This is a genomic window from Paenibacillus sp. S25 (genome assembly GCF_019454085.1).
GTDB lineage: Bacteria > Bacillota > Bacilli > Paenibacillales > Paenibacillaceae > Paenibacillus > Paenibacillus polymyxa_B.
The window spans coordinates 4,181,775-4,239,445 of the sequence record NZ_CP073683.1 but is presented as its reverse complement, the minus strand read 5'-3'; the positions used below and the strand labels follow the sequence as shown (position 1 = coordinate 4,239,445).

Annotated in this window: 45 protein-coding genes (2 of these 45 cut by a window edge); 43 read left to right on the top strand and 2 right to left on the bottom strand. The window is 45.8% G+C overall.

Annotation, left to right across the window (positions count from 1 at the left end):
* The 13 genes from KAI37_RS18480 to KAI37_RS18420 all read left to right on the top strand — a co-directional run.
* On the top strand, nt 1-549 hold the 3' portion of the coding sequence (locus tag KAI37_RS18480) for a ThiF family adenylyltransferase (protein ID WP_220029982.1). It extends 471 nt beyond the left edge of the window; the window shows 549 of its 1,020 coding nt (coding positions 472-1,020); its start codon lies off the left edge, out of view; it ends in the stop codon at nt 547-549.
* Nucleotides 550-634: 85 nt separating this feature from the next.
* Complete coding sequence (locus tag KAI37_RS18475) at nt 635-1,078, top strand: molybdenum cofactor biosynthesis protein MoaE (RefSeq protein WP_220029981.1); 444 nt, start codon at nt 635-637, stop codon at nt 1,076-1,078.
* Nucleotides 1,071-1,304 (top strand): MoaD/ThiS family protein, encoded by a 234-nt coding sequence (locus tag KAI37_RS18470; RefSeq protein ID WP_071642128.1) that lies wholly within the window; start codon nt 1,071-1,073, stop codon nt 1,302-1,304. Before KAI37_RS18475 ends, KAI37_RS18470 begins: the two co-directional genes overlap by 8 nt.
* Before the next feature lie 37 nt (nt 1,305-1,341).
* Nucleotides 1,342-2,358, top strand: coding sequence for a GTP 3',8-cyclase MoaA (gene moaA, locus KAI37_RS18465; RefSeq protein WP_071642126.1), 1,017 nt, complete (start codon nt 1,342-1,344; stop codon nt 2,356-2,358).
* Between the two features lie 585 nt (nt 2,359-2,943).
* On the top strand, nt 2,944-3,777 hold the full coding sequence (licT, locus tag KAI37_RS18460) for a BglG family transcription antiterminator LicT (RefSeq protein WP_013311326.1): 834 nt from the start codon (nt 2,944-2,946) through the stop codon (nt 3,775-3,777).
* Between the two features lie 107 nt (nt 3,778-3,884).
* Nucleotides 3,885-5,798, top strand: a complete 1,914-nt coding sequence (locus KAI37_RS18455; protein WP_071642119.1) for a beta-glucoside-specific PTS transporter subunit IIABC — start codon at nt 3,885-3,887, stop codon at nt 5,796-5,798.
* Nucleotides 5,799-5,829: 31 nt separating this feature from the next.
* The gene (locus KAI37_RS18450; RefSeq protein ID WP_071642117.1) at nt 5,830-7,287 is read left to right on the top strand and encodes a glycoside hydrolase family 1 protein; all 1,458 of its coding nucleotides are present in this window, start codon (nt 5,830-5,832) and stop codon (nt 7,285-7,287) included.
* Between the two features lie 277 nt (nt 7,288-7,564).
* Nucleotides 7,565-8,401 carry a methyl-accepting chemotaxis protein gene (locus KAI37_RS18445; protein ID WP_071642115.1) on the top strand — a complete coding sequence of 279 codons (837 nt, stop codon included), beginning with the start codon at nt 7,565-7,567 and terminating at the stop codon, nt 8,399-8,401.
* A gap of 85 nt (nt 8,402-8,486) precedes the next feature.
* The gene (locus KAI37_RS18440) at nt 8,487-8,633 is read left to right on the top strand and encodes a TetR-like C-terminal domain-containing protein (protein ID WP_345945632.1); all 147 of its coding nucleotides are present in this window, start codon (nt 8,487-8,489) and stop codon (nt 8,631-8,633) included.
* A gap of 182 nt (nt 8,634-8,815) precedes the next feature.
* A complete protein-coding gene (locus tag KAI37_RS18435) occupies nt 8,816-9,622 on the top strand; it encodes an alpha/beta fold hydrolase (RefSeq protein ID WP_220029979.1) in 807 nt (268 codons plus the stop codon).
* Nucleotides 9,623-9,646: 24 nt separating this feature from the next.
* Complete coding sequence (locus KAI37_RS18430; RefSeq protein WP_071642111.1) at nt 9,647-10,630, top strand: sensor domain-containing diguanylate cyclase; 984 nt, start codon at nt 9,647-9,649, stop codon at nt 10,628-10,630.
* 18 nt (nt 10,631-10,648) lie between these two features.
* Nucleotides 10,649-11,044 carry a hypothetical protein gene (locus KAI37_RS18425; protein WP_220029978.1) on the top strand — a complete coding sequence of 132 codons (396 nt, stop codon included), beginning with the start codon at nt 10,649-10,651 and terminating at the stop codon, nt 11,042-11,044.
* Between the two features lie 129 nt (nt 11,045-11,173).
* Complete coding sequence (locus KAI37_RS18420; RefSeq protein WP_071642109.1) at nt 11,174-12,136, top strand: helix-turn-helix domain-containing protein; 963 nt, start codon at nt 11,174-11,176, stop codon at nt 12,134-12,136.
* Nucleotides 12,137-12,221: 85 nt separating this feature from the next.
* On the opposite strand, the gene KAI37_RS18415 is transcribed toward KAI37_RS18420, so the two are convergent.
* Entirely contained in the window at nt 12,222-13,478 is a 1,257-nt protein-coding gene (locus KAI37_RS18415) for an S-layer homology domain-containing protein (protein ID WP_220029977.1), read from the bottom strand.
* Nucleotides 13,479-13,802: 324 nt separating this feature from the next.
* On the opposite strand from KAI37_RS18415, the gene KAI37_RS18410 reads away from it, so the two are divergent.
* From KAI37_RS18410 to KAI37_RS18320, 19 genes are all read left to right on the top strand, one after another.
* Nucleotides 13,803-15,005 (top strand): MFS transporter, encoded by a 1,203-nt coding sequence (locus tag KAI37_RS18410; RefSeq protein ID WP_071642105.1) that lies wholly within the window; start codon nt 13,803-13,805, stop codon nt 15,003-15,005.
* A 351-nt stretch (nt 15,006-15,356) separates the two neighbouring features.
* Nucleotides 15,357-15,683: a hypothetical protein gene (locus KAI37_RS18405; protein ID WP_104496185.1), complete on the top strand. Its 327-nt coding sequence runs from the start codon at nt 15,357-15,359 to the stop codon at nt 15,681-15,683.
* A 21-nt stretch (nt 15,684-15,704) separates the two neighbouring features.
* Nucleotides 15,705-16,106 carry a hypothetical protein gene (locus KAI37_RS18400; protein WP_220029976.1) on the top strand — a complete coding sequence of 134 codons (402 nt, stop codon included), beginning with the start codon at nt 15,705-15,707 and terminating at the stop codon, nt 16,104-16,106.
* A gap of 402 nt (nt 16,107-16,508) precedes the next feature.
* Nucleotides 16,509-17,519 (top strand): ABC transporter permease, encoded by a 1,011-nt coding sequence (locus KAI37_RS18395; RefSeq protein ID WP_023989680.1) that lies wholly within the window; start codon nt 16,509-16,511, stop codon nt 17,517-17,519.
* Nucleotides 17,520-17,553: 34 nt separating this feature from the next.
* Nucleotides 17,554-18,462 (top strand): ABC transporter permease, encoded by a 909-nt coding sequence (locus KAI37_RS18390; protein ID WP_028542289.1) that lies wholly within the window; start codon nt 17,554-17,556, stop codon nt 18,460-18,462.
* Nucleotides 18,463-18,497: 35 nt separating this feature from the next.
* A complete protein-coding gene (locus KAI37_RS18385; RefSeq protein ID WP_023989678.1) occupies nt 18,498-20,090 on the top strand; it encodes an ABC transporter substrate-binding protein in 1,593 nt (530 codons plus the stop codon).
* 134 nt (nt 20,091-20,224) lie between these two features.
* A complete protein-coding gene (locus KAI37_RS18380) occupies nt 20,225-21,496 on the top strand; it encodes a M20 family metallopeptidase (RefSeq protein ID WP_023989677.1) in 1,272 nt (423 codons plus the stop codon).
* A gap of 13 nt (nt 21,497-21,509) precedes the next feature.
* The gene (locus KAI37_RS18375; RefSeq protein ID WP_103744709.1) at nt 21,510-22,445 is read left to right on the top strand and encodes a DUF1177 domain-containing protein; all 936 of its coding nucleotides are present in this window, start codon (nt 21,510-21,512) and stop codon (nt 22,443-22,445) included.
* Between the two features lie 64 nt (nt 22,446-22,509).
* Nucleotides 22,510-23,499 (top strand): ABC transporter ATP-binding protein, encoded by a 990-nt coding sequence (locus KAI37_RS18370; protein ID WP_071644357.1) that lies wholly within the window; start codon nt 22,510-22,512, stop codon nt 23,497-23,499.
* The gene (locus tag KAI37_RS18365) at nt 23,483-24,484 is read left to right on the top strand and encodes an ABC transporter ATP-binding protein (RefSeq protein ID WP_071642096.1); all 1,002 of its coding nucleotides are present in this window, start codon (nt 23,483-23,485) and stop codon (nt 24,482-24,484) included. The genes KAI37_RS18370 and KAI37_RS18365 overlap by 17 nt, the downstream gene beginning before the upstream one ends.
* Before the next feature lie 268 nt (nt 24,485-24,752).
* Nucleotides 24,753-27,494, top strand: coding sequence for an alpha-L-rhamnosidase (locus KAI37_RS18360; RefSeq protein WP_220029975.1), 2,742 nt, complete (start codon nt 24,753-24,755; stop codon nt 27,492-27,494).
* A gap of 34 nt (nt 27,495-27,528) precedes the next feature.
* Nucleotides 27,529-28,725, top strand: a complete 1,197-nt coding sequence (locus tag KAI37_RS18355) for an MFS transporter (protein WP_076293960.1) — start codon at nt 27,529-27,531, stop codon at nt 28,723-28,725.
* 29 nt (nt 28,726-28,754) lie between these two features.
* Nucleotides 28,755-29,753: an AraC family transcriptional regulator gene (locus KAI37_RS18350; RefSeq protein ID WP_076293961.1), complete on the top strand. Its 999-nt coding sequence runs from the start codon at nt 28,755-28,757 to the stop codon at nt 29,751-29,753.
* 93 nt (nt 29,754-29,846) lie between these two features.
* The gene (locus KAI37_RS18345) at nt 29,847-30,848 is read left to right on the top strand and encodes a phosphotransferase (protein WP_220029974.1); all 1,002 of its coding nucleotides are present in this window, start codon (nt 29,847-29,849) and stop codon (nt 30,846-30,848) included.
* Between the two features lie 90 nt (nt 30,849-30,938).
* Nucleotides 30,939-32,090: an Imm26 family immunity protein gene (locus tag KAI37_RS18340; RefSeq protein ID WP_220029973.1), complete on the top strand. Its 1,152-nt coding sequence runs from the start codon at nt 30,939-30,941 to the stop codon at nt 32,088-32,090.
* A 34-nt stretch (nt 32,091-32,124) separates the two neighbouring features.
* Nucleotides 32,125-32,643, top strand: coding sequence for a hypothetical protein (locus KAI37_RS18335; RefSeq protein WP_220029972.1), 519 nt, complete (start codon nt 32,125-32,127; stop codon nt 32,641-32,643).
* Between the two features lie 38 nt (nt 32,644-32,681).
* Nucleotides 32,682-33,341 carry a DUF2625 domain-containing protein gene (locus KAI37_RS18330; RefSeq protein ID WP_220029971.1) on the top strand — a complete coding sequence of 220 codons (660 nt, stop codon included), beginning with the start codon at nt 32,682-32,684 and terminating at the stop codon, nt 33,339-33,341.
* Nucleotides 33,342-33,369: 28 nt separating this feature from the next.
* A complete protein-coding gene (locus KAI37_RS18325; protein ID WP_220029970.1) occupies nt 33,370-33,795 on the top strand; it encodes a hypothetical protein in 426 nt (141 codons plus the stop codon).
* A 54-nt stretch (nt 33,796-33,849) separates the two neighbouring features.
* Entirely contained in the window at nt 33,850-34,386 is a 537-nt protein-coding gene (locus tag KAI37_RS18320) for an SMI1/KNR4 family protein (RefSeq protein ID WP_071644353.1), read from the top strand.
* 137 nt (nt 34,387-34,523) lie between these two features.
* Here KAI37_RS18320 and KAI37_RS18315 read toward each other — a convergent pair whose 3' ends face one another.
* Nucleotides 34,524-37,271: an endo-beta-N-acetylglucosaminidase gene (locus tag KAI37_RS18315; protein ID WP_220029969.1), complete on the bottom strand. Its 2,748-nt coding sequence runs from the start codon at nt 37,269-37,271 to the stop codon at nt 34,524-34,526.
* Between the two features lie 189 nt (nt 37,272-37,460).
* On the opposite strand from KAI37_RS18315, the gene KAI37_RS18310 reads away from it, so the two are divergent.
* The 11 genes from KAI37_RS18310 to KAI37_RS18260 form a co-directional block, all read left to right on the top strand.
* Nucleotides 37,461-39,305 (top strand): sensor histidine kinase, encoded by a 1,845-nt coding sequence (locus KAI37_RS18310; RefSeq protein WP_071642079.1) that lies wholly within the window; start codon nt 37,461-37,463, stop codon nt 39,303-39,305.
* Nucleotides 39,298-40,821 carry a response regulator transcription factor gene (locus KAI37_RS18305; protein ID WP_220029968.1) on the top strand — a complete coding sequence of 508 codons (1,524 nt, stop codon included), beginning with the start codon at nt 39,298-39,300 and terminating at the stop codon, nt 40,819-40,821. The genes KAI37_RS18310 and KAI37_RS18305 overlap by 8 nt, the downstream gene beginning before the upstream one ends.
* 187 nt (nt 40,822-41,008) lie before the next feature.
* On the top strand, nt 41,009-42,487 hold the full coding sequence (locus KAI37_RS18300) for an ABC transporter substrate-binding protein (RefSeq protein ID WP_076293966.1): 1,479 nt from the start codon (nt 41,009-41,011) through the stop codon (nt 42,485-42,487).
* A 110-nt stretch (nt 42,488-42,597) separates the two neighbouring features.
* Nucleotides 42,598-43,527, top strand: coding sequence for an ABC transporter permease (locus KAI37_RS18295; protein ID WP_220029967.1), 930 nt, complete (start codon nt 42,598-42,600; stop codon nt 43,525-43,527).
* Between the two features lie 23 nt (nt 43,528-43,550).
* Nucleotides 43,551-44,471 (top strand): carbohydrate ABC transporter permease, encoded by a 921-nt coding sequence (locus KAI37_RS18290; RefSeq protein ID WP_220029966.1) that lies wholly within the window; start codon nt 43,551-43,553, stop codon nt 44,469-44,471.
* A gap of 22 nt (nt 44,472-44,493) precedes the next feature.
* Complete coding sequence (locus tag KAI37_RS18285) at nt 44,494-46,797, top strand: glycoside hydrolase family 3 N-terminal domain-containing protein (protein WP_220031505.1); 2,304 nt, start codon at nt 44,494-44,496, stop codon at nt 46,795-46,797.
* On the top strand, nt 46,797-49,910 hold the full coding sequence (locus KAI37_RS18280; protein WP_220029965.1) for an alpha-mannosidase: 3,114 nt from the start codon (nt 46,797-46,799) through the stop codon (nt 49,908-49,910). Before KAI37_RS18285 ends, KAI37_RS18280 begins: the two co-directional genes overlap by 1 nt.
* Before the next feature lie 25 nt (nt 49,911-49,935).
* Nucleotides 49,936-51,255, top strand: coding sequence for a glycoside hydrolase family 125 protein (locus tag KAI37_RS18275; protein ID WP_220029964.1), 1,320 nt, complete (start codon nt 49,936-49,938; stop codon nt 51,253-51,255).
* Nucleotides 51,252-54,407 (top strand): beta-galactosidase, encoded by a 3,156-nt coding sequence (locus tag KAI37_RS18270; RefSeq protein ID WP_220029963.1) that lies wholly within the window; start codon nt 51,252-51,254, stop codon nt 54,405-54,407. The genes KAI37_RS18275 and KAI37_RS18270 overlap by 4 nt, the downstream gene beginning before the upstream one ends.
* A gap of 38 nt (nt 54,408-54,445) precedes the next feature.
* Entirely contained in the window at nt 54,446-57,238 is a 2,793-nt protein-coding gene (locus KAI37_RS18265; RefSeq protein WP_220029962.1) for an alpha-mannosidase, read from the top strand.
* Nucleotides 57,239-57,621: 383 nt separating this feature from the next.
* Nucleotides 57,622-57,671 carry the start of a methyl-accepting chemotaxis protein gene (locus KAI37_RS18260; protein ID WP_220029961.1) on the top strand. The gene runs 1,696 nt beyond the window's last position, so the window shows 50 of its 1,746 coding nt (coding positions 1-50); its start codon is at nt 57,622-57,624; its stop codon lies off the right edge, out of view.

Below are 57,671 nucleotides of genomic sequence, written 5' to 3'. Positions count from 1 at the left end.
CCATTCGTGCCGGGCGAGTCAGCTTGTTTACGCTGCCTTCTGCCATCGCTGCCTGCGATCAATCAGACCTGCGATACGGCTGGAATCATCTCGCCTGCAGTCCAGGTGACAGCAGCCCTCCAATGTGCAGAAGCCATGAAGTGGCTGAGCGGCAGGCGTGATAAGATGCGCCACAAGGTTCATCTATTTGATCTATGGGAGAACACGCAGATGGACATAGGGATTTCCCGCATCCGTAACCAAGAATGTCCAACCTGTGGAGAGCATCCTACGTTTCCTGCACTGACAGCATCACGTCGCTCGGCGTATGCGGCTCTGTGCGGACGGAACGTGGTACAGGTTCTTCCAGACCCACATCGTCCAATCACGCTTGATGATGCAGAGAAAATGGGCAGGCTTATAGCAGATAGTGTAAAAAGAACCCCTTATTTCGTTGAATTTTATGCTTTTAAGCATCGAATGATTTTATTCAAAAACGGAAGGCTTCTCATACACGGTGTACGGAGTGTTGCCAACGGTCAAAAACTATATCATCAGCTGTTCGGTTAAATGAGATGTAGATACAAAAAGCAGAAACATTTAAAAGAGTCTGTCACCGGAGAGTGGTTTGTCCGGTGGCTGGAAGGTGGAAAAGATGAGTGTATTTGAAATCGTAACGGAGCCCATTATCCCGCAGGCTTATGCGGATTATGTCCTAAGGCCGGAAGCAGGAGCGGTGACTATTTTTACAGGGCACGTACGAGAATGGACTCAAGGCGTACGGACCTTATACCTTGCTTATGAGGCCTACGTCCCTATGGCTCAAAAAAAACTCGCAGAGATTGGTCGCGAAATCGAACAGAAGTGGGAAGGAACGCGAGTGGCGATCGCGCACCGCATTGGCGAGCTTCAAATCGGTGATATCGCCGTTGTCATTGCTGTTTCTTCACCTCACCGTTCGGATGCGTATAAGGCGAATGAATACGCGATCGAGCGAATCAAAGAAATAGTTCCTATTTGGAAACGAGAGATTTGGGAAGATGGAACGCAGTGGGTCGGAGATCAAAAGAAAAAGCCAGGGGAGATCAGTCATGATTAAGCTGTACTACTTTGCGGGACTCCGTGAGGTGACGGGAAAAGCAGAAGAATTGGCAGATTTGGTGGGCCAAACGGTAGGCGATTTATCCAATTGGATAACAGATCAATATCCAGATATGCCGATCAAGTCTGTGCGAATTGCGATAAACGAGGAGTATGCGTTGTCTACGGATGTATTACAGGATGGGGACATTGCAGCTTTCATTCCCCCAGTCAGCGGCGGCTAATGATAACGATGCTAAACAACTAGAAAGGAGGGGGCGTATGAATTTTCATCCACTGAAAGACAAGTTGCAGCGGCCGATTCGTGACCTGCGTATATCGGTTACAGACCGCTGCAATTTCCGCTGTTCCTATTGCATGCCTAAAGAGATTTTCGGTGACGATTACGCCTTTCTTCCCCAAAATGAATGTCTGTCGTTTGAAGAGATTCACCGGCTGACGAAGCTCTTTGTATCCCTGGGTGTAAAAAAGATCCGACTCACGGGCGGCGAACCATTAATGCGCAGGAATCTACCCGACCTGGTCTCCCAAATCCTGTCCATTGACGGAGTGGAAGATGTCGGTTTGACCACCAACGGTGTGCTGCTAGGGCAGCAGGCTAAGCCTCTCTATGACGCGGGGCTACGACGGCTTAATATCAGTCTGGACGCTCTGGACCCCGAGCTATTTGGGCGGATGAATGGGCGGGGGATTAAGCCTGATGTTATTTTGAAGCAGATCGAATATGCAAGAGAAATCGGCTTTGAAATCAAGGTCAATATGGTAGTTCAAAAAGGCGTTAATGACTCGCAGATTTTGCCGATGGCCGCTTATTTTAAGGAGCAGGGAATAACCCTTCGCTTTATCGAGTTTATGGATGTAGGTAATGACAACGGATGGAGCTTCAAAAAGGTACTAACCAAAAAAGAAATCGTTGAACGACTTAAGAATGCGTACGAGCTGGAGCCGATGGATCGGGATTACTTTGGAGAAGTAGCAAAGCGTTACCGTTATAAAGACAGCGACGCACAGATTGGTTTTATTACTTCGGTTTCTGAATCGTTTTGTTCGTCTTGTACACGTGCCCGCTTATCCTGCGATGGAAAGTTTTATACATGTTTGTTTGCTTCAGGCGGATTTGATCTACGTCAGATGCTTCGTAATGGAGCGAATGACCAGGAATTACTCGATGTGATTACTTCAGTATGGGAACAACGCACAGATCGGTATTCCGATGAACGTACGGAGCAGACAGCCAACAACAAAAAAAAGATTAACATGTCCTACATTGGTGGCTGACATTTTATACCATTATAATGTGTTGTATTTGATGTGGTTGCCTCGAAAAAGAAAGCGCAAACATTTTTGTTGGCAAAACTTAAATTCGATGTTATTATGATCTTGGGATTGTTACTGAAAAGGCAAAACCCGAGGCATGGAATTAGATTTCCATGTGTTGGGTTTTGCCTTTTCTTTTTAGAATACAAGCTTTACGATATCCTGCATGATATGAATATCTGGCCAGCCATAACGCAGAAAGGTGAGTGATATAAAGCCTTACAAGTGCTGAACAACAAAGATGATGACGTCGACCAACGAATCGACATCCAAAAAATGATGTCATAGGACGTGGTTAACCGACTATATTCATTTTCAAAACGGAATATCAGATCGGTTTGGAAGCACTCAAGATCATTCAGGGAAAACGTAAGGCTTTGTCTCTTATTATGAATGCGTTTTCATAACACGAAATTGTAAATCAATACATTTGAATTTGATTTACGACGAAGGTTTGATCGGCTATTACCGTCTTGTGACCTATCTGAAATTTCGCCCAGCAACTAAATCCTTTTTTAAATTTGATGGGATAAGGGGGGCAGTTAGATGATCATAACGAAGATATTTAATAACAACGCCATAATAGCCAAAGATCAAAAAAGAGATGAATTTGTTGTTATGGGTCGTGGTATTGCATTCAAAAAGAGTGCAGGTGAACAAGTAGAAGAGCATCTAATTGAAAAGGTCTTTGTGCTTAAACATAAAGATGCTTCAGAGAAATTCAAGTTATTGTTAGAGGATGTTCCATCAGAATATGTTTCGTTATGCTATGACATCATTGAATATGGAAAAAGCATATTAGAAGCACAATTGAGCGATTATATATATGTTTCGCTTACGGATCACATGAACAATGCATTTAAAATGTTTGATGAAGGGTTTAAAAATGCAAATCCATTAATTTGGGAGATTAAAAAATTTTATCCCAAAGAATTTGCGGTTGGATTAAAAGCACTGGAGTTCATTGAAGACGAAACAGGCAAACGATTGTCAGAAGATGAAGCAGGTAATATTGCTCTTCATTTAATAAATGCTCAAGTAAACAGCTCCTACAACAAGGTAGCAGATGTTGCTCAGCAAACTCAAAAAATACACGACATCTTGAATATTATTAAATACTCTTATAATACCACCATAGATGAACACTCGATCAGTTATGAGCGATTTATTACACATTTAAGATTCTTCTTTCAGCGATTAAATAAAAAAGAAAAAGTAGAACTGGAAGACGATTTTTTGTGGAGGCAAGTGAAAACAAAGTACAAAAAGGCTTATGGCTGCATGCTGAAGATTGAGAAATACTTGGATATGGTATTGTCAGATGAGGAAAAGCTGTATATAACGATTCATATTCAGCGTGTGACCCAAAGACAAAATTGAATAACTCTTGGATTGTTACTGGTAATGCAGGCGAAACCAACCTAGATCGAATTTGATCTATTTTGGTTTTGCCTTTTTTTATAAATACAATTAAAGGGGAAGTTACAATGAAGTATGAGACATTAGCAAAAGACATCATCAGAAATGTCGGCGGCAAAGAAAATGTGAATAGTCTAACTCATTGTATTACACGCTTGCGCTTCAAACTAAAAGATGAAAGTAAAGCCAATACAGAGGTTTTGAAAAATATGGATGGTGTTGTCACTGTGGTAAAGAGTGGCGGGCAATACCAGGTTGTTATAGGTAACCATGTACCTGAGGTTTATGCTGATGTTACTGCTGTAGGCGGTTTTCAGACAGGAGATTCAGAAGAAGCATCAGGTGAAAAAATGAGTTTGTTCAATAGGTTCATTGATACCATTTCAGGTGTATTTACACCCACGCTGGGTGTCTTAAGTGCCACAGGTATGATTAAGGGCTTCACCGCCTTATTTGTAGCTTTGGGCTGGCTGGCCACTACATCGGGCACCTATCAAATTCTTAATGCTTTAGGTGATTGTTTGTTTTACTTCTTTCCTATTTTCCTGGGGTATACGTCAGCTAAAAAGTTCAATGCCAACATTTTTATAGGTATGGCTATAGGTGCATCGCTTGTGTACCCAACATTTAGCACGATAACAGCCTCGGGCAAACCACTATACACTCTATTTAGCGGTACTATATTTGAGTCACCGGTATATATCACCTTCTTAGGTATTCCGGTCATTCTGATGAGTTATGCGTCAACCGTTCTTCCGATTATCATATCCACCTATGTAGGCTCAAAAATAGAAAACTTCTTTAAAAAGGTAATCCCTAGCGTAGTGAGAACATTTTTGGTTCCGTTTTTCACATTGTTAGTTATTGTACCCTTAGCGTTGATTGTGATTGGACCTCTCTCGACTTGGGCAGGTCAACTGCTTGGCGCTGGAACCCTCTTTGTGTATAACTTAAGTCCGATTATTGAAGGTATGCTCATGGGCGCTTTCTGGCAAGTGTTTGTTATCTTTGGATTACACTGGGGACTTGTTCCTATCGCTATGAACAATTTAGCAGTGCTTAAATTCGATCCGATTCTTGCGGCTACGCTGGGAGCTTCCTTTGCTCAGACGGGCGTCGTACTGGCGATTTTGTTTAAAACCAAAAATGTAAAACTGAGATCACTTTCCATTCCAGCTGTCATCTCCGGGATTTTTGGTGTGACGGAACCAGCAATTTACGGGATTACATTACCACGTAAGAAACCATTTATTTTAAGCTGTATAGCATCCGCAGTAGGCGGCGGTATTATAGGAATGATGGGTACTAAAGGTTACATTATTGGTGGATTGGGTATTTTCGCTATCCCGAGCTACATCAGTCCGGCAGGAATAGACAACGGATTTTATGGGGCTGTTATCGGTATCCTGGTAAGCTTTGTATTAGGCTTCTTGCTTATGTTCTTTGGCGGATTTAAAGATGACGAAGTGAAAGAAGCAAAAAAGGAAGATAGTACACTAGGAGCGGCAAAAGGAGAAGTTTTAGTAAAACAAGAGACGGTGATGAGTCCATTAAAAGGTGAAGTGAAGTCTTTATCTGAAGTAACAGATGAAGCCTTTTCGACAGGTGCTCTTGGTAAAGGGATTGCCATTGAACCTTCTGAAGGTAAGGTCGTTTCACCTGTAGATGGTGTATTAACATCATTATTTTCTTCAGGTCATGCGATTGGGATTACAAGTGATCACGGTGTTGAGGTCCTCATCCATGTAGGCAAAGATACGGTCAAATTAAAAGGCAAACATTTTTATCCTAAAGTAAAACAGGGAGATGCTGTTAAAAAAGGCCAGCTGCTTATGGAGTTTGATATGGAAGCTATAAAAGAGGCTGGTTATGTCTTGACCACACCTGTTATCGTTGCCAATACTACGAATTACCTGGATGTCATTGAAACAGAGAAGAAGGCGATTGAGTATCAAGAGGATTTATTGACCGTCGTAGTCTAATCTTAATTAAATGTTGAGGAGGAATTAAACAATGAAAAATACAACTAAATTGGAATTTCCACAAGGATTTTTATGGGGAGGTGCAACGGCTGCCAACCAATTTGAAGGTGGATATAATGAAGAAGGTAAAGGCTTAAGCACTGCTGATGTGATTACGGCTGGAACGCATACGACTTCCCGAAGAATTACACCTATACTGGAAGAAGGAGTGAACTATCCGAGTCACGAGGCTATTGATTTTTTCCACCGCTATCAAGAGGATATCCGCTTATTTGCAGAGATGGGATTTAAGGTCTTTAGAATGTCCATTGCGTGGTCAAGAATATTTCCTAACGGAGATGATGCAGAGCCGAATGAGCAAGGCTTGCAGTTCTATGATCGTGTATTCGCAGAATTGAAAAAGTATAATATTGAGCCTTTGGTTACAATCTCACATTATGAAGCACCGTTTCATTTGACCCAAAAATATAATGGTTGGTCAGATCGCAGAGTCGTAGATTTTTATGTGAGATATTGTGAAGTGCTTTTTAACAGATACAAAGATGTCGTGAAATACTGGTTAACCTTTAATGAAATCAATATTTTAACCTTGTCATTTGGAGCATTCATGGCTGGAGCTATGATGCCGGAGGGGAATGGAGAGCTTGCCCATGCTACAGTGAAGGATGAGCAGGTTCTGTATCAGGCGTTGCATCATCAATTTATTGCCAGTGCAAAGGCTGTAAAGCTGGGTCATGAAATCAATAAGGACTTTAAAATCGGTTGTATGATTGCTTATATGTGTTCCTACCCACTTACATGCCATCCTGATGATATTCTGCTAGCTCAACAAAAGGATAACTTAAGTAATTTCCTATGCTCAGATGTTCAAGTAAGAGGAGCTTATCCGGGATTTGCCAAACGCTATTTTAGAGATCATAACATTCAGATCAAAATGCAAGAAGAGGATGAGGACATCTTAAAGGAAGGTTGCGTAGATTTCTATACTTTCAGCTATTATTCCTCTACTTGTGTCAGTGCCGATCCCAACCAGGAGAAGGTGGGAGGAAATTTATCTATGGGCTTAAAGAATCCTCATTTGAAAGCAAGTGCCTGGGATTGGCAGATCGATCCACAGGGATTGAGATGGTCCCTCAATAACATTTACAACCGATATGAAATCCCGTTAATGGTTGTTGAAAATGGCCTTGGCGCCGTAGATACAGTGGAAGAAGACGGCTCCATTCACGATGATTATCGAATTGATTATCTAAAGCAACACATTGAGCAAATGAAAGAAGCGATTGCTGATGGAGTAGACCTAATAGGGTATACGCCTTGGGGATGTATTGATCTGGTAAGTGCGGGAACCGGTGAAATGAAAAAGCGTTATGGGTTTATATATGTCGATAAGGATAATGAAGGCAAAGGAACACTTGCCAGATCCAGAAAAAAGAGCTTCTATTGGTATAAGAATGTGATTGAAACCAATGGAGAGCAGTTGAATTAAATCTTAGTGCCTGTTTCATAAAAGTCATACCGTCAGCGCGTGCCCATTTTAATCGGTACGCGCTGTTTGAATTTACATTATGAAACGAAAATAATACCTTACATGGATATGCATCCCGGCCGTAACAATGGATTCCCTTCAGGAAACTACGGAGATTGTTTATAGGTAGGGGCTCAACATCATCCATAGTATTTTTAAATTCACTAAACACATGGGATGAAAATGTCGAAATAGAGGATAGGACTTATATCAAAATATAAGGAAGTGGATACATATTATGAATCAAGTAGAAGCTGTTTTGACCGCCATGCCATTTATCAAAGAAGCTGCACGACAAGATGTTTCAATTTCCGTAATGGACAGGGAAAAATTTCTGTTCTTTCAGTCGGGTAAAAGCTTAGTTTGTGACTTCAAAGCTGGCGATCCTCTTCCTGATGTGCACAGAGACTTCAAAATGCTAGTAGGCGGTAAAAAGACCAGAGAGCGTTACGCTGCTGAAGTTTTCGGCATCGCTGCTGATTCTTACTTTCATCCGATTAAGAATGAACAGAATGAAATCGAGGCCGTAATATGTATCACCTATAGTATGGATAATCAAGATCAACTGAAGAAGTTGATGACTCAAGCCGAGGATGTTACAAGCAAGCTAGTTGAAGGGATTCAGCATGTGGCGGCCCATTCGGAGGAGCTTAGTGCGACAGCCGAAGAAATTCTAAGCAATACTAAACAGGCGGTTGAGGACTCCGGTAACGTGACTGAGGTGGCCGGCTACATTAAGGAAATTTCAGAGCAGACGAACTTGCTTGGATTAAATGCAGCAATTGAAGCAGCCCGAGTGGGTGAGGCAGGAGCTGGTTTTGGGGTTGTGGCTACAGAAATCCGAAAAATGTCTACGGGCACCAAGGAAGCAACCGGACGGATTGAACAGTCCTTGCAAGCCGTCAGACAATCGGTTTATAACATGGAACAAGAAATCACGCAGATTGCGGTTTCCTCCCAAGAGCAAGCCAAGCTTGTAACGGAATTTATGAATATTATTGATCAATTAAATGTAACCAACCACGGCTTGAGAGGGTTAGTAGAAAAAATTACGGATGATGTTGAAGCAGAATAAAGAATGAAAAAAAGTCTCGGTCTGTGAATTTGTACATTCCGTAATGGAAATGTAGATTACAGGCCGAGACTTTTTCTAATAGTAAATTTTTGCTATAAGATTTAACGCTTATGGAGGAGTGAATGTGACTAAGGACTGGCTTGAGAATGGCATGAAGGAATCTCCAGAGCAATTAGGCAAATTAATATTCTCTGCGATGCCTTTGCCTATAAAAAAACATTTTTTAAGATGAATAACCAGGAGAGGATACATGTATGAATTTGAATGAGTTACATGAACAGAGTTACTCCGAACTAGAAGAATATGGAGTACATGTATTTCTGAATGAGATTCATTATCCATAATCAAATCTCTTTCCGATATAATAATGAAAAGAAGCTAATAGAAGATACTACCTCAGAGAGGTGATTTATAATGGCCGTTAACATCCTCTTACGTAATAATGTAAAAGTGCTGGGCTCAGGCAGCCAAACGATCGTATTTGCTCATGGCTTTGGATGCGATCAGGATATGTGGCGTTATATCGTCCCTAGCTTTATCGACAACTACCAAATCGTCTTATTTGATTACGTAGGTTCTGGAGATTCTCAAATTAAATACTATGATTCAGAAAAATACAGCGACTTACAAGGGTATGCCCAAGATGTGCTAGATATTATGGAAGCGCTAGAATTAAGAAATGTCATATTCGTCGGACACTCCGTTAGTAGTATGATCGGAATGCTTGCTTCTATCCGCAATCCCCAATATTTTGGGCGCATCGTCATGCTCGGTCCCTCTCCTCGTTATGTGAATGACCTCCCCTATTATTATGGAGGCTTCGATAAGAGTGACATCGATGAATTGCTTGATATGATGCAAATGAACTTTATCGGCTGGGCTAGTTACCTGGCACCCATTGTTATGCAGAATCCTGAACGACAGGAATTAACCGAAGAGTTGGAGAAAACCTTTTGCTCAAGAGACCCTCATATTGCACGACAATTTGCGGAAGTGACTTTTTTTTCGGATTGCCGTGTCGATCTCCAGCATGCTTCGGTTCCTACACTGATTCTCCAGTGCTCGGACGATAGCATTGCTCCGATTGAAGTAGGGAAGTATTTACATACTCATCTTAAAAACAGCAGGCTTCAACAGATGAGGGCGAAGGGGCATTATCCTCACTTAAGTCAACCTGGAGAAACAAGCGATCTGATTAAAGAGTATTTAGCCAGTGTGTAATAACAGAAGAAAGGCAGTTATGAAATGGATATTCAATTAGATAAGGCTCCCTGTGGATATTTCTCAATCTCGGATTCTGGCTTCATTCAATCGGTGAATCAAACTTTATTGGATATGCTGCTTTATGATCGTAATGAATTGCTCGGACGTCCTATTGAATCCACAATGTCTGTTACCAACAAGCTATTTTTTCATACTTATTTTTATCCCTATATTCAGCTGTACGGGCATGTCGATGAGATGTACTTTTCGTTTCGGACAAGTGATCGACAGGATGTGCCTGTACTTCTAAACGGGGTGCGCCAGGAACGCAACGGAGAAACTGTTATTGATTGTGTAGTGCTTATGATGCGTAAGCGAATTGAACATGAGAGAGATATTCTGCAGACCAAAACCAAGCTTCAGGAATTATATCAGGCTACGAATGAAGCGAACCAGAAGCTTGAACGGTTGCACGAAGAATATGAAATCAAACAGCAGGAGCTAGAAAGGATTAATCTCCAGCTTGAAACGATGGCATCAACGGACCCGTTAACCGGTCTTAAAAATAGAAGGTATTTCCAAGATCAATTACTAGCTAGCCTCGCGTCCTTTCGTGAGAGTGGAATATCTTTTTCGCTGCTTATCATTGATATTGATCGTTTCAAAAGTATTAATGATACTTATGGTCATCCAGTGGGCGACCTAGTGCTTACGAATCTGGCAGAATTACTGCAAACCATGTCACGGGACAGGGACATTGTCGCTCGGTATGGCGGCGAGGAGTTCGTAATTATTCTTCCGGGCAACGATCAAGAAGAAGCTATTCTTACAGCGGAAAGATACCGCTTCACGACGGCCTCGATGGATTGGGGAGAATATGCTATTACTGTGAGTATTGGGGTGGCAACGGTTACGCAAGAGGATACGGAACAAACAATTGTTCATCAAGCGGATTTGGCTCTGTATGCTTCCAAAAGTGGCGGGAGAAATCGGGTCACTCATTCAGCAAATCTCGTAAAGGGATAGATATAAAGAGGGGAACAAATGGGGAAAGCGTACAAGCTGGACTGTGATAACTGTACTTATACTGAGAACATATTTGTAGGATTTGGTCTTGCATATATGAGTTTGGAATCCGTTGCTTCGTTTGTAAAGGATGCTGCCCTTAAACGATGTATTGAGGAATTCATAGGCAATCCTTCGACGAGATATGATGCTTATGACGCTCTATATGTGTGTCCGGACTGTCAGGCTATACGCAATGAATTGTTTATAGAGATGAAATCCGACTCATCCCAGTACAGGATTTCTTATGCTTGTCCTAGATGCACGAGTGTCATGAAACAGGAACACATTGAAAACAATGTTCTTCATCATTTAAGCTGTCCAGTATGTGAGAAGGGTAAATTGAAGGCAACGTTTTATATGGATTGGGATTAATAGACCCCCGAATGTCTCCACAGCTTACTCCAATAGGTCTGGTCAAACCATTCAAATTCAGCTACTATTATTGATAACGATTCTCATTCGAAGGATCAGGATGAATGAAAACATTTGAGGTGGACGCTTGTGAATTCAAATTCGTTATCATTAATATATCAGCATTATTTGGAAAAGACCCCGTTCAGACAACAGAACGAGCATACGTATATGATGTTACCGGAAGCGGGCCATGGACATATCTACCGAGTTACAACTTATAGTGGAATTGAGATTGTGTATTCGCATATTCAATATCACGAGCCGTATCCGACCAACTTTGCTTCCAGAGGACAAATGATTGAACTTCAATTTGCGCTTTCGGGTCAACGTCATGTGAATGTGGCTGGTCTGGATTATACACTCCCGAGGGGGCAGGGTGCTCTTATTTTTTTACAGGATTTCAAAGCATGTTTCCATCCTCCGGTTAAAGAACAATACCAATCTTTTGCACTTGGAATTCCTGTTTCGTTGTTTAATTATGCGGCTTCACAGTTAGCGGCTCGTCGGCAGGTAGCTATTGAATTTAATCAAATTCTTAAGGGAGCTGCATTCCATCACTTTAGTTTTGAACTGGATCACAGAAGTATAGTGATGATTGAACATTTGATCAAAGACTTGAAAAGTGTGCATAAATCGCCTTTGTTAATGGAAGCAGCGGCACTTGAGATTTTAAATCGATTTATGATTCAATTATTTGATTTAACACCTATGCCCGAGGGTTTGTCTAAAGAAGATGTCAGAAAGCTGCATATGGCTCGGGAGATACTCGAATCCAGCATGATTGATCCACCCTCGCTGATCACATTATCCAAAAAGGTTGGATTAAACGATTTTAAATTAAAAAAAGGATTCAAAGCCTGCTTTGGAACTACTGTATTTGAATATTTGCGCCAAATTCGCCTCGATTATGCGATGAAACTGCTCCGAAGCCAAGAAAGCAATGTGACTGAAGCTGCGATGGCTGTAGGATATAGCAATGTGAGTGCATTTTCAGAGCAATTTTTCCGGGAATACGGAGTGAAGCCATCGTCCTTAAAGAAGGTATTTTAAAATTTCTTTTGGCACTTTTTTTTAAATATCAGGTAAATAAAAAGCTGGAACCCTGTATAGAAAGGGTCCAGCTTTTATTTGGTGCTTAATTCACGAAAGTTTCTGCACCCTCTGAATCGATGGTTGAAGTATGGGTACGAGATGCTTCTTCAATATTTTTGAATGACCAGTAATCTGCTGGTACATCCTTCCATGTAGCCTGAATTGTTCCTTCCAGGGGTCCTCGCTTTAAGATAGTGTTCAAAATTGTAACAGTCTCTACTCGTGTTATATATTTATTGGGTTGGAAGCTGTTGTCGTTATAACCAGTAATCCATCCCGCATTAGCTAGCGCTACAATGGAATCTCTTGCCCAATGCTTTTCGATATCGGTATAGGGAGACGCTGCGGTTTGCGTTCCTTTAAGCTGCTTCCAGGATGCGAGTATTGCTGCCATTTCTGCACGGGTAATGGGTTGCTCTGGTCGAAATGTTCCATCTGCATATCCATTCATCAGGTGCTGTGTCGTAAGTGCTATAATCGAACCCTTTGCCCAATACGTGGTAGGTACATCTTTGTATGTCATTAAGCCTTCTTTTGTCTCCAGCTTCATAATCCTAGCCATCATCGCGGCGGTTTCAGCTCGTGTAATTGACTGGTCCGGTCGGAATGTACCATCCTGATAACCCGTTATATATTTTTCATGCGCAACCTCGGATTGCTCTACTGGCATGATTTCCGGAGTCGGTACATCCGTTGTTGAAACCGATGGTGATGAAGGGGTGGTTGTTTCACTGGAAGAAGATGAATCACTGCTTTCCGTGTTATCCTTCTTATCTTTTTTATTGCTGCTGCTGCTGTCGTTATCACTAGTGTCACCAGTTCCGCCAGTATTTCCAGTAGAATCAGTGTTTGTATCTCCATTTACAACCTGTATATACGCTTCAGATGTACTCGGAGCAAATCGAACATCTCCACTGTATATAGCTGTAATCGGGTGACTTCCCACACTTAAATCGCTTGTGGTGTAGGTCGCATTGGCATATCCATTCGCAATGCCATTTGGCCTCATCGTCAGCGTATCTAATATATCCGTACCGTCCATAAGGACTACCGTTCCGGTTAAATCTTTCGTAATTTGTGGGGTTGAGATGGTTTTAATACTAAACGTTACGGATTGACCTTGTTTAGAAGGATTTGTCCAACTCGTTACCGTGGTTTCAGTAGCATACACAGCATCCGTTACACTAGGTACTGGTGAAGTGTCTGCATACACAGCACTCTCGGAAAAACTCCATGTCCATGTCCCTAATAAGACGATAACAGCAAGATAAGATAAACAAAAAGACTTGATTTTACTCATAAACTTCCTCCATAAATTTTCTGGTGTCACGATGAACTTACTAAGATCCTCCATAATGACTAACCTGCTAATATGATTTCTTACACTATTGAATTACTATACTAAAGACCTCTGAACCAAATCTGAACCAAATCGACTACCTATCCACCGAACGACAGGAAGTTGATTCCTGTCCTAAAGGCTATGCCTAATTTTATCGTAAGCTTATCTAATGTTAAATTAAATCCGTTTAACCGCAAATTTATCCGTATACAGGCAGTAGTTTCTTGGTATGCTCCGTATACTTCTGCATAGAGAGAATCTATAACAGAGGAGTGTGCGAGGATGAACAGAATAAAAGGGAGCATCTTTTTCAGTGTATTTGTGGCTATGCTAGGGCTCATGCTCATTGCTCCAATTATGCCGCCCCTTATTCGTGAGTTGGGGTTAAGAGAAAGTCATTCTGGGTTAATTATATCGCTTGGCTCCATAACGATGGCCTTAATGGCCCCAATATGGGGAAATTTGAGTGATGCAAAGGGACGCAAGCCTGTGATTCTGCTTGGATTCATAGGGATGTGCGTAAGCTGCTTGCTGTTTACGCTTACTCTTTTTGCAGGATTAAATGGTTGGCTCAGCGGGGGGCTGCTGTTAGTCCTGTTAATTGTTACACGCGGTTTGATCGGCGGGTTTATCCCGGCGGTATTGTCATCCTCCCAAGCTTATATGGGAGATGTGACCGAGGGAGAAGATCGAGGCAGTGGGATGGCTATCATTAGCGCGGCCAATGGACTCGGATTAGTATTTGGGCCTGCTATTGCAGGTGCCTTTACTTTAATAGGCTTGCTGTGGCCGCTATATTTTGGGATTGTGATTGCGGCTGTAGCATTTGTAGTGGCCTTGCTGGCAATTCCGTCTGCCAAACCCGTTATTCAGCAAAAGCCAGCTCGGATTAACCCGTTTCAACCTGGTCTACGAATGTATTTGTTTGCAGGTTTGGTTACGATGATTAGTATTGTGACCATCCAGGTTATAGGCGGATTTTATTTTCAAGATCAATTAGGCCTTTCATCTGAAGAAACAGCAAGAGTGGTTTCCTTTGGACTTATGTTTTCCGGTGCAGCGATGCTGATTGTACAGATCGTTCAGATGAAATGGCTTAAATGGCAACCCAAGCCGATGATTTTGCTCGGTTCTCTGTTCCTTATTGCCGGTATGCTGATATTCCTCATGTCAGCCAGCATGGTCGTTTATTATTTAGCGTTCTTTATGTTTGGTATAGGTACAGGCTTGCTTATGCCTGGATTTATGGCTGGGGCTTCTCTTTCTGTCAGTAAAGAACAGCAAGGGGGAGCCGCTGGACTGGTGGCCACTGTCCAAGGCATTTCTGCGATTATTGCTCCTATTTTGACAACGACGCTATATCGGGTGGACAAATATATTCCTTTTGCTCTTATAGCAGCTCTGGTAGCTGTTATGGCTGTCATTATGTTGGGGGTAAGAAAGAGAAAAGGGAATAGTGAACTGGTATCTCAGAAGGCCAAATAAATAAAAGAGTTGTTTGATGAACCCATAGGCTTCCGTGCTATATTCACGAGAGCCTATTTTGTTTGCTGGTTTGAATGATAGTCAAAAGGTCTCAATTTGCTAATACATAAACTACATAGTTTAGGTATCTATTATAATAAGTTATAAGAAATAATAAGTTTTAAGAAAATTCAGGGAAAGAAGAAGGAAAATGGGAGGAACATGGGAATCCAGCAAAAATGGGTGGTTTTAAACAAAAAAGCACCTCTTATATGCGGACTGCGACGGAACTCCTGAGGTGAATGAGAAGGTGAAATCCGATTTAGGGGGGGGGCTAGTTAAGGAGGAGTTCATGAAATTGGAGGGATGCAAATGGGTTGGGAGTATGGAATTAAAGTCGCAGATGTTAAGGATATTCAAGTGCTAATGGATCGTTTAGCTGAAGCATTGCCTAGGATTGACGGATATCGGATGCAAAGGGATGAGGATGGCTTTGTCCTGCTTCAGAATGATCCCGATTGGCCTGAGGCGTTCCAGGTGTCTGTGGAAGAGGCAAGGAATATTGAAGGGTTAAAAGATGGTGAACTTTATATCTATTGTCTATTTCATATTGGTGGCGAAGATGCGGTGAAGTGGAGGGAAGGAATGTGCAGGGTGCTGGAAGAAGAGAAATGCGCTGCGGATTGGTTCGAGTTATAGCCGAAGAAAGGAATGGTGAGATTGAGTAAGGAGGACAAAAAAGAGATTCAGACACTAATCTATCGCTATAGTGGTCCACGAGCCAATATTGGATATACTTTTGAACCGCTGCGTTATGGGGATACGGATGAACCAAAGCTGGAGGAGATAATCTTTATCTACGCAGATGACTTTGATATCGTGTTGTCTGCGTTAAAGTCCAAATATCCATTTGACGATCCTGATACGGGGGAAACGTATGAGGCTTTTGATCCCTGTTGGGATAATCCGATTCCGGAGTCGATATGGCATGAGATATTAACAGAATTGGATGCTTGGCCTGCCAAGGAGCCGGAATTGCGCATATTTATCGATTCCTTTATAGCTTGGGTCAGAGCACACCTGAAGCGAGCAAATGGTATTATCGTGACTGGAAATCTATAGAGAAAGACAAAGCAATACGTATTTTCGCTACCCCTCGCTTCAATGTGCGACCGGACAGCAAGCTACTGAGTCGAACACCTCGTTCTTTGCAGTGCACGCGATTATTTCTCCTTTCCTGATCGGCCTAATACAATCTATATATAAAAAACAAGCGATTTCCTTTTGAAAGGGGGCCGCTTTTTTTGGCATCATGCTGATTTTGATTTCTATATTCAAATAAAACACGACATTTAAATAACATGATGAGTAACTTTAGTGCGAAAACGACAAAATTCGTCATTATTTTTAGTTATTCAGGACGTGGAAACCGTTCTTGTTCCTTAGTACAATAAGTAAAAATAACAAGTGATGAAAAGAAAGGTGACAAAGACACGAAGAATTACGGATAAGGGGGGACAGGCTGTGGCCGTATACACACTACGTAGATTGATACAAATGATTCCGGCACTGCTTGGTATTGTCGTCATTACATTCATGATCTCAAGAGTGCTTCCGGGTGATCCTGCCGTGATGCTTGCGGGGGAACAGGCTACACCCGAGACGATTGAAAATATTCGAAGCAGCATGGGACTGGATCAACCGAAGTACATTCAATTTTTTCATTATGTAGTTGGATTGTTCCAAGGTGATCTGGGTCAGGCTTATCACACCGGACAGTCAGTGGCAAGCGACTTTGCTACCCGGTTTCCAGCAACCATCGAGTTGGCGCTGGCAAGCTTGGTTATTGCGATTCTGGTGGCAATCCCAATCGGCATCCTGGCAGCAACCCGTAAAGAATCGATTGTTGATCACATTTCACGTGTGTTTTCCTTGATCGGTGCATGTATGCCCATTTTCTGGATTGGCCTGTTATTCATTTATATCTTCTATGCTAAATGGGGCATCGCTCCTGCGCCCATGGGTCGAATTAGCGGTGACATCAATCCGCCGACGCATGTTACGGGACTTTATGTACTCGATAGTTTGATGACCGGTGATTTTGTAGCTTTAAAAAGCAGTTTATCCCATTTGGTTCTGCCAGCAGTCTGTCTCAGTACAGGCACTATGGCGATTGTGGCACGGATGATGCGTTCCAGCATGCTGGAAGTGATCGGTCAGGATTTTGTTCGCACAGCCAGAGCCAAAGGTCTGCGCGAAGGGATTGTCATTTACAAGCACGCACTCATTAACGCCTTTATTCCAACACTTACCGTACTTGGTTTGCAGGTCGGTTACCTGATTGGTGGAGCGGTTATTACCGAAACCATTTTTACCTGGCCAGGAGTGGGCAGCTATGTGACGGACTCCATTTTGGCGGCTGACTACGCACCGATTCAAGCATTTACCCTCGTAAGTGCGCTGATTTACAGCTTTATCAATCTTGGAGTCGACTTGGTTTACGGATTGATTGATCCACGTATCCGGTACGAATAATGAACGAAGCACAAAAGTAGGGGGAGGTACTCGGATGAGCACTGCAAGTGATTTGGTGGCAAAAGCGGCTGTACCTCAGCCCAATGCAGCCGCTATACCGAAACGCAAGACCTTTTGGCGATTACTGTTTGGCAATAAACTCGCTTTAATCGGATTCATCTTTATCGTTGGCTGGACGCTCATTGCCATCCTCTCATCATGGATCGTTCCACATGATCCTTATGTAACCGACCCGGCGAACAAGCTGCTGCCGCCAAGTGCAGAACATTGGTTTGGGACAGATAATTACGGACGTGACATTCTCAGCCGTGTCATTTACGGAGCCAGAATCAGCATATGGACCGGGATGATTGCCGTGTCGATCTCATTTATCATCGGCGTACCGCTTGGAGCCATCGCAGGTTTCTATGGCGGTCGAATGGGCAGCATTATTATGCGCTGTATGGATATTCTGTTGGCTTTCCCGTCGCTGGTACTCGCCATGGCCATTGCTGCAGCGATGGGGCCAGGACTGATGAGTGCACTCATCGCCGTGGGCATTGTAGGCATACCCGAATTCGCCAGACTGATTCACGGACAAACCATCTCTCTCCGGGAAAAGGAGTTTGTTGAGGCCAGCCGGGCGATTGGTGTAACGAACGGAACGATCCTGTTTCGCCACATTTTGCCTAATGCACTTGCCCCACTGCTTGTGAATGCAACGCTTGGAATGGGCTTCGCCATCCTCACCTCAGCCAGTCTCAGCTTCCTGGGGCTCGGTGTGAAACCCCCGATTGCTGAATGGGGCGCAATGATTTCAGAAGGGCGAGCGTATATCATTTCCGGTGAATGGTGGATTGTAACCTTCCCGGGTCTTGGAATTGCGACAGCTATTTTGGGCTTCAATTTGCTTGGAGACGGTTTGCGGGATGTTCTTGATCCTAGACTGCGCTCTAGCAAATAAAAATAAATAGATCATTAAAGGGGAGAACGTAAGCCATGTTGAAAAAAAGTCTTTCTCTAATTGTCGTCTTGTCTACGTTGCTATGGACGGCAGGCTGTGCGAGCAATGCTAACAGCCCGTCCGCTTCATCTGGAGAGAAAGGCGCAGATGCCCCATCCCCACCAAAGACGATTACACTTGCTTACTCGGAGGGAGGGTCAACCATGGACCCTGCTGAAGCAAGTGATCTTACATCGGATACCCTTGTGCTAGCGCTCTATGATCAGCTTGTGACCTATGGCAAAAAGTCTACAGATAGCGGTGAAGTGGCAGATACGGAAGCCATTAAGCCCATGCTGGCTGAAAAATGGGATGTGTCCGCTGATAACATGACTTATACGCTCCATCTGCGTAAAGACGTTAAATTCCAAAGCGGCAACCCGCTGACCGCCAATTCTGTGTTGTATTCCTTTGAGCGGCTTAAAAATTCCGATTCCGGTAGCTTCCTGTATGGTATGAGCTCCATTAAAACCGCTACAGCGCCTGATGAGCACACCGTTGTCGTTACATTGTCCCAACCCAATCATATGTTTCTGCAAATCCTGTCATTGTACAACTTCTCCATTGTGGATGATGTGCTTGTCAAAGAAAATGGCGATGGCGACTATTTGAAAACACATGCGGCAGGTTCAGGTCCGTTCAAGCTTGAAAAATGGGACCCTGCGACAGAAGCTGTCTTTAATGCTAATGCCAGCTACTGGCAAGGAGCGCCAAATCTGAGCAAAGTAACGATGAAGTTTACCAAGGAAGCTTCCAACCGTGTACTTCTGCTGGATAAAGGCGATGTGGACATGGCGATTGAGATTCCTGCAAAGGACGTTTCGAAGCTGGAAACCAACGCTGATCTGAAGGTTCAATCCAATGCAAGTAACCGGATTCTGTATTTCGCCATGAATAACAAAGTCAAACCTTTTAATGATCCAAAAGTGCGTCAAGCGATTGCTTATGCCATTCCTTACGACCAATTAATCGACGATGTCATGTACGGTCAAGCAAAGCAAATGAAGAGTTCTGTAGCGAGTAACACGCCTGGCTACACCGATGCGGGTTACAGCTACAAGCACGACCTGGACAAAGCAAAACAACTGCTTACAGAAGCGGGTTATCCTAATGGGTTTAATTTTGACCTGACACTGGGCTCCGGCTTCCAGGACTGGGCAGATGATGCCGTATTGATTCAAGCTGAACTTGCCAAGATTGGCGTAAAGATGAATGTTGTCAATGTTGCTCGTGCACAGTTCCTTGAACAGCAACGAGAAGGCAACCTGACAGCATACATTTCCAAATGGACTTCCTTCGTCAACGACCCTGGTTACCATCTCGGGTTCCTGATGTACAGCGGCGGTTCCTCGAATTATATGCATTATGCTAATGCAGAAGTGGATAAGCTTTGGGAACAAGCAGGCAAAGAGCAAGATGAAAATAAACGTAAAGAGCTGTATGGCAAAGCACAAGAGCTTATAAATCAAGATTCGCCATGGGCGTACCTGTATGAATACAATCGCGTTGTTGGTATGAGCAAAGACGTCACTGGATATGTTTACTACCCAGATGAGGTTATCCGATTCTATTCATTGAATAAAGAGTAAGTTGTGATCTTACCTTATGCCTTCGGTTTTTACAGCCGAAGGCTATCATTTTACACCTAAAGTATAAAGCTGATCCCGATGGATCGTAAAAAATTTAGTTGGCTAAATGAAAAACGTGAAGGGACTGAATGGAAATGACAGATTGGAAAACGTTGGTTCTTGATGAAATAGATAAACGGCAGGACGAATTGCTTGAGCTATGCTCGCGGTTAATTCAGTTTCCTTCGGAAAATCCTCCAGGTGATTCACGCGAAATTAGTCAGTTCATTATGGACTATCTTAAAGAAGCAGGTATAGAAACAACGGTGCATGAATCCGGGCCGAATATGTGGAATCTCATTTCTGATTATGGCGCTGAAACGGCGGACGGAAAAAAACTGATTTTCTGTGGACATACGGACGTTGTGCCAGCAGGGGATCGTACTCGTTGGGATTTTGATCCGTTCTGTGGTGAAATTCGTGATGGCTATCTCCTGGGCCGCGGTGCTTCGGACATGAAAGCAGGACTGGGCGGATTAATATTTACCGTTGCGCTGTTCTCCAAACTAGGCGTACCACTCGAAGGTGCGTTGTCGTTGCTTGTAGTTCCAGACGAGGAAACCGGGGGACATCTTGGAGTACCTTGGGTGCTGGAAAGAAAACTGATTGAAGGAACAGCTGCTGTGATTGCAGAGCCTTCCGGCCCGCAAAACCCGACCATCGGGCAAAAGGGAAGTTGCTGGTTTGAATTTACCGTTGAAGGCACACCGGGTCATGGCAGTTTGCAGCCGATAGCAGGTGAAAGTGCTATTTTGAAGGCAGCAAAAGGGATTGAAGCGCTGCAACAACTGTGGGACATCAAGCCGGACATCCCGGAAGAAGTCAAAGAGATCATTGAAATTTCCAAGCGTTATGCAAGCGAACGGGAGAACCCAAGCTATGGACAAGCGTTTGATCATGTAACAGTGAACATTGGTACGATTCAGGGAGGCACCAAAGTCAATGTGGTTGCAGACCGTTGCACAGTGCAAGTGGATTCCCGTGTTCCATTTGGCGTAGACCACCGCGATGTACTGGCGAAGGCCAAAGAATTGCTTGCAAGTGTTGGCATTGACGCGGAGCCCAAACAATTCGGATTTTATGGGAATGCCAACTGGACCCCTCCAACCGAGCCGATTGTACAGGAGCTTGTGGAATCTATCGCTGAGGTCAGCGGTAAAGAGGCCTATGGCGTATTGCAATGGGCAACCAGCGATGCACGTGCATTCCGCAAATACAACATCCCGGTATTGCAATACGGGCCTGCCGAACTGTCGACCATTCACAATTTTAATGAAAAAGCTCCGGTATGGCAGATCATTCAATCTGCGAAAGTATACGCCTTAACGGCGCTTAAATATCTGAAAACAACACAAAAAGAAGCATAAGGGGATCTGCCGTATGATGAAACAAGTTTTTGAAGTCTATGACCTTTTGGATAGTCCGTTTGCCAGTGGGGCAGAAGTCAAAGCTTATTTGGAACAACTGGGTCAAGCGGAGATTACGGTCTCCACCGTGAAAGGTGAAAAGGGCTCTACGGATTTTATTAAAATTGTTATTGCCGGTAAAACGGGTCGCATTCAGGGAGGCGATTCTCCAACCTTGGGTGTAGTAGGGCGACTTGGTGGACTTGGAGCACGACCGGAGATGATCGGATTTGTATCCGATGGTGACGGTGCAGCAGCGGCAATTTCGGCGGCGGCTAAACTATTGAGCATGCAGTCCAAAGGAGATGTGCTTGATGGAGACGTGATCATCTGTACACATATTTGTCCAGATGCACCCACTCAGCCCCATGATCCGGTTCCATTTATGGATTCACCCGTAGATATTTTGACGATGAACAAATATGAAGTGACACCCGAAATGGAAGCGATCCTGTCCATTGATACGACCAAAGGGAATCGGGTCATTAACCATAAAGGTATTGCCATTTCCCCAACGGTACGTGAAGGCTACGTGCTACGAATTAGTGAAGACCTCGTCGATATTGTTCAGACCGTTACTGGCGAACCGTGTGTCACGTTTGCTGTAACTACGCAGGACATCACACCTTATGGTAACGACCTGTATCACATTAACAGCATTTTGCAGCCAGCAGTAGCAACTTCCGCCCCAGTGGTTGGTGTAGCCATCACGGCTGCTGCTCCTGTCCCAGGCAGTGCAACGGGAGCCAGCCACGAAAGCGATATTGCGCTGGCGGCCAAATTGGCTGTAGAAACAGCCAAAGCTTATGGACGTGGGCAATGCTCTTTTCATTCGGAAAAGGAGTTTCAACATATTACTAAACTGTACGGTACGATGAAGCATCTGCAAACGATGGGCAAGTCTGAATAAGCTTTATTCCCTAAGTTAAAAAGAACATGAAGGTTCAATGATGGACAAGGAGGAGGAAGAGGGCATGGCACAACTGCTTGAAGTAACCAACCTCCGGACGGAGTTCAAGACTGCGGCTGGCACCATCCGGGCTGTGGACGGCGTCGATCTATCGGTTGGCAAAGGCGAAACACTCGGAATCGTTGGAGAATCCGGGTGCGGCAAGAGCATTACCTCCCTTTCCATTATGCAGCTCCTCCCCAAGGGACTTGGGAAAGTAGCCGCTGGTGAAGTACGGTTTAACGGTGAAAACATGCTGGATTTTTCGGAGCGGAAAATGCGCTCGATTCGTGGCAATGAGATGGCCATGATTTTTCAGGAGCCGATGACTTCGCTAAATCCTGTGTTCAAAATCGGCAAGCAAATTGCGGAGTCTGCCCGATACCACCACGGTGTAAGCAAACACAAAGCGAAAGACATGGCTGTGGAAATGCTGACGAAAGTGGGAATTCCACGTCCAGAAAAAGTAGCCGCTTCTTATCCGCATGAACTCTCGGGCGGGATGCGCCAACGGGTGATGATTGCGATGGCGATGGTGTGCAATCCGAAACTGCTGATCGCCGATGAACCGACAACGGCACTAGATGTAACCATTCAAGCACAGATTCTTGACTTGATGCGTGAGCTGCAGAAGTCCGAAGGAACTTCCATTCTGATGATTACTCATGACCTTGGTGTCGTTGCTGAAATGTGCGATCGGGTCGTGATTATGTACGCCGGACAAGTGGTAGAAGAAACCGATGTAAAAACGCTTTTTAAAGATCCCAAGCATCCGTATACACAAAGTTTGCTTGCCTCACTACCACAGTTGAATAGTGATCAGGAGCGTCTGGCTTCCATTCCGGGCCAGGTTCCCAACCCACTTGATATGCCAAAAGGCTGCCGCTTTGCACCACGTTGTCAGTTTGCCAAGGAAATTTGCCATGCAGAGGCCCCGGAGCTTACAGAAGTGGAACCCGGACACAAAAGCCGCTGCTTGCTACAGCAGGAGGGATATCATGAGTACACTGCTTGAAATACGTAATTTGAAAAAACACTACCCGATCAAAAAAGGACTTTTTTCCAAACAAGTGGGAGCAGTCAAAGCGGTGGATGGTATTAACCTGACTGTACAGCAGGGTGAAACCCTGGCGATCGTGGGAGAATCCGGCTGCGGCAAATCCACAACTGGACGGGCAATTCTCAGATTGATCGAACCGACGGATGGAGAGATTCTGTTTAATGGCACGGATATACGTAAGCTAAACACAGAGCAGCTGCGCAAATTCAGAACGGATATGCAGATGGTGTTTCAAGATCCGTTTGCTTCGCTTGATCCCAGATGGACAGTACAGCAGGTGCTGGAAGAACCGCTCATCACACATGAAAAGCTAAGCAAAACGCAGCTCAAAGAGCGGGTGGAAGAGCTGCTCGAAGTGGTCGGATTGTCTCCTTATCATGCGCATCGTTATCCGCATGAGTTCTCGGGTGGTCAACGCCAGCGGATCGGGATCGCACGGGCACTGGCGCTTCATCCCAAATTTATCGTGTGTGACGAGCCGGTCTCGGCCCTCGATGTGTCGATTCAGGCACAAGTGCTCAATCTGATGAAGGACCTGCAAAAACAATATGACCTGACGTATATGTTCATTTCTCATGATCTGTCGGTCGTTAAATTTATCAGCGACCGCGTGGGTGTGATGTACCTGGGCAAGCTGGTCGAACTCGCACCGACCCAAGAAGTGTTCAGAGAGCCGCTGCATCCGTATACAAAGGCGCTAATGTCTGCGGTACCTGTAGCTGATCCGGAAGCGGAGCGTGATCGGATTGTACTTAAAGGGGATGTGCCCAGTCCAGAAAATCCGCCAAGTGGCTGTGCGTTTCATAATCGCTGCCCGGCAGCCATGGAGATATGCAGCAAAGTACAGCCCATCTTTGCCGAAGCTGCACCAGGGCGGCAGGTAGCCTGTCACTTGTATCCAGCTTCCACGCCCGAACAAGCGCTAGCTGGACAGGCATAAGCCAGCTGAAAAAGAATAGATAAACCTTCTAGCAAGAATAAAGCCTGAATCCTTCTCAAACGGATTCAGGCTTTTTTTAAGTGTAGCTGCTCTACAATCGTACATATTTTTCTAATAAATCCATTTTAAGATTTAATATAAGGGGTGGAATTTCAACACCTGTAAATCAAGCATATAACATGCAGGGATACAACATTGCGAACAATCAATGGAAGCGTTTTAATTTGAATATAGAAACACAAAAGAAGACCTCAGGGAGGACATAAGAATGCTAAAAGTGAAAGCGCTTAGATGCGAGCATTTAAATAATCCGATTGGATTGGGTTGTCTAAAACCGCGGTTAAGCTGGCAGATCGAATCTGAAAAAATGTATGTTTCTCAAAAACGTTTCCAATTGCAAGTATCCGTTCATCCCACTTTTGAACCGCTGATTTGGAATCATTTTACCTATTCGGACCAATCCATTTTGTTTCCCTATGAAGGCCCCCCACTGGAATCAGGACAAAGATATTATTATCGGGTAAAAGTGTGGGCTCAGGGAGCGGGTGACACAGAACCGGAAGAATCGGAATGGAGTGAGTCCGGCTTTTGGGAGATGGGGCTGCTCCATGAGCAGGACTGGAAGGCACAATGGATCACAGTAAAGGAGCGGAGCCTCCATGAACAGTTTCAGACAAGAGCTCCTTTTGCCGCTTCCAAATATTTTTCGGTTGAGGGTAAAGTGAAAAAAGCAGTCATTTATGCTACAAGCCTTGGGCTGTATGAACTGGAGTTCAATGGACAAAGAGTGGGCGATGCCTACTTTACCCCGGGATGGACGGATTATAACGATCGTGTCCAGGTGCAAGCATATGACGTGACTTCTACCATTCGAGAACAACATAATCGAATTACAGCCACGGTGGGAGAAGGCTGGTACAGCGGTTATCTGGGCTGGCAAAAGCGCAAGGACACCTACGGGAACACGAATGCATTGTTATTTCAAATGAAGATTAGTTATGAAGATGGCCGTTCTGAAGTCATTTGCTCTGATTCTTCATGGGAGGAAACGAGCTGTGCCATTTTAATGTCGGATATTTATAACGGCGAAATCTATGATGCCCGACTTGAGCAGCAGGCAGCGGAACATAGCTCCTTAACCGAACGAAAAATGATGCAGGTCGTCTCGTTCCCGTTAAGTCATCTGATTGCTCAGGAGAACGAGCCTGTCCGTGTGATGAACCGATTGAAGCCTGTTGAACTCATTCGAACTCCTAAAGGTGAGCTGGTGCTTAACTTGGGTCAAAATATGGTAGGCTGGCTGGAATTTCAAGTTGAAGCTCCCGAAGGTACGGTTCTGAATCTGGTTCATGGTGAAGTGCTGGATCAGCAAGGGAACTTTTACAGAGATAATATTCGTGATGCAGCGCAGCAGATTACGTACATTTGTAGCGGGAAGGGGACGGAGATATTTAGGCCGCATTTCACTTTTCAAGGCTTTCAATATGTGAAGCTTGAGGGCTTTCCTGATGGCGTTACGATTGAAGATTTTACGGGTGTTGTTCTGCATTCGGACATGGAGACGATCGGGGTGTTTGAGACATCTGATCCAAAGCTGAATCAACTTCAACACAATATCGTGTGGGGGCAGAAGGGGAACTTCCTGGATGTGCCAACCGATTGTCCGCAGCGTGATGAGCGATTAGGCTGGACCGGCGATGCACAGATTTTTGCTAGAACGGCCAGCTTCAATATGAACGCGGCTTCCTTCTTCCGAAAGTGGCTTAGGGATTTGGCTTACAACCAGCTGGAAAATGGGGCAGTGCCTTTTGTAGTGCCGGATGTCCTCAAAGGAACCTTTGCCGACAATATGGACAAAACGACGGCAGCATGGGGAGACGCGGCGGTTATATGTCCGTGGACCCTATATCAATGCTATGGGGATAAGCAAATCTTAGTGCAGCAGTATGACAGTATGAAAGCATGGGTGGATTATATTCGCGCCCAGGGGGACGAAGAATGTCTTTGGGATACCGGTTTGCAGCTGGGAGACTGGCTGGCGCTGGATAGCGCGGAAGGAAGCTATTTTGGGGCGACGGACGGAACGCTGGTGGCCACTGCATACTTTGCGTATTCGACTCATATTTTGGCACAGACGGCCAAACTGCTGAATCGTTATACCGATTACAACACATATAAAAACTTACATGAGGGGATTAAAACGGCTTTTGCGAACCGCTACTTCGATGACGCGGGCAAATTAACCTCCAATACCCAAACTGCACAGGTTGTGGCTTTGCACTTCGGATTGGTGCCAGAAAAGTATAAAACGCAAGTGATTCAGGAGCTCGTACGGCTCATAGAAAAAAATGATATGCATCTGGATACTGGCTTTGTGGGCACCCCCTATCTATGTCTGGTTTTATCCGACCATGGCTACACGGATGTCGCTTATAACATTTTATTTCAAAATGATTATCCTTCATGGCTCTATCAGGTTGAACGGGGAGCAACGACCATGTGGGAGCATTGGGATAGCATCAAAGTGGACGGCTCATTCTGGAGCACCGATATGAACTCGTTCAATCACTATTCGTACGGTTCAGTAGGAGACTTTATGTACCAAAATATTGCCGGAATCGATGTGCTTGAAGCGGGCTATAAAAAATCACGTTTAGCCCCTAAACCGCCTGCCAATCTTACTTCGGCCCATGGCAAGCTGGAGACGCCATATGGCACGCTTGAAGTCCAATGGGAAATCGTGAATAAAGAAATGAAGATGACGGTTCACGTGCCACATAATACGACGGCTGAGATTACACTTCCGAGCGTTATGGAACCGGATGCACTACAGCAGACCATTGCTATGCAATATCCGTCGATTCAGTATCCGCCTGGTGATGTGCCACAGGAGCTGGCCGGGAAATTAGGTTCTACAGGGGAACAGGCGATTTTCCAAAGGGGCGGAGATCATGAAATGACGTTTACGGTCGGTTCTGGACAGTATACATTCCAATACAGATGCAACTAGAGGCTAAATAACATAGACTAGAGGTGAGAGCTTAATGAATATAAAAAACAAAGTTTTGTTTAAAACGGCGTTGCTATCCATTTCCTTAGTCCTGACGTCAGCGAGTGCCATTTCGGCTGTCATACCGATGATGCTGAACCAATTATCAGGCGTTTCCAGTTCGCTGATTGAAAGCGTAGTCACGATTCCATCTTTCTCGATGATGCTGTTTGTGCTGTTGAGTGGCCCGATTTCTTCACGATTGGGTAAAAAAAATACAGTCCTGCTAGGGCTTTTGCTTGTAGTCATCGGCGGAATACTTCCCATGTTCACGACGAACATTACATGGATTCTTGCGCTGCGTTTGGTACTAGGTGCAGGTCTCGGGATGTTCAATTCACTGGCCGTCAGTTTAATTAGTGATTTTTTTGAAGGGGATGAACGTGCTCAATTAGTAGGCTTTCAAAGCGCCGTTCAAGGACTCGGAAGCAGCTTGGCTACCTTTGTGGCAGGGCAGCTCGCCCTAATTGACTGGCAGTTCGCTTTTTTATGCTATGGAATCACCATTCCTATTGCGCTATTATTCTTTCTGATCATTCCCGAACCAGAGCGCGGGGAGCCTACAGTAGAGGATTCGACAGAAAAGGGTCACAAGAGCGGGGGAATATCCATACCTGTACTTGGATTAGGGGCTGCACTTTTTCTGTTTATGACTTTTATCATGATTGTATATACCAAAACAGGCATTATGATTGCTGAAAAGAGCATGCCCAATGCTGGTTTTTTAGGAACTGCGTTAACGCTGTTTTCCTTGTCCACCATGATTGCAGGCTTCTTGTTTGGTAGAATCTATAAATGGTTTAGAAATTACGCTCCCTTTATCTCCAGTCTATTAACAGCAAGTGGTTTTGTACTACTATGGTTTGCTCAGAATGTTACCATGGTTACCGTTGCCATGTTGATCATTGGCTTTAGTTTTGCGCTGTTTATTCCTTATATTTTTACCATACTAACTAAAATCGTACCTAAAGGCAGTGAGACGATATCTATTTCAATTGCAATGGTAGGCTCCAATTTGGGAGCGTTTGCTTCGCCTTATGTGATCAAGTTAGTTGGCGTGTTGTCTGGAAATGAAACGGCTTCATTTTCCTTCCTTGTCTCTGCGATTGTATTTACGATTGCAGCACTCCTTTGTCTGGGAATTGCTATTAGAGGAAAGGGAAGCAAAACTCAAGCGGCAGTCCACAGTTAATGGGGAGTCTGAAGGAGGAGTCAGTGTTTATGAACCTTCATGAGTTGGATCAGTTGCTGAGAAACAAAACGGAAATTGAACTTTTACAACAGCAAAACAATCAGGTGATTAATGATCTCTCCAAGGATTCGGAAAATGAGCGATTTTTTGATATGAATCAGAAAATGTATCGAATGCCCGCTTTATTCTTCTTCGGAGAACATGATATTTATATTAGCAAGCACAATAGATTTGCTTCGATGCTGGAGCACATGCATGAATTTATTGAATTAAACTATGTTTACTCAGGTAAGTGCAACCAAATCATAGCAGGCAAAGAAATTCAGCTTTGTGAAGGCCAAGTATGTGTCCTGGATAAGGATGTGCCTCACAGCATCGCTCCTTTGGGAGAAGACGATATACTTATTAATATCTTGCTACAAAGAGAAACGATTTCATCCCTATTTCTGCAGCGGCTATCTAAGAAAAAAAGCCTGATTGGCGAATTTCTAGCCAATTCTGTCCTCCAGCATCAGCACCATAATCACTTTATTATTTTTGAGTCGCAGCATAATGAAAACCTTCAATATATACTGCGTAGGATCTTAATCGAATATTATTCCAGACAAGAGGATTCGATGGAATTGGTGAAGGCTTATTTGCAAATTGTATTTGGAGAATTGGTCCGTGTATTGGAAAGCGAGCATAATATTCACTTAAACCAGCAGGAAAATAATATTACCTCTATTCTGAATTACATGGAAGAGCACTATCAGCATTTAAGCCTACAGCAATTATCTAACCATTTTAATTACAATAGTACGTATTTAAGTAATAAGTTGAAAAAAGTAACCGGTCTTACTTACACTCAGCTTATTGCCAACATTAAACTCAATGCAGCCTATTCTTTGGTAGTGAATACCAATCTGCCGTTCGAAATGATATTTAAGCAGGTGGGATATAACAGCATGAGTTTTTTCTATAAAAAGTTTAAAACAGCGTATGGTGCCACCCCGCAAAATATCCGAAACAAACAGTTGAGGAAATGAAGAATTACAAGGACGTCCAATTCTATTGGACGTCTATATTTGTTATAATATCTGCAAATTCATAAGCTTATGTTTATAAGGGAGGATACATCCTTGGAAGCGATACTACGACGGCATTGGCCGGAGTGGAACGGTACGCTGCAAAAACGAACCGGAGGTTGGAATAATACGACGTATTTTGTTAAGAGTGGTGGGCAAAACGGAGTGCTGCGCGTCTACGATACACACAAGGATCGGGACAAAATTGAATTTGAGCATGCGGTTTTGCAGGAGCTGAGTAAGCATTCACTATCGTTCAGGACACCCACGCCTATTCCGACGGTCACGGGAGAGACGCTCGCTCAACTGGAGCAGGAAAGCGGCAAATATGTGTGTCTGTTCGAATACATAGAAGGCATATCACCCCTGGAGCAGGATTCAAGCTTTGCCTATTCTTTTGGTGAGACTACAGGGGAATTATCGGCAGTGCTTGCGACATTCAATCTTGATATGACTCCAGTCTATCGACCGTATTATGCTTTGCAGCAATCCTATCCATTGTGTAACCGGGAAACGGTTCAAGGCTTTTGTTTACATCCGCCTGAGCCTCTAAAGGATTTGCATGAAGAGCTGCGATTAATAGGAGAAGCTTATGAAGAGATTACAGATTCGCTTCATGCATTGGAAGAGTTGCCGCATCAGCTTGTACATGGAGACTTGAACGCTTCCAATTTGTTAGTAAAGGATTCGGATCGTAGTCTAGTAACTGCACTGCTTGATTTTGAATTTTGCACGCTAGACGTTCGGGTCATGGAGCCGGCGGTCATCTTATCAGGATTTTTGGGACAACCGGAGGAGACGACAGCTGTTCGGGATTTTTGCCGGGGATTCAGCCGCCAGGTTCGTTTAAGCCACAACGAGATTGATGCTTTGCCTATTTTGATGCTGCTTAGGAAGGTAGACGTATTTCTTCATTTTTTGAGTCGCTTTCTGGAAGGAACGGATCAGTCACACGTGTTGCAAGAGCAGGTCAAACAGATCTCTGCCGACTTGCTCCAGCTTTCTACCAGCAGTAGCTGGATTCAGGAGGAGTTGGTCAAAGCTGGAACAGTGTAGGAATAAACGAGCTACATGCTACGTTATGTTATAATCTTTGGGAAAATTGAACCCAGGTGCATTGAGATGTACTTGGAACTGGAGGAACAGATGAATAGTTGGCTAACGAACGCGTTACGACCGTACTTCGGGCTGGAGGTGCTGGAAGAGCATTGGGATGTGATAGAAATTAAAGAAGGATACTATATTTGTGTGGATGGAGACGTAATTCGCAAGCGAATTTCTTCCACTGAGGATACTTATGGAGAAACCGATGTAGAGATTTTTACTCGTGATCGGGCATTTGTTTTGCCTAAAACGGCTCGTGGCAAAGAGAAAAAGCTGAATTACACAAGTGTTTCGAGTATCAAGGCAGAAGGCGTGACCTTTTCAGCAGGCATTCGAAGGGATCGTCCTCTTAGTTATGTTACTGCTGTGAATAGCAAAACGGGTGTGAAACTCCCTATTACGGGATGTGAGCATTTACATAGTAAAGAAGAAATCATCGATTGGCTTCAGCAATATCCGTCACTTGTGCCCAAGGATTACGATCGCAGGTTGCACCGACTGAAGCATATGAAAAATCAGCGTTATAAAACAATCCCAGGAGATATCTTTCGTGTGGAAATAGACCTATTCACAGATGGATATGTACTGGTTGTTGGAGATTTGCGCCAAATGCAAAAGGATCAGTTGTTTGCAGAGGAAAGCATTTGGAACAGTGTCATGACCATGCCTTTATTTGTGCGTCCATATTTGTTTACGTGTCGTGACCGTTCAACAGCTTTGGAATCTATCACATCCGCCCCGTTATCCGAAACAACCTGGATTGTTATGGATGATTCCTTTATGCGGGGTGCCTACGAGCGGGTTGGACATAAGCTGTTAGTGGAAGAGGATATTGTGTTCCCCATCGGCTATGGCTGTAGTACGGATAGTAGAAAAGAAAAAACATATAGTCTGTCATGGGGAACGGGCACGGTTTTCAAACCGGAAGGGGAGACCGTGTTCAAGTCCTCGCGAAAATTTTCAAATAACGGTGCTTATTCAGGTATCGTTGCCGACTGTTTTGGCTCCTGGGAAGAGCGGGCGTGGCACAAAACGCTGGATAATCCGTTACATCGGGATGAACGTCAAAAAGCACTGGCCGAATTCGGATTCCCGGAAGACATTTCGTATGATGAGTTCAACCGTCAAATGGGAGGACTGACGCGTTCGGAATATCTCGCATATTTGGCAAGAACCTATGGCGGGAAAAAGTGATACAAACGAATTGAATTTTTAATAGGAGGGGCCCATGAAATATCTTAAGGATTGCCCGGAACCAGGCTTGGGAACCTGGTATTTTGAAATAGATTCGGATGGAATAGCTTATCGACAAATTGTTATCCAGGATGACGGCACGTATATCGCCTCTAATCGCAAGCACGAGCAGTATCATTTCTTATTAGCTGAGAAAGCGATTGATGACACGGAGCCCTATTATACGCAAATTACAAAAAAAGAGTTTGAAGAAGTCTGGTCCAATCATCTTCACACCTTCAACCAGGAATGGCATCAAATCAAAAATGCACTGCCCGTTGGGACTAAGGTAAAAGGTTATATTGAAGCATTTTTCCCACATGGCACACTTATTCATATTTTCCAGCACAATGCAGTCGGATTGTCAGACACTCGTACATATGAGGAAAAGACACCATCCGAGTGGATGTATCCGAAGCATGAGGTCACGACCATTGTAAAAGGATACGACGAAGTGAATCAGTGGGTGATTCTAGAGCAAACGCAAGTTTTCGAAAATCAGTTCACAGGTTGAAAGATGGATATTGGAATACAGGAAGGGGAATGAACAACATGCATACATTAACGGTTGATGAGCTGGTGGATCAGGATAACCATGCATGGGAAGAGGTCAGTAATATCCTGCAAGAAGGGAATAATCCATATCGCATTATACCGGCAGGATCGGAATCTGCTAGGGGAGATACGCTATACCGTCTGCAGGTGAGTACTAAATCGTACTTGGGAACGGTTGCCTATGAAACAGGCGGGATCATGTTTGATCACGGATGGATCACCTTACTCGGTGCGGGTGGGACTGGAGTTTACGGTAGTTTGACTTCGTGGAACGGACTGCAAGAGCCAGCAAGCGTTTCTGCACTTGGAGGAATGCTAATTGTGGCCTATGATGCAGCAGGCGGCTTTTTTGGATTGGATACAGGGAAATTTGGACGCAGCGGCCATATCTATTATTTTGCACCGGATGCATTGGAATGGGAATCCACAGAGCTGGCCTATTCCGGTTTCTTGAGCTGGTTGGCTGAGGGAGATTTGGGCTTGTTCTACCAGACATTCCGCTGGAATGGTTGGCAGACGGATATGGAGCAACTTCAGCCAGGAGAGGTGTTTTCTTATTATCCGCCGCTATGGACTCAGGAAGGTGGCGGAGAGACCAGCCCAAAATCGCCTATAGCTGTAACAGAATCGTGGCAGGCGGTAATAGATAGGGGCTAGCCCCGCTAATGGGGAGGAGGAGTAGATCATGAATCATTCCATTCAATCCAAACTGATGCAACTGAATGAAATACTTTCGCGAAATAACATTGACCATTATTACATTTATGATTATACAAGTCGCCCCAAGCTGGTACTAGCAGGTAGTTTTGACTTTAGCTATTATCACAACATAGAGATCACATTTTACGAGGTCTCATTTCTTTCCTGTCCGGGCGGTGTATTTTCAATTGAGTGCTTTAGAATGGCGAATGACAAGGAATTGGAAATATTAAAAACCGTCTCCTATGGATTTGATGAGGGGCCTGTGATTTGTATGGAAGACCAGACGTTTGGCACCCGATTTTTTATCGCTGCTGAAAGCTTGGATTATGAGCTCAAGACCGTTTATTACTATAAGTGTGAAAACCTTCAACCCAACGAAAGCGTGGCTGAATGGGTCGAAAAAGATTGAAAAGGCAGAAACAACAACTCTTAGAGGCATCGAGGGATGGAGGGGCTTGCACATATGTGGAGTATTCAATTTGACCAGCCGTTTGTAAAAAGTCCAGAAGCAACTGAAGACCAAATCACGAATTTTTCAAAAACATGGAACATAAAGCTATCCGAGCAAGAGATTCACGAAATCAAGCAAAGACAAGTGAACCCTTTTCCAAAATCGTCTCCATTCCATGATCAATATAAACCTTTAGATCCTGTGGGCTGGCTTCTGCCCCAAGGACAATTTCCTGACAGCTATATGGATTTTTTGAAATACTCTAACGGCGGGGAGTTTCAAAATGGTGAACGCTATTTTCAGTTTTTTAATACCGAAGATTTGAGAGAAATGAACCTTGCCTACGAGCTGCCGCATTATATGCCGGGTGCCGTGTCATTTGCGATGGATGGGTGCGGTAATCACTATATGTTTGATATGAGAGAGGAACAAAGAAACAACGAGTATCCTGTTCTTTTTGCTCATTCTGGCAGTTTGGGGTATGACGAATGTGAACAGGTTGCCCATTCATTTATAGAGCTGTGTACGGAAAAATCAGCATTGTATTGATACCTGCATGATTTTTCCAATATATAACCAATAGGAGATGCCCACTACATTGGACATCTCCTATTGTGCTGTATGCGTGTGTCACGTTTGTAGCGGATATGCGATAACCATCAGAATCATGGAATTCTTGCACAAAGCTATCTTACATATGTTGTGGCCTGATTGCCGGCATAATCCTCAAGCACGATCTTTAGCGAGCTGATACGAGAAGTAGGGGTAAAAGTCAGTTCACTTAATTTTGTTCTTCCCCGGACAATGTAAGGAAACTTTTTTGATACATAAGTTACGCCAAATTGTTTGGGCACATCGTTTTCGTATACATATAAACGATGCCAGTCCTTCAAGGTTGGTAGAGCAAGCGTATACGTTGACCCCGTGACCGTAACATTCTCTTTTACATAAGGCTCTATCGTCGTGTCTGCGAGATGCCCGGTGTATGCTACAGGCTCATGATTGCCGATGGCGATACGTAGTGTGTAGCGGTCACCGTTTGTGGGCAGATCGGTAAACGTAGCCGTTTCAGCGCCATTGTCCGCCGTAATGGTTTTATGGAATACGGTGTCCGTATAGTCGGTGACCAAGGTCAATTTAACCGTTCCGTCCGCTTCTGAGGGATTTTTCCACGTTACTGTAGCCTCACCGTTTTCTTGGGTCTCCACCTTAATGTGACGGACGGCAGCATTCAAATCGTAGCTTAATCGAGCCGGTTCGCTTTCCGTTCCATCAGCCCCAACAGCAGTAAGCATTAATTCACCGGATTTATGATTTAGGGATTTAATATAATAGGTTGAGTCATAAATTCCGCCGATATAGGAGCCGTTCTCATATAGATTGTATTGTTTAACTTTGGCGTAATCCTCAAGATTCCAGCTTACGAGCATTTCGTTCGTATCGGTCAGTGCCTTGGTGATTTTGAAGCCTGTCAGCGCGGCTGGTTTCCGAGCAGAACCGTCCGTTATCTTGATTTGACCGATATTCATCTGATAGTTTTTGATTGTTTTATTCGTGCTATCAAAAGATAAACCGAAAGTTGCAATCTTTTTTCCTTTATAGGCACTCAAATCCAAATTGTGGCTTACCCAGCCCGTGGTTTGTTTGCCAGAGTTAGGGATGCTGAGTTTTACAACTTGGCCGGGGTTATCTTTGAAAATAAGTCCGATACTCAGCACAGAGCTGTCATCGGAGGAAGGCTTATTGTACGTGATGGATAAGTTTGAATTTTTATTTACCGACAGATCCGTTTTATACAGGCGTAAAAAGTTATCTGAATTCAGCTCTCCGTTAACGACGAGGGAGCTGCCACCCTGATAGGCGCCCACAGGCTGATAGGTAAACCGAGTACCTTTGGTGTAATTCGGGCCATAGTCGTAGTCAACCGAGAGCGGTTTACCTTTGGTATCGAGCCACCATTGCCAAGTCACCGGGATATCTTGAATGTTAATGTTGGACCATTCCTTCGGATTGGACACAACTCCATTCACCACATACTGCAAGCCATGCCCGGTATTGAAGCTGCTAGTAAAGTGGGGGCCACGGATGACAGAACGTTCGGCGATATATGCCGCGATACCGTCCCAGTTTGCGCCCGAAGCTTTTACATCAGACAAATCTAAACTTGAGTTTCTTTGTGCACGGACGGGATTCTGATTTGGACCAGACCACCAGACACGGTCGCGGATAAAGGTCATCCATTGATACGCATTGTCAGCTCTGCGATTGGTATCCTGCCCGTCAAACTCTTCATCTAGCGCATTATGTGTGAAATCTGCTCCCAACGTTGCGATACTGTTCATCGGCTGCCCGTTATCACCGATATTCAGACGAAGATCGTATTTTTGCTTCCATCTGCCGAAGTCACCGTTCCCGCCCTCAATACCGGCAAAAACGGTTTTAAGAGGGTCCAGACCCAATTGCTTGGCATGGTCGCGGGAGCTTTTCAGCTTCGCTTTGTCCCACCAATAATTCAGAAAAATAGAATCGGATACCTGTCCGTATTGCTTGTCTTTAACAAACGGACTATTCACAGCATTAAACTCATTTTGATAAGCGATTTTACCGGTTTCGTTTACGGTGGAGTCGTACCATTGCACATACATACCCTGATCCCGTAAATATTTCATAAACTGCTTGTAACGCGGGATGTCCTCCTTAGCTACGCCTTTTGAGGCTTCTTCTTGGTTAATGAAGTAGCCGTCATAGCCATAATATTTCGCCATTTCGATCAATTTTTTGGCTACCGGAAATCCGCCCTGAGCATCTTGCACGAGCATTTGCTTATACGTTTGTGGTCCACGGTCATTATCCGAGAAAAAAATACAGGCGATGGAGAGAACGCCGTTTTTGTGCGCCGCATTCGTATAACCCGGATTTGGAATGTTCAGAATGCCAAACTCAAACCACTTTTCCGTCCAATCCTTTTGGGGATCGTATAACTCTTCGGGGACATGGGCGGTAGGCATGCCATGCCAGTAGCCATAATAGTCGGTATACTGCCAATAGTTAAACAAGTATTGACTGAATTTATTGGTATAAGGATAGCTATCGAAAAAAGCGTTTCCATAATCGCCGCTGAGTGTAAACATTTGCGTGTCAGGGCTTAAAGCAGGCTGAGCTTGTGTGGCTGCAAAGGGGCTGTTTCGTTGTTGTAGTGGGACACGGGCGCGAAGCATATCTCCATAGACATCTTGGGTAGGAGTCCAGTCCAAAATATGTGAGCTGGCGTATCCATGCTGATAAGGTTGATTCGGCCCTTTGGCGCTTTCTCCTTCATACGGGAGGGTATCGCCTGCATACACGGATGGAGAGAGGGTTTGACTTAACAGGACAGAAGTCAAAACCAGAGCAGTCCATTTTAAAGCGAACTTGTGAACCTTGTTACGTTTCATAGCTCATCCCCCTAACGAGTATTTATCCCCCTAAAGATAATCAATAAAACGGTTTTAAAATAGAGGCTAAATTAAAGATATGGCGTTTAAATTAAAGAAAATCGCGCTTTTTATGAATGCGCTTACTTTTCTCCTGCGAAGGAATGGTATACTTTATTTACGCATCAATGATTCCGGAGGGCTTATACCATGAAAAGGGGTACTAGATACACTGCTTATTTTAAAAACAACATGTTCCTGAGGATACTAGTGTTGTTCTCCTGTATTGCGATTTTGTCCATAATTACAATTGCATATGTCACGTATTTATCCATTTCGCAATCCATTGTTCGGCGGGAACTGGATACCCAGAAAGCAGCTATGGAAAGTGTTGACCGCTATATCCATCTCCGGCATGAATCCGTCCAGAACATGGTGCGAGATATGTACCGGAATGAGGTTCTCTCGATGAATGTTTCCTTTTTTATGGACCACGCGTATTCCGAATATGTACAGCACCGCATGGACGAAATGTACATGGAGAGCCATGATTATTCAACAGATGTACTCACCTATTTTAAAAATTGGTTGGATGAAAATAGCGATATCAGCAATTTGATTTTGTACAGTGCCGACCAGCAATATCTCTCTACCTTCAATGAAAGCAAGCAATTCAAGCAATTCCCGGTGCATGCGGCGCGTTCCTTTGTACCGGATGTGATGGCTGCCGAAAGCAAAAGCGTTTCTGCTCCGAATTACTGGATTCGGAAGGCGGTCGATCAGTGGAGCCCCTCGTTATATTCGTTACAAGTCCCCATTAACAATAAGCAAACACTCAAAAATACCGGTCAGCTTCTAGTATTTCTAAATTCCAAAAGTATCTCCAATGCACTTGCCAGCTACGGGAACAACCTGAAGGGAGAAATTATCGTTCTGTCCACCCATGGAACCGTTCTGTTCGATTCAAGGAATAACTATTACGGAAAAACGTACCCTTATGTGGAAGTGACCCGATCATTATATGATGATGTGGATTCCGATGCCGGGATCATTCAGGCGAAGCAAAATATGTATATTAACAAGCTGATTTCTCCGGACGAAGGGTATGTCGTGATTGGCGCTGTCCCTAATGAGGAAATGGCGGAATCGTATCGGGGTATCCGTAATACGATTTTGACAATCAGTGCCGTTTGTATTCTATTTGCTGTGTTGTTCCCTGCCTTTTTCGTCATTAACTTTGCTAGACGAACGAATCGAATTATTAAATTCACCCGTCAGGTGAAAAATGGCGATCTCACGGCCCGCATCCATGACCCCCAAGAGGATGAACTGGGACAAATCTCTCGAAGCTTCAACGATATGCTGGACGATCTTAATCTATATATTGAACGGGTGTATAAAGCAGAGATCAAGCAAAAGCAAACGGAGCTTGTTGCCTTGCAGGCACGTATTCATCCACATTTTTTGTATAATACGCTTGAAGTGATACGTATGAGGGCGATTTCCCAGGGAGCCAAGGATGTAGGAGAAATGATCTATAGCTTATCGGTATTGTTCAAAAGCCTGGTTCAGCAGAAAAAAATATACACACTTAAAGATGAACTGGAGGCTTGCAGATTATATCTTGAGTTGTTCAGAATACGCTACAAGGAAAGGTTCAATTACACGATTACGGTCGACCCCGAGTTGTATACTCGTTCTGTCATGAAGCTGATGCTTCAACCCATTATTGAGAATTATATTGTTCATGGTATCCAAAGCGACCGGAATGATAATGTGCTGACCATTGATGTGTGTGAAATGGGGGAGGTTCTGCTGGTTAAGATCCGTGACAATGGGAAGGGCATTGAAGGGGAGCGTTTGAAACAGATTCTGGAGGAACTGGAACGCCAGGAGGAAGACGGACAAATGTTTGGACTACGCAGTGTGCACACTCGACTTCGGTTTTTACACGGAGCCGATTCCGGGATTGAACTGGAGAGCCGCAGCGGCGAGGGAACGACGATTCGGGTACGATGCCCCAACAGGGAAGGGATGGATGCCATATATGTATAAAGTATTTATTGTAGACGATGAGCCTTTTATCATTGAGGGATTATACGATATTGTGGATTGGACCTCTTTTGGGCTAGAAATTGTCGGACATGCGGAAAATGGTTCTTTGGCGCTGGAAGCGCTGGCCTCCAGACCTGTGGACGTACTGATTACGGACATTTCTATGCCAACGATGAATGGTCTCAGGCTGATTCATGAGGCGAGAAAGCTGCATGCCGACTTGAAGGCGATTGTGTTGAGTGGATTTAATGAATTTGATTACTTGAAGGAAGGCATGAAGCTGGGCATCGAAAATTACCTTTTGAAGCCGATTAATGTGGAGGAACTGGAATCCACTTTATGCAATACAACGGAGAAGTTGGACAGGTCCCGGTTGGATCAACAATATGAGACGTTTGGGGTGCAGGTTCTCAAGGAAAATACGTTGTACCGTTGGCTGACAGGACAAATTGCGCCTACAGAATTCAGGGAACGTGCTGAATTGATAGGTTTTTCGTTAAATATCCCCTTCATGGAGGTAGCCGTGTTACGGACGGAAGGGGATTCGGCAGGAATGCATCAACAGTTAAGGCAGTACATTCAACACCAGCCCGATTTAACATTGTTTCGCGATGTTGATGCGGTTAGTGTAATCATTGCCGCACTACCGAATTATGATGAGAGCAGACAGGACTTGTTAACGTTGTTGGAGGATTTTTCTGTTCAGTGGTCGACGGACGGGGAAGAAACGGTGTATATCGGGATAGGCAGCGCAGGTTCGCTTGCTGCAGCTCCACGCAGCTATAATGAAGCTAAAAAATCTTTGGAATATTTTATGATATATAATGACCGCCGGATCATTGACTATACAATGCTGGAGGAGAGCGAGGGCAACGCTGGCGAGACTTGTTCCATCGACTGGAAGGATTATGTGAAGCTGATTATAGCAAGAGACCTAGATGCGCTTACCGCACGAATTCAGAGTGATTTTGAGCAGCTTCAGCATCTTGAAAGTGTTACCCCGGATGAATTGCGGAATATGGCGCTGGAGCTGGTGATCCGGTTCAAGATGGAGCTGGAGAGCATCAAGCATTCCAATGAGTCGGAACGGTTTCAGCAGGGGCTTTACCAGATAAAATGCTGTACGACATTGGCAGAGCTGGTGAGTGCGCTTCAGCATGTGGCGACAGAGACGGTGAATTCACTGCTGCAAGATATGAAAAACCCTATCGTAAGTCAGGTGCTGTCCTATATCCATGTTCATTATGCCAAGGAGCTATCATTAAAAATATTAGGATACCAGTACCACCTTCATCCCGTTTATCTCGGTCAGTTGTTTCATAAGGAAACGGGCGAAACCTTTGCTGAATATATCAATCAGTACCGGATTAAAAAAGCCAAGGAACAGCTTAAAAACACCAATCTCAAGGTACACGAAATTGCGCGGAACGTGGGGTATTGGGAGACGGGATATTTTTATAAGCAGTTCAGAAAATATGTGGGCATTTCCCCGACAGACTATAAAGGATTGGGATAAATACCAGGTGTACATGGATTTCTTTAATTTGTACCTTGGTTTATTAAGTTTATCTTCTTTATGAAAGTGCTTACATTAGTTAAGGTTAACGTAGTTGCTTCATAAATGAGGATTTTGCAAAAATCCCATAAGCGACTTCCAATGAACAAGATAGGGTCAAATTCCAATTCATAAGGGAGGATCATACATGGGTAAAAGCAAAAGAAGCTACTCGCTTGTTCTAGTGATGTGTATGGTGTTGACGCTCATTCTCAGTGCTTGTGGAGGAAGCAGCGGTGGCGGGGAAACGACGAATGGAGGAGCGGAAAAACCGGTAGAACTGATCTGGTACACCATTGGTACGCCTCAAAAAGATGTCGATCGGGTGATGGAAGAGGTTAGCAAGTATACCCAAAAGAAAATAAACGCCACGATCAGAATGAAAATGGTCGATTGGGGCGACTACCCGCAAAAAATGCAGGTGAACGTAGCTTCGGGAGAGCCAATGGATATTGTATTTACGGCTTCCGGTGGCTTTGATTATGTGCAAAATGCCAGAAAGGGCGCATTCATGGAACTGGACGACTTGCTTGACAAGTACGGTCAGGATCTTAAAAAGACAATTGATCCTGCGTTTCTGGAAGGCTCTAAGGTGGATGGACATCATTATGGCATTCCTGCCAACAAGGAGCTTCCGCAGCAAGAGGTATGGCGGTTCAATAACAAATTGCTGACGCAATACAAGCTGGGCCTTTCAAATGTCCGCTCATTGGATAGCCTGGAGCCTCTGCTCAAAACGATTAAAGAAAACGAGCCTGGCGTAACTGCATTCGGCATGGACAAAAACTATGTTCCCTATGTTCCATATGACTATATCATTCAAAACCTGCCGATGGCTGTCAAACTGGATACAACGGATTATAAGATCGTAAACATCTTGGAAACGCCTGAAATGAAGCAGGCGCTGAAGACGATGCATAAGTATTACAAGGCCGGATACGTATCACCGGAAGCTGCAACCACAGGCTCGACCAATGATTTAACTACGTCCGGGAACTGGTTTCTGGATCGTGCGCAAACTCAACCGCTGGCCGATAACCTGTGGTCTGCAAGCTACGGCTATCCGGTGATATCGACACCTGCCAGCGATCCAATTGTGACCAATACGTCTGTACAGGGCTCCATTATGGCGATCTCGGCAAACTCGGCAAACCCTGAAAAGGCGATGCAGTTCCTGAACCTGCTGAATACAGATCCGGTATTACGTAATATGGTTGATTCCGGTATTGAAGGAGTGCATTACAAACAAACAGATGGCCAGTATATCGAAAATCTGGCTAATTCCAAAAACTATGATATGCCTTCGTATTCACTCGGCAACAATATGCTGTTGTATCTGAATCCGAATGATCCGGCTGATAAATGGGAGCAATTCAAGAAGTTCAATTCGGAAGGAAAAAACTCTCCAATCCTAAGCTTCAACTTTGACAGCAGTAAAGTATCTGCGGAGATGGCAGCCATTCAGAACGTCAAAGAGCAATTTTGGGCTTCGCTGATGACAGGCACGCTGGACCCGGACACGAATCTCCCGAAAGTGATTGAGAAATTCAAGCAGGCTGGTCTGGATAAGGTGATGGTGGAAGCGCAATCCCAGCTTGATGCCTGGAAGGCAAAAAACAGCAAATAATACTTTAATTCGTGAAATATAGAAGAGATCGGGCGGGTGTAAGTTACGCCCGGTCTTTTTCCAATAGCTATTTTAGCTGCTTTTCTCTTAACAGATTGGGGGGGATACCTATGGCCGCATTTTTCAAAAATGTGATGAGAAACAAAGTTATGCTGTTCATGGTGCTGCCCGGCGCTATCTGGTTCTTCTTCTTTTCATATCTGCCGCTGGTCGGGACAGTGGCTGCTTTCAAGCAATATCGTTTTAACAGGGAAGGATTCTGGGCCAGTATTTATACGAGCAAGTGGGTGGGTTGGGATAACTTCAAGTTTCTGTTCAATAACAACGATGCCTATGTCATCACGCGAAATACCCTTTTGTATAACCTGGTCTTTATTATTCTCGGACTTGTGTTTTCGGTAGCTATGGCTATTCTGCTCTCCGAACTGATTAATAAACGATTGGCGAAGCTGTACCAGACAGGGATGTTTCTCCCGTATTTCCTGTCATGGGTCATTGTGGGCTACTTTGCCTTCAGCTTTCTGAGCATGGATCGGGGGATGCTGAATCAAATTCTCGCAGGGTTCGGCATCCAGCCGGTTCAGTGGTATTCGGAGGCCGCTTATTGGCCGTACATCTTGATTCTAGTCAGTCTATGGAAGGCGATCGGATATAACAGTGTCGTTTATCTGGCTTCGATTTTGGGGATCGACAAATCCTTGTATGAAGCAGCCATGATAGATGGAGCCAGCAAGTGGCAGCAAATTCGTAATGTGACGCTCCCTTTGCTCTCGCCAATTATTATCATAATGACACTGCTTGCGGTTGGTCGGATTTTTTATGCGGATTTTGGTTTGTTTTATCAGGTTCCAAGAGATTCGGGCACCTTGTATTCGGTAACGAACGTCATCGACACCTATGTATATCGCGGGTTGAAAACGACAGGGGAAATTGGGATGAGCACAGCCGCAGGTTTGTATCAGTCGGTGGTTGGCTTCGTTCTCGTCATCCTATCCAATTATGTTGTGCGAAAAATAGATAAAGATAGCGCTTTGTTCTAAAAAAGAGGAGAGGGGTGTGGACTATGGCTTCCGGAAAAGAAAGAAAAAAACGAGATTTCCATCATATTTCACGGGGCTGGAATGTTGTTCTGAATGTGGTAGCAGGGTTGTTCGCGTTCTTGTGTGTATTTCCCTTTTTGTTCGTCGTCATTATTTCCCTAACCGATGAGAAAACGCTGGCGCGGGACGGATATCGGTTACTCCCAGCCCAATGGAGTCTGGAGGCTTATCGTTTCATATTTCGTACCAGTGATACGCTACTGCGCTCCTATGGGGTGACGATTGCTGTAACGGTCATCGGTACGGTGATCAGTCTCATTCTTATTTCATTATATGCGTATGCTATTTCACGAAAGAGCTTCCGTTATAGAAGATTTTTTTCGATTTTTGCAATTTTAACCATGCTCTTTAATGGCGGAATGATCCCAACCTATATGGTCGTTTCCCAATTGCTCGGGCTTAAGGATACGATTTGGGCCTTGATTTTACCGCTGGCTATGAATGCCTTTTATATTATGATCCTGCGCACATTCTATAGCACCAGCGTGCCAGATGCCATCGTCGAATCAGCCAAAATAGATGGGGCAGGCGAGTTCTACACCTTTTTAAAAATTGTGCTTCCGCTCTCTCTGCCTGGACTTGCGACCATTGGTTTATTCAGCACGCTTGGTTACTGGAACGACTGGTTTAATGCCCTGCTGTATATTGACAATCCCAATCTGGTGCCACTTCAGTCCATGCTGATACGGATTGAATCCAGCATTCAGTTCATCCAGCAAAATTCGCAGAATAGCTCTATGAGCCTGGCTGCGCTTCAATCCATTCCGCAGGATACTTCACGAATGGCGATGGTAGTACTGGCGACGCTACCTATTATATTCGCTTATCCATTTTTCCAGCGTTATTTTGTGCAGGGGCTTACGGTTGGGGCTGTGAAGGAATAACAGGGGAGGAGAGGGCATGACCATGTTGATTTATAAAGATAAAAGCAAACCGATCGAAGAACGGGTGGAGCACTTAATCGGTTTGATGACAATAGAGGAAAAGGTGGGACAGCTTGTGCAGCCCTTTGGCTGGCAAGTGTATGAGCACATAGATGGGGAATTGTCCCTACATCATGATTTCAAGCAGCAGGTGCAAAATGGGGGAGTTGGTTCCTTATACGGGGTACTTCGCGCTGATCCGTGGACCGGGGTGACCTTGGAGAATGGCTTATCTGCCAAGCAAGGGGCGGAGGCTGTGAACTTGATCCAACGCTATGCGGTAGAGCATTCCCGGCTGGGCATCCCGATACTGATCGGTGAGGAATGCTCTCATGGGCATATGGCAATTGACGGCACTGTGTTTCCGGTTCCGCTGTCCATCGGCAGCACATGGAATGTCGATCTGTACCGCGAGATGTGCCGTGCGGTTGCGAGTGAAACCCGCGCTCAGGGTGGGGCGGTCACATACTCGCCCGTGCTTGATGTTGTGCGTGATCCGCGCTGGGGACGCACAGAGGAATGCTTCGGCGAAGATCCTTATCTCATCGGTGAATTTGCTGTTGCCGCAGTGAAGGGGCTTCAGGGGGAAAGCTTACTCAGCGAACATAGCGTAGCTGCTACATTAAAGCATTTTGCAGGCTATGGCAGCTCGGAAGGCGGACGTAACGCCGGACCTGTGCACATGGGCTGGCGCGAGCTTTTGGAAGTGGATCTGTATCCATTTCAAAAAGCGGTGGAAGCAGGGGCGCAATCTGTTATGCCAGCCTATAACGAAATCGACGGAGTCCCGTGTACAGTGAATGCTGAGCTATTGGACGATATTCTTCGTCAGGCGTGGGGATTTGACGGTGTGATCATTACGGACTGTGGCGCGATTGAAATGTTGGCGAGCGGGCACGATGTGGCCGAGGATGGATCGGATGCCGCTGTGCGGGCGATTCGCACAGGGATTGATATGGAAATGTCCGGCGAAATGTTCGGAAGTCATCTGGCCGAGGCGGTTCGCATTGGCAAGCTGGAGACGAGTGTGCTGGATCGGGCGGTTCGCAGGGTGCTCACGCTAAAATTCAGGCTGGGTCTGTTTGACAAACCGTATGTGGATGCGGAACGAGCGGAGCAGGTGATTGGTCAGGCGGAGCATATTCGGCTGGCTCGTCAGCTTGCGACCGAAGGGATCGTGCTGCTTAAAAACGTCGATGGAACTCTCCCGCTGTCAAAAACCTCCAAGCGTATTGCGATCATCGGGCCGAATGCGGATCAGGTCTACAATCAGTTGGGAGATTATACATCACCGCAGCCGAGATCCCGCGTGATAACTGTACTTGATGGTATCCGTGGCAAGCTGAGCAAGGATCAGTCTGGCGTTCTCTATGCACCTGGCTGCCGGATCAAGGGAGAGTCCCGGGAAGGTTTTGAAAACGCTCTAGCATGTGCCGCTGAGGTCGATACAGTGGTGATGGTGGTTGGAGGGTCCAGCGCCCGCGATTTCGGGGAAGGGACGATTGATCTTAAAACCGGGGCATCGAAGGTATCGGACCATGACTGGAACGATATGGAATGCGGTGAAGGCATCGACCGGATGACGTTGGGGCTTGCGGGCGTACAGCTCCAACTCATGCAGGAGATCTACAGTCTTGGAAAGGAACTGGTCGTCGTTTATATGAACGGTCGACCGATTGCTGAGCCGTGGGTGGAGGAACATGCGCACGCCATTATGGAAGCATGGTATCCCGGTCAGGAGGGGGGGCATGCAATCGCGGATATTTTATTTGGGGATGTAAATCCTTCGGGACGTTTGACCCTCTCCATCCCTAAGCATGTCGGCCAGTTGCCGGTATATTACAATGGCAAGCGTTCCCGGGGCAAGCGGTATCTGGAGGACGATTCCGAGCCGTCCTATCCGTTTGGCTACGGTCTCAGCTACACGACATTTAGCTATGAAAGGCTTACATTAAGTACCAATTCGATCCGAGCGGACGAATCCGTTACGGTTACAGTCGATGTAACCAACACGGGTGAACGGGAAGGGGCTGAGGTGGTACAGCTTTATATCTCGGACATGGTGAGTTTGGTGACCCGCCCAATCAGGGAGCTCAAGGGCTTTTGCAAGGTTGTATTAAAGCCAGGAGAAACACGGACGGTTGAGTTTATTGTAGGCTCCGACAAGCTGCAATATATAGGGCGTGATCTACAGCCAGTCGTTGAGGCAGGGCGATTTTCTATTCAAGTAGGCAGGCACTCCAAAGATACCCTGTGTGCCGAGTTGATCGTACGGGAGGATGAATAATGGAGCGTATCAAACGCCTGATTCAGGAATTGTCGGAATGCCAATGGCTGGAGAAGCTGGATTTGCGAAGCTGGAACATTACACGCTCCACTTACCAAACACCAGGTCAATACGAAGACGCCGCACCTTTATCGGAAGGACTGGACCTCAAGCGATTCCCCAGCAGTCAGGGGACGACTTATTTTTTTCAAACGCAGTTGGATGTACCGACAGCGTGGTTGAGAGAGCCTTTTGGATTGGTGTTTGAGTCCGGGGGAGAAGGATTGCTGCGAGTCAATGGTGCTTCCCATCACGGGCTTGATCGCAACCATACCTATGTCACGCTTAATCCGCAGACCATCGGGCCTTCACCGGTATTGGATATAGAACTGTTTGATCCTGTACCCGAACCCGTTGATCCACTTAATCGGCAGGCTGTCATTCAACCTCCGATTTCTTCTATTACAAGCTATCTTGTACGGCCAAACAAGCCTGTGCAGAGTCTGATGTATACCATTACCGTTATTAGCGAAGCCGCTCTACTGCTACCTGAGGGCGATATCCGCAAAATGCGCCTGCTGAAAGCTCTGTATGGGGTGATGGATTGCTTTGCGAATTTGGAGGAAGACGCCATTCGAGAAGGGGGAGCGATCTCAGCGACAGAAAAGGAGCTCATTCAGCAAGTTCAGGAGATCGGCGGAAATGCGCAAGGTTTGGAGCACATGGTAGGACAGTCGCACATTGACATTGCCTGGCTGTGGCCGATGCGCGAGACCGTACGGAAAACAAGCCGAACCTTCTCAACGGTGGATGCGCTGATGGATGAATACCCGGCATATCAATATGCACAGAGCCAGCCGCTGCTGTTCTCTTTTGTAAAGGAAAATGATCCAGAGCTGTATGAACGGGTCAAAGGGAGAGTCGCCGAAGGACGGTGGGAGCTGGTTGGGGGAATGTGGGTAGAGCCTGATTTGAACCTGCCCAGTGGCGAATCACTCATCCGCCAAATGCTGTATGGTCAGCGTTTTTACCAACAGGAATTCGGCAAAACCTCTCATATTGAATGGCTACCGGATACGTTCGGCTACTGTGCGTCCCTGCCGCAGATTTTAAAGCATGGGAAGATAGACTATTTTATGACGACCAAGCTCGGCTGGAATGATACAAATGTGTTTCCTTACGATTTGTTCCACTGGGTGGGCATCGATGGTACTTCGATGTTGTCCTACCTCAATCATGGCGTGAATGAAAATACACGGCCACAGGACATTCATGACCATTGGCAGTCCTATCGTGAAAAATCCGCTCATCCTGAGCACATGTTGCTCTATGGACATGGAGACGGCGGCGGTGGAGTTACGCGTGAAATGCTGGAATATATAGAGCGTTCTCCGCTAATGGTGGGACTACCTGCGAGTCGGTTCAGCACGGCGGGGCAGTTTTTCGCAGGCATAGATCAGGCGCATCCGAAGCTTCCCCAATGGCATGGTGACTTGTACCTTGAGTTGCACCGGGGAACCTACACGACCCATGCTCGCAACAAACGTAATAACCGGAAAGCGGAGGGAGTCTACCGCGAGGCAGAGCTATGGAGCACGTTGGCATTACCAAAGCTGGAGCCGAAGCAGGTGCAGGACATCTGTTCGGCATTGCATGAGGGCTGGAAGTTGATTTTGTTGAATCAGTTCCACGATATTATCCCCGGCTCTGCGATTACCGAGGTTTACGGCACTTCGGATAAGGAGTATCAGCAAATTTTCGAATGGGGACATGTCGGACTTCAACAGGGGATTACGACGCTGGCGGCTCAAGTGAACACGGAAGGCTCGAGAACAGGAATGCCGTATCTTGTGTTTAACAGCCTGGGCTGGAGCCGTACTGCCGTGATCCATATCGCTATGGAATCGGCAAAGGGATTGTATGCCTACCACTACGCTAATGATGAAGCCGAGCGGCTGGACATCGATGTGGAGGAAGGCGGCATTTCGGTGCGTATTCCGGATATTCCTGCACTGGGCTACAAAACGATTTGGTTGGAGCGAGAACAGGCTCAAACAGGTGAGAAGCCCGAGATAGCTGTGATATCTGGATCGCTGGGGGATATCTGGGAGACGGGATTTTATAAGGTGCAATTTAATGAGCGGGGCGAAATGATTCGTCTGCTGGATAAAGCGGCAAACCGTGAAATCTTGAAGCAAGGGGAACGGGCAAACCGTTATTATTTCTTCCATGACCGTCCAACGCTGTGGGATGCATGGGATTTGGATGACCGCTATGAGGAACAGGTAGCAGGAGAAGCCGAGTTGCTGGAAAAACAAGTAGTGCTCCAAGGGAAAACGAAGGATGTGCTGCGCTTCCGCTGGCGAATCCATCAATCTGAAATGACACAGGATGTGATCTTTTATCATCATGAGCGGCGAATTGATTTCAAGACGCATGTGAGCTGGAATGAAGCGCACAAGTTGCTAAAGGTAGGCTTTCCTATAGATGTGGTTACGGACAAGGCGACATATGAAATTCCTTTTGGTGCTTTGGAGCGGCCGACCCATCGGAATACGAGCTGGGAGCAGGCGCAGTATGAAGTGTGTGGACACCGATTTGCGGATGTTTCCGAGCACGGGTATGGCGTGAGTCTGCTCAATGATTGCAAATATGGCTACGACATTCAAGACAGCACCATACGTCTGTCTCTGCTGCGTGCACCCAAATGGCCGGATAAAGATGCCGATCTGGGCGAGCACGATTTTACGTATTCGCTATATCCGCATGTGGGAGACTGGCGCAGCGCCCATACTTTGCGTCATGCGGCTGAGCTGAACCAAGATATGCCTGTTGTGCAACAGCAAAAGCACAGCATGGGAGTGCTGCCGAGCAGCGGATCGTTCATTAACTTTGATAGCCGTCACGTTGTGCTGGATACGATCAAGCCGGCCGAAGATGGACTGGGGACGATTCTTCGTTTGTACGAATCTTCTGGAGGACGGGAAACGATCAAGCTGATCTGGCCTTACACGTTCAACGCAGCCTACATGTCGAATGCGCTGGAGGAACCCCTTCAGCCGCTTGAGCTGGAAGGCAGCTGTCTCAAGCTGTCTTTTACACCTTATGAAATTAAAACGATACGCTTGCAATAGATATGATAAAGGAGCGAAAAAGCTATTGGAACAATTCAGACTTCCCAAAATACCGATGCCCGACCTTGACTTGCCGCAGGCTGTTCAGGACGTACTTAAGGAAGCGGAGCAAGCACTGGCTCACAGGCCGAAGCTGCTGAAGCTGTTTAAAAACTGTTTTCCGAATTCGCTGGAGACGACGACCAAACTAATGGATGATGGGACAACGTTTCTCATTACAGGTGATATTCCGGCTCTTTGGTTGCGGGATTCCGTAGAGCAGGTCATTCATTATGTGCCGTTAGCCAGGGAGGATGCTGATTTACAGCGTATCATTGGTGGTCTGATCAAGCGCCATATTCACTATGTCCTCATAGACCCGTATGCGAATGCGTTCAATGAGACGGCGAATGACTGGCACTGGAACGCGTCCGATGAGACGGAAATGTCGCCATGGGTGTGGGAACGAAAATTTGAAATCGACTCGCTTTGCTTTGTCATTCGGCTGGCTTATATGTACTGGAAGGAAACGGAGCTTACCGATATTTTTGATTCAAAGTTCAAGATGGCTCTGCACAAAATGGTGGATGTGTTCAAAACGGAGCAGCGTCACCAAGAGCAATCTGCGTATCGATTTACGCGTAATAACGGCATTTTCACCGATTCCTTGCGCAATCAGGGACTCGGTATGCCTGTAAATTATACAGGGATGATTTGGTCGGGCTTCCGTTCCAGTGATGATGCTTGCGATTTCCACTACAATATACCCGGTAATATGTTTGCGGTAGTTGCTTTACGGCAGATGCAGGAGTTTGCGGAGTGGGTATTTCGTGATCTGGACTTTCTGAACGAGCTGAAGGAGCTGGAGGCTGAGGTGGAGCACGGCATCCGCTTGTACGGCATTTACCGCCACCCGGTATTCGGGCCTATATATGCTTATGAAACGGACGGATTTGGCAACTACTGCCTGATGGATGACGCAGGTACGCCGGGATTGATGTCCATTCCGTATTTGGGCTATACGACGGCGGACGATCCTATCTATCAAAATACGAGACTCTTCGCTTTGAGCCAGGAGAATCCGTTTTACTATGAAGGCAAGGCGGCTAAAGGTATCGGAAGTCCGCACACTCTGCCGGGTTACATCTGGCATATGTCCCTGTCTATGCAAGGGTTAACGGCCCAGACCACAGAAGAAAAGCTGGAGATGATCCGGATGCTGGAAGCGACAGATGGGGACACCGGATATATGCATGAAGGCTTTCATGCAGATGATCCCACGGTTTATACGAGAAAATGGTTCGCTTGGTCCAATAGTCTGTTTGCCCAGCTTGTGTATAAGGCCATGAAGGATGGCTTGTTATGAATGAATCCATAGTAAACCCATCCATCGTTGTTTTCAGTGAGCAAGGCTTTCCCGCTATAGGAAGCCTGTTGCCAGACGAGGCATTTCAGGGAGTTGCAGACGTGATGGTCGTACGAGCCGATGAACTGGCTGAAACGCTAAAGCATATGGACAACGGCTGCTTTGTCAATCTGCATGCACCGTACTTCCCCAAGTCCGCCTGGACCGAAATCGTGGCATTTCTCCACAGGGGAGGGGGGCTGCTTAACGTCGGGGGAGCACCCTTTAAGAATCCGGTCCGCGATCCTGCTGATGAACATGGAGACTGGGTCATTGAGACTGAGCAGACTGCATATCATCAGGAATTGCATATTCATGAGGTGCTGAGAGTAGACGCGTCGAAGGTGGCTTCCCTGGTCGCATCAGAGGATATTCCTGTGCTGTGTGGTCAGGAGTCTCTGTTCCAGGTGGCGGATACGTGGAATCTCGTTCCACATACGACCAAAAGCAGCGATCTGCCGCACCAGATGGGCTCTGCCGGGCCGATGAATACGCGAATTTATCCTTTGCTCAAGGGAGTAAGTAAGGACGGACGGGACATTGCCGCCCCGATGGTGCTATGGGAGCATGCCCGAGGTCTGTTTGCCGGCGCACGCTGGATGTTTGTCCAATTGCCGTTGATAGCTTCCTTTTGGGAACAGGATGGGGAGCAGTTGCTTGCCCAATGGGCACGTTTTTGCGCCAAGGGGATGACGGAGCTATCTATCAAGCCAAACTATGCTGCTTATGAGCCTGGGGAACAAGCCGTACTGACACTTCAAACCCAAAGATTGCAGCGAGGAGGAGCCACGCCCAGATATCACGAGATATGGAGCTTTGACCTGACGGTGGAGCAAATATTGGATGATCACAGTCAGCAGGTATGGAGCAAGCGCTTGCAGATTGAAGTTAGCAGAGAACAGGACTTTGTACGTATTCCCCTTTCCTTTTCCATCCTAAGCGGTTTATATCGAGTCATTTGCCGAGCCGAGTCATCGGATGGTGAAGTGCGTATATTGCGACAGGGCTTTTGGGGGCAGGATGCCGAACTGCTGGCTGAAGGACAGATCATCATGCGCAGTCGGGACTATTTTATAAAGGATGGACGCCCGTTACCTGTTGTCGGCATGACCTATATGACCTCAGATGTAGCACGGAAGTTTCTGTTTTTGCCCAATGCAGCAATTTGGGACCGGGATATGGCCCAGATGGCCAAAGCGGACATCAACTGGATTCGTACAGGGGTATGGACGGCTTATCGCAACATGATGCAGATAGACGGACACGCCTCGGAAGAGGTGCTTCGTGCGATTGATGCTTTTCTGCTGACAGCCAAAAGGCATGGATTGCAGGTGACGTTCACGTTCTTTTCTTTTACGCCGGAAACGTGGGAAGGGGTTAACCCATATCTTGATCCGCAAAGCGTGGAAGCACAAAAGCGGTTCATTCGCAGTATTGTCAGCCGTCACACGGCTACAACCCATGTAGACTGGGATCTGATTAACGAGCCTTCCATGTTTGATCCGTCGCGCATTTTCGCGGATGGTCCGCGTTCTGCGAGGGACTCATGGGAACAGAAGGCATTCAGCACATGGCTGGAGCAACGGCACGGCAGCATTGAGGGTTTGCAGGAAGCATGGAATATGACGCCACAGCAGCTTCCCTGTTTTGCTTCTGCCACCATTCCCGAGACGGAGGAAATAAACTTCGACGTTCAGGATATGCATCAGGCCAAAAAGGGAGCCAAGTGGCTGGATTACTGTCTGTTTTCAATGGATATGCACAATCTGTGGGCCGAGCAATTGGCGACTACGATTCGAGAGCTTTGTCCCGGGCATTTGGTAACTGTAGGACAGGACGAGGCACTGGGCGCGCAGCGGCCGTCTCCGTTATTTTATGAGGCTGTGGTGGATTATACGACGGTGCATTCATGGTGGCTGAATGACCATTTGGTGTGGGACTGTATTTTTGCCAAAACACCAGACAAGCCGAATCTCGTGCAGGAAACCGGAATAATGTATGTTGAGACGCCGGATGGTCGAGCCAAGCGTTCAGAAGCGGAGCTGCGCGACATGCTGGAGCGCAAGTATGCGTATGCCTTTTCGACTGGCGGAGCGGGTGCCATTCATTGGATATGGAATACGAACTTTTATATGGATAATGCCAATGAATCTCACATCGGAGCGTTGCGTGCGGATGGGACCGAGAAGCCGGAAGCAGAAGTGTCTTACGATTTTGGGCGTTTTATGAATGATATTCGCGATCTGTTTACAGACCGAAAGCTGGAGGAAACGGCTGTTGTATTCCCGTACTCGAATGATTTCTCCAACCGATCGCTTGCCTTTCATGCCACGACACGGCTTACCCGGGTGATGTCCTATGATCTCAAGCAGCCATTCCGTGCCGTCTCCGAGTATCATCTGGACTCGCTCAAGCGGCAGTTACCGAAACTGATTATGATTCCTAGCGCGCACAATTTCGACAGTACATCGCTGGAACATCTTCTGGAAATGGTACGATCCTTCGGTGTGACTTTACTAGTCACCGGACCGTTGGGCCTTGATCCTTACTGGAAAGTGAGCGACCGAGTCGATGATATTATTGGGCAGCGTACGCTGGGGAACGTCCAACGGGAGGAAGTGATGAGTCTGGAGGGTCAAACCTTCCCTGTCTCATTCGGTCAGCGGCGAATTGCTGAGGTGGCTAAGGAGGAACAACTGTCACCAAAAGCGGACGGAGCGATGGGTGATGAAGTCGTGAACCTGCCGCTTGGCAAGGGGCGCTTGATCTGGAGTCCGCTTCCACTGGAGTTGAATGGCAGGGATGAGCCGATTGCTGAGCTATATCGCTACGCCCTCACTGCCGCCGGGGTGGAGCGAGAACTGGAGTGGATAGACGGTGGCGATCAGCCGGGACTATATGGACGTAAGCTGAATTTCGAGAATGGAGGCTTGTATATTTTCGTATCGGAGTTTTCCCGGGATACCCAAGTGCGTGTTCGAGATAAGGCGACTGGATTATCCTACGCTTTTCTGTTGCCAAGGAGCCGCTCTGTCTTGTTTGCTGTGGATCGAGAAGGTCAGTTGCTAGCGGTATATCGTCCCGAGGAAGTGAATATTGAAGTGATGCAGTGAACAATGGCAGGTCAAGACATACGGTGAGGGGGTATACAATGAGCGAGCAAAGGGATGAATCAACCAACAATCAAGCGATAAGCAGGGAAGTAGACACATACACGGATAGCAAGACGACAGCACATATTATTTCGCATACCCACTGGGATCGGGAGTGGTATTTACCTTATGAGAAGCACCATATGCGCCTGATTAGCCTGATGGATTCTCTGCTGGACAAACTGGAGCAGGACCCGGATTATAAAAGCTTTTATCTGGACGGGCAGACGATCATTCTGGAGGATTATCTACAGGTTCGCCCCGAGCATAAGGAACGGCTGGAGCAGCATATTCGCAATGGTCGTATTTTTATCGGACCCTGGTACATTTTGCAGGATGCTTTTCTGACCAGCGGCGAAGCCAATGTACGTAATATGCAGATTGGGCACCGCGATGCCGAACGTTACGGCAATCCGTCCAAGATTGGATACTTCCCCGATACGTTTGGTCTGGTTGGGCAGACTCCGCAGTTAATGCTACAGTCGGGGATTACGAATGTTTTCTTCGGAAGGGGCGTAAAGCCCACAGGGTTTAACAATACAGTGTCGGATAGAGGCTACGAGTCCTCCTTTTCGGAACTGTTATGGACGGGGCCAGACGGATCGGAGGTACTCGGTATTTTATTCGCCAACTGGTATTCCAACGGCAATGAGGTTCCGGTAGATGAGGCGGAAGCCAAGGTTTATTGGAAGCGTAAACTGGATGATGCGCAAAAATATGCTTCAACTGGCGAGCTGCTGTTTATGAACGGATGCGATCATCAGCCTTTACAGCTTGATTTACCGGAAGCAATCCGTACGGCACAGAAGCTTTATCCGGATATCGAGTTTATTCATTCCAATTTCAACGATTATCTGACCTCTCTGAAACGGGCTTCCCAAAGGCAGCTCTCGTCAGTGAAGGGAGAGTTTCGCAGTCAGCGCACGGACGGCTGGGGAACGCTGGTGAATACGGCTTCTGCCCGGGTGTATTTGAAACAGATGAACCAGTTGGGACAAGTGATGCTGGAAAAAGTGGCTGAGCCGCTTGCAACCTTTGCGCATCTGTTGGGGCAGGCTTACCCTCATCATTTGTTCACCTATGCCTGGAAAACACTGATGCAGAACCATCCGCATGACAGTATTTGCGGTTGTAGTGTGGACGAGGTGCACCGTGAGATGGTGACCCGGTTTGATAAGAGCCGTCATGTAGCCGAGAGCATTGTGGATGAAAGCATTGAGGTCATTGCGCAAGCAGTGGATACGACGGGCTTCAGTCGCTTTGGAGAAGATGCGTTGCCACTCGTGATTTTTAATACGTCAGGCTGGGAACGCAGTGGTATAGTGTCGGCAGAACTGGAAGTGGTGCGTCTATACTTCCGTGAAGGATACACGCTTGAGGAGGCCTCTCATCGAGCGAAGAAAGTGGATCTTTCCGGGCGCGTACTGGTGGACAGTGAAGGGTGTCCGGTGGCATGCAAGGTGGAGGACCTCGGGCTACAGTTCGGTTATGATTTGCCGGATGACCGATTCCGCCAGCCTTACATGTCTCGTCGGGTTCGCCTTACCTTTGAGGTAGAACGTGTGCCCCTGCTAGGCTTAAAAACCTATGCTTGGCTGAGAAGCAATGTCGAGACTGACTCCTCTTCACTTCTTCAAGGCAGTCGAAGTATGGAAAATGATCTGCTTCACGTCGAAATTGCGGATAACGGCTCTTTTACCCTGACGGATAAGCGTACAGGCCGCAGCTACAAAGACCTTGGCGTATATGAAAATGTTGGTGATATCGGCAACGAGTATATGTTCAGACAGCCCGAGGGAGAGCAGGCGCTGACCACCGAAGATGTGATCGCTGACATCCGTGTGCTTGAAGATACACCTTATCTGGCATCCATGGAGATTATCCATCATTGGGAAATACCGGCCTCTGCGGATGAAACGCTGGGGCAGGAGCAGCGAGAGCTGGTTTATTACCCGTATCGTCAGGCTCAGCGCTCCCGACAGACCGTTCCGCTGACGATACGGACTGTCATTTCTTTATCTCGGAACAGCAGGGGGGTTTCCATGGAAACCACCTTCAACAACCAAGCCAAGGACCACCGACTACGCGCGCTGTTTCCGACAGATCTAGACTCTGGTGAGCATCGGGTGGACTCCATGTTTGAAATTGCAATCCGGGACAATGAACCCTCACCTGAGTGGGAAAACCCAAGCAACACACAGCATCAGCAGGCGTTTGTGGATGTAAGCGGGGAACAAACCGGTCTGACCGTGGCCAATCTCGGGTTGAATGAATATGAAGTGCTGCGTGATGGACGTAACACGATTGCAGTAACGCTGCTTCGCTCAGTTGGCGAGCTGGGTGATTGGGGATGGTTCCCGACGCCGGAAGCGCAATGTCCAGGTGAGCATACCGCCCTTCTGGAAATCATTCCACATGATGGCAACGGTATTCAGTCCGGCGCGTATACAGAAGCCTATCAATATCAAATTCCTTGGATCGTAAAACAAACGGGGCTTCATGCGGGTACAGTTGCTCCAGATTATGCGCCGTTTGATTGGAAAAGCACGGAGCTTGCCTTTTCCTCTATGAAAATGAATGAGCTGTCGGGGGATGTGCTGTTACGCTGGTACAATATGAGTCATAGTATAGCCGAATTAATTATCAAGCCCCGGCCGCAGCAGTACGATTTTTATAGAAGTAATATCCTCGAAGAACAAGGAAAAGACATCGTAATGGATTCTTCTAATGAGTTACTTCAGTCTGTAAAGCCGCATGAAATTATCACACTAGGTTTTAAATTGAACACTTAACAATAAAGAGAAGAAGGCCATAGCCATATGATAATATACCCCGATGGAATAACTTATCATCGGGGCTTGTTATCATATGGCTAAAAGTAAATAGTAGATAGGTTTAGCAAATTCTTTAAGCCCATGAGTATCTAAAGTTTTGAGTTACATAGCAAGTCCGCATATGAATTTGGCTATCAGAGTATTCTTTATTTTTGCATCACTGTTATCTTACTTATAAATTTAAGCGCTTTCTACCGATATATATAAATATATATATCATCACGTTCTGTGATCTGCTTCATTGTGTTGTTTGGAGGGCAATGTCAAGGAGACCGAGCGGAAACTCGTGAAAGTTGAGAGCAGCGTGAACTATTATCCATAGACGATCTGGAGGGGTTTGGATGAGTAACAAGCTATCAGACAGGACTAAAAAAGGAAAAGGTTTTAGAGA

Bases quoted from the DNA above. Each gene is read 5' to 3' on its own strand.
- KAI37_RS18475 (WP_220029981.1), top strand. From the start codon at position 635: ATGAGTGTATTTGAAATCGTAACGGAGCCCATTATCCCGCAGGCTTAT.
- KAI37_RS18470 (WP_071642128.1), top strand. From the start codon at position 1,071: ATGATTAAGCTGTACTACTTTGCGGGACTCCGTGAGGTGACGGGAAAA.
- moaA (WP_071642126.1), top strand. From the start codon at position 1,342: ATGAATTTTCATCCACTGAAAGACAAGTTGCAGCGGCCGATTCGTGAC.
- licT (WP_013311326.1), top strand. From the start codon at position 2,944: ATGATCATAACGAAGATATTTAATAACAACGCCATAATAGCCAAAGAT.
- KAI37_RS18455 (WP_071642119.1), top strand. From the start codon at position 3,885: ATGAAGTATGAGACATTAGCAAAAGACATCATCAGAAATGTCGGCGGC.
- KAI37_RS18450 (WP_071642117.1), top strand. From the start codon at position 5,830: ATGAAAAATACAACTAAATTGGAATTTCCACAAGGATTTTTATGGGGA.
- KAI37_RS18445 (WP_071642115.1), top strand. From the start codon at position 7,565: ATGAATCAAGTAGAAGCTGTTTTGACCGCCATGCCATTTATCAAAGAA.
- KAI37_RS18435 (WP_220029979.1), top strand. From the start codon at position 8,816: ATGGCCGTTAACATCCTCTTACGTAATAATGTAAAAGTGCTGGGCTCA.
- KAI37_RS18430 (WP_071642111.1), top strand. From the start codon at position 9,647: ATGGATATTCAATTAGATAAGGCTCCCTGTGGATATTTCTCAATCTCG.
- KAI37_RS18425 (WP_220029978.1), top strand. From the start codon at position 10,649: ATGGGGAAAGCGTACAAGCTGGACTGTGATAACTGTACTTATACTGAG.
- KAI37_RS18415 (WP_220029977.1), bottom strand. From the start codon at position 13,478: ATGAGTAAAATCAAGTCTTTTTGTTTATCTTATCTTGCTGTTATCGTC.
- KAI37_RS18410 (WP_071642105.1), top strand. From the start codon at position 13,803: ATGAACAGAATAAAAGGGAGCATCTTTTTCAGTGTATTTGTGGCTATG.
- KAI37_RS18405 (WP_104496185.1), top strand. From the start codon at position 15,357: ATGGGTTGGGAGTATGGAATTAAAGTCGCAGATGTTAAGGATATTCAA.
- KAI37_RS18390 (WP_028542289.1), top strand. From the start codon at position 17,554: ATGAGCACTGCAAGTGATTTGGTGGCAAAAGCGGCTGTACCTCAGCCC.
- KAI37_RS18385 (WP_023989678.1), top strand. From the start codon at position 18,498: ATGTTGAAAAAAAGTCTTTCTCTAATTGTCGTCTTGTCTACGTTGCTA.
- KAI37_RS18380 (WP_023989677.1), top strand. From the start codon at position 20,225: ATGACAGATTGGAAAACGTTGGTTCTTGATGAAATAGATAAACGGCAG.
- KAI37_RS18375 (WP_103744709.1), top strand. From the start codon at position 21,510: ATGATGAAACAAGTTTTTGAAGTCTATGACCTTTTGGATAGTCCGTTT.
- KAI37_RS18370 (WP_071644357.1), top strand. From the start codon at position 22,510: ATGGCACAACTGCTTGAAGTAACCAACCTCCGGACGGAGTTCAAGACT.
- KAI37_RS18365 (WP_071642096.1), top strand. From the start codon at position 23,483: ATGAGTACACTGCTTGAAATACGTAATTTGAAAAAACACTACCCGATC.
- KAI37_RS18360 (WP_220029975.1), top strand. From the start codon at position 24,753: ATGCTAAAAGTGAAAGCGCTTAGATGCGAGCATTTAAATAATCCGATT.
- KAI37_RS18355 (WP_076293960.1), top strand. From the start codon at position 27,529: ATGAATATAAAAAACAAAGTTTTGTTTAAAACGGCGTTGCTATCCATT.
- KAI37_RS18350 (WP_076293961.1), top strand. From the start codon at position 28,755: ATGAACCTTCATGAGTTGGATCAGTTGCTGAGAAACAAAACGGAAATT.
- KAI37_RS18340 (WP_220029973.1), top strand. From the start codon at position 30,939: ATGAATAGTTGGCTAACGAACGCGTTACGACCGTACTTCGGGCTGGAG.
- KAI37_RS18335 (WP_220029972.1), top strand. From the start codon at position 32,125: ATGAAATATCTTAAGGATTGCCCGGAACCAGGCTTGGGAACCTGGTAT.
- KAI37_RS18330 (WP_220029971.1), top strand. From the start codon at position 32,682: ATGCATACATTAACGGTTGATGAGCTGGTGGATCAGGATAACCATGCA.
- KAI37_RS18325 (WP_220029970.1), top strand. From the start codon at position 33,370: ATGAATCATTCCATTCAATCCAAACTGATGCAACTGAATGAAATACTT.
- KAI37_RS18320 (WP_071644353.1), top strand. From the start codon at position 33,850: ATGTGGAGTATTCAATTTGACCAGCCGTTTGTAAAAAGTCCAGAAGCA.
- KAI37_RS18315 (WP_220029969.1), bottom strand. From the start codon at position 37,271: ATGAAACGTAACAAGGTTCACAAGTTCGCTTTAAAATGGACTGCTCTG.
- KAI37_RS18310 (WP_071642079.1), top strand. From the start codon at position 37,461: ATGAAAAGGGGTACTAGATACACTGCTTATTTTAAAAACAACATGTTC.
- KAI37_RS18305 (WP_220029968.1), top strand. From the start codon at position 39,298: ATGTATAAAGTATTTATTGTAGACGATGAGCCTTTTATCATTGAGGGA.
- KAI37_RS18300 (WP_076293966.1), top strand. From the start codon at position 41,009: ATGGGTAAAAGCAAAAGAAGCTACTCGCTTGTTCTAGTGATGTGTATG.
- KAI37_RS18295 (WP_220029967.1), top strand. From the start codon at position 42,598: ATGGCCGCATTTTTCAAAAATGTGATGAGAAACAAAGTTATGCTGTTC.
- KAI37_RS18290 (WP_220029966.1), top strand. From the start codon at position 43,551: ATGGCTTCCGGAAAAGAAAGAAAAAAACGAGATTTCCATCATATTTCA.
- KAI37_RS18285 (WP_220031505.1), top strand. From the start codon at position 44,494: ATGTTGATTTATAAAGATAAAAGCAAACCGATCGAAGAACGGGTGGAG.
- KAI37_RS18280 (WP_220029965.1), top strand. From the start codon at position 46,797: ATGGAGCGTATCAAACGCCTGATTCAGGAATTGTCGGAATGCCAATGG.
- KAI37_RS18270 (WP_220029963.1), top strand. From the start codon at position 51,252: ATGAATGAATCCATAGTAAACCCATCCATCGTTGTTTTCAGTGAGCAA.
- KAI37_RS18265 (WP_220029962.1), top strand. From the start codon at position 54,446: ATGAGCGAGCAAAGGGATGAATCAACCAACAATCAAGCGATAAGCAGG.